The sequence below is a fragment of the Bremerella sp. JC817 genome (genome assembly GCF_040718835.1).
GTDB lineage: Bacteria > Planctomycetota > Planctomycetia > Pirellulales > Pirellulaceae > Bremerella.
Map to the genome: position 1 here is coordinate 115,344 of NZ_JBFEFG010000247.1, position 57,671 is coordinate 173,014.

Consider the following 57,671-nt stretch of genomic DNA (forward strand, 5'->3'; position numbering starts at 1 on the left):
CGGCCCGAGATGGTCGAGCTCTCGCGCGACGGTGTCATGCACGATGGTTCGATCAGCACGGTGTTGGGGCTCGCTCCGATGCCGGCTGAAGCAGAAGACGTGATGGCGGCGCGGGACATTCGTATCTGTGAAGCCACCGGCGGCAAGCTGCACCTATTGGCAATTTCGTGCAGCGGTACGGTCGAGATCTTACGCCGGGCCAAAGATCGTGGCGTGGGCGTTTCGGCCAGTATCTGTGCCTATCAGTTCGCCCTGACCGACGAAGCGATGCGAGGTTTCGACACCAGTTTGAAGCTGAATCCACCGCTTCGTTCGCAAGATCATATCGACGCGTGCATCGCCGGCTTGAACGATGGCACGATCGACGTGATTGCCAGTGGGCATGCTCCCCGTTCTTCGGAAAAGAAGATGTGTGCGATCACGGAAGCACCTTTCGGGATGGTTGGTCTCGAGACCGCGCTGGGTCTGGTTGGGACGCACCTGGTGAAGAGTGGCAAAGTCGATTGGCCGACCATCGTGCGAGCCATGTCGACCAACGCCGCGAAGGTGCTGGGTATCGAAAAGGGAACGCTTCAAGCAGGTGCCGATGCCGATGTAACGATCATCGACCCGGACCTGGCGTGGAAGGTCGATACGTCGGCCTATCGCTCGAAGAGCTTCAATTGTCCGTTCCAAGGCGTCACGCTCACAGGACGCGCGGTCGAAACGATCGTAGGCGGAATCACCAAGTTCCGATACGATGGAACGTAGTGCACTTCGCGGTGCTTTCCAGGGCCATTCCTTTGCAGCCGAGAAGCTTCCGCTGTCATGCCGCTCATTATCGACGGATACAATCTGCTTTTCGCCGCTGGGCTAGTAGGGTCTGTCGATGGAGAAGGTTCCTTTGAAGGGGAACGTAGGGCACTGCTCGACGCGCTGTTACGCGTGATCGATCCGAAGGAGCTGACCCAGACGGTCGTCGTCTTCGACTCGGCGAAAGCTCCGCCCGGCTTACCGCGAGTCTATAACCATCAGCAGATCACCGTGCGGTTTGCCAGCGGCTATACCGATGCGGATGAAATGATCGAAGAGTTGATTCGCGATCATCATGCCCCCAAGCGGCTAACGGTTGTTTCCAGCGATCATCGCGTGCAACGGGCAGCTCGCCGACGCCGAGCCACAGCGATCGATAGCGATAGCTGGTATCGCTTGATGCGGCAAACGCGGCAGCGGATTCGTCAGCAGGAAGCTCTCAAGCCGCCACCTCCCAAACAACCTTCCACCCCGGCGATTCCGGACTCGGAAGTGAATGAATGGCTAGAGTTCTTTGGCGATATTGATGTCGACGAGTTGGCTCCGAAAGATTCGCCTGCCAAGCGTAGTGCCCCTTCGCCGGTCGAAGATGCTCCGGCGAAGTCTGCCAAGCCAGGGCGCAAGAAGCTGCAGCCAAGCGAAACGAAAGAAGGGGCCCTGGGCGTGTTCGACGACGCCTATCTCAAGAAGATCGCTCAGGAATTCTTCGGTGATACCTGACACTCTGTTTAGTCGCGACGAACGCCTACGAAAAAAGGCAACGCGATTCATCACGTTGCCTTGATTCGATTTTATGCGATGCATCTGTTCTCGATTACGAGTGTCGCAGAGCCTTGTCCGAGATGTCTTTGCGGCACCAGGCACCATCCCAGCGGATGCATTTCACGGCGGTGTAGGCCTTCAGCTTGGCAGCCGAGATGGTATCGCCGATTGCCGTCACGCCGAGGACGCGGCCACCGTTGGTGACAATCTGGTCCCCCTCGAACTTCGTGCCGGCATGGAACACTTTGACATCTTCCAGCTTGGCTGCTTCTTCGAGGCCTCGGATTGGCTTCCCTTTTTCGTAGTTGCCTGGGTAGCCTTCCGAGGCCATCACCACGCAAACTGCCGGACGGGTATCCCATTCCGGAGAATCGATCGAATCGAGGCGACCTTCCGCACACGCTTCCAGAATGTCAGCCAGGTCCGACTTCAGTCGCATCAAGATCGGCTGGCATTCGGGATCGCCGAAACGAACGTTGTATTCCAGAACCTTCGGACCTTGGTTGGTCATCATCAGGCCAGCATATAGCACGCCTTGGAATGGGTTACGGGCCCGCTTCATGCCATGCACGGTCGGAACCAGAACCTTCTCTTCCAGCATCTGCATGACCTGCGGGGTCACCAGTGGCGTCGGTGAGTAGGCCCCCATGCCACCGGTGTTCGGTCCCTGATCGTCATCGTAGGCAGGCTTATGGTCTTGAGCTGGTGGCAGCGTCAGGATCGTTTTTCCGTCGGTGATCGCCAGCACGCTTGCTTCTTCGCCATCGAGACGTTCTTCGATGATGATCTGGGCGCCGGCATCGCCGAAGACCCGTTGGCGCCCGATCTGATCGATCGCTTCCAGGGCTTCATCGGCCGTATCGCAGACGGTCACACCCTTACCGGCAGCCAGGCCGTCCGCCTTGATCACCACATTGACGTCCTCCCCTTCATGGGGGAATCGGTCTTTGATGTAGCGGGCAGCCGCATCCGCTTCGCGGAAGACACGATAGTCGGCGGTCGGGACGTCGGCACTGCGGAGGGTTTGCTTGCAGAACGCCTTGCTTCCTTCGAGCTGGGCGGCGGCTTTGTTAGGACCGAAGATCTTCAGGCCTTGTTCGCGGAAGTAATCGACCGCGCCGGCAACCAGCGGAGCTTCCGGCCCGACCACCGTCAGCCCGACGTCGTTTCGCTTGGCAAACGCAACCAGGGCAGGGAAGTCGGTTTCAGGAATCGCAATGTTTTCGGCATCGATCTGGGTACCGGCGTTTCCTGGGGCAACGAAGACGTTGCGGACGCGGGAGCTTTGCGACAATTTCCAAGCCAGGGCGTGTTCGCGACCGCCAGAACCGAGGACCAATACGTTCATAAGACTGTTGCCACTTCTAGGGCGTTAAAACAATCGGAGGGAAGGATCACGCAGTGTACCAAAATTAAGAAACTCTGCTCACCACCTCGTCGAATTCGGACATCCTGGAAGAAATCCGACATCTCAACCGTTTTCCGGGGCAGGAATGACCAAAAAGTGACGGTATATGAAAGATCGTAATGCTTGTTTCCGCCGGATCCTCTGGTAAAACAGGCAAACTGCGAGGATATCCTACCTAATCACCGCTTTGCGGTTCCTGCCCCCATGTTGAGGTCGCCTGCGGATCTATCAGCTTTTGAGAACTTTTACAGCCATCTGAAACCATCTCCAAGGGGGTGGAACTAGAACTGTAAGAGGCGTAAAGTAGACGGATTGCGCTCCCCTCATTCGGGTGCGACATAAATCGCGGGCACGATCAGTACGGATGTTTATAATGTGATGTGACGTAAAGCGACTAAATTTCGCTCTATGTCCTTTGCTTTTCGCAGCCTGCCTTCGCTTCCCCCCACCTACTAAGAAAATCAAAGCAACTAAAGGAGTTCAAATGAAGTCATTGCAACTGGGATTGATGTTGTTGGCTGCCATCGGGCTGTCGGTCCAGGCTGCCGCCGCCCAAGAATGGGGAACGGTCACTGGCCGGTTCGTCGTTGATGGCAAAGTCGCTACCCTCCCTGCTGATGATGTCACGAAGGACGCTGGTTTCTGTGGCGCTAAACTTCCGAATCAAACGCTGGTCGTTGGTGAAGATGGTGGCCTGAAGAACGTTGCCGTTTGGCTCTACCTTGATCGCGGTCAAGACGCTCCAGCCGTTCACCCATCGTACGCCGAAGCTGCCAAGAAGCCTGTCGTTATCGACAACAAGGCTTGCTTGTACGAACCACACGTCTCGGCCGTCGTGGTTGGTCAGCCAGTCGAGTTCAAGAACTCGGACCCAATTCCCCATAACTTCAAGGTGGAAGGCTTCGCCAACGCTGGCATGAACAACCTGGTTCCTGTTGGTGGCGTTTACGAACACAAGTTCGACAGCGAAGAACGTTACCCAATGAACGCCAGCTGCTCGATCCACCCTTGGATGACCGCCAAGATCGTTGTTCGCGAACTGCCTTACATGGCTGTCAGCGCCGAAGACGGTACGTTCACCATCGAAAACCTGCCAGTCGGTAAGCACAAACTGCAGGTCTGGCACGAAATTCCTGGCACCGTCAAGGAAATGCAGGTCGGTGGCAAGAAGGTCAAAGACCGTAAGGGGCTGTTGGAAATCGAAGTCAAGGCTGGCCAGAACGATCTGGGCAACCTGGTGATTGACGCTGGCGACCTGAAATAACGCAGCCCTTTCGCGGGAGATTTCCCCGATGAAGACAGCGAGATTCAGTCTATTGGTCATGTTGGTCCTGAGCGTCTTCGCTCAGGGCCTGATGGCGGAAGAATGGGGAGACGTCCAAGGACGTTTCATCGTTCAAGGTAATCCAGGCCCGGCACCCGGGCTGGCAATTCCAGCGGCACTCGTTGGCTTTTGCGGCGGAGGTGCCATTGCGAATCCGGCCTTACGGATAGGCAACCAAGGCGAACTACAAGACGTCGCTTTGTGGTTGTACCTTGGGCGCAATGAAGAGGCCCCTAAGCCTCACCCGATGTATGAAAAGCTTCGGGCGAACAAAGTTGTGATTCGCAACGCTGGCTGTTTGTACGATCCGATCATGTCACTGGTCCGTCCAGGTCAGAAGATCGAGTTCGTCAATGCCGACCCGATCCCTCACAACTTTAAAGTCGAAGGATTCAAAAACGCCGGCATTAATTTTTTGCTGGCGGCAGGCAAGTCACAGGTAGAGACGTTCGCTGATGAGGAACGCTACCCGATGAGTGCCGGATGCAATATCCATCCCTGGATGGATGCATTTATCGTGATTCGCGAATCGCCTTACATGGCGGTCAGCGGAGAAGACGGAAAATTCAAAATCGAGAAGCTGCCAGTCGGGAAGCACACCTTCCAGGTCTGGCACGGCAATCCTGGCAGCCTGAAGCAGATGAAAATCGGCGGTGAGGTTGTCAAAGATAAGAAGGGGCTGATCGAAATTGACGTCAAGCCAGGCCTGAATGACCTGGGGGATATTGAAGTCGATTTCGCGTTGCTCCAGAAGTAACTTGCCAGGCAAACCATGCGGAGCGCGGCCCTCGATTGGGACCGCGCTCGTTTATTTGAATTTCGCCTGACGGTTGACCTAATGAACTAGGTGCAGCGGCGTCAGGTACCTTTCAACATTACATTTTTGTCAGCGAGACCGCCTCGATTCCCTGGCGGTGAACTGGAACTCACAATGCACATCAGCCAGGCCCCTGAGTTTGGCGGACGACACTGGGCGGGAGGCCTGGCGGTTACCGCACTGATCGGGGTTATCGTCGGATGCTCTTCCGAGCCAGCCAAGTTCGAGCCGAACCGGATCGCCATGCACAAGGCAGAGATCACGCTCGGCATCACGTTGGATCCCAAGTACCAGGTCGAGCCGATCGCGAAGATTCTGTCCGATTCGTTTGGTACCCCGGACGAACCGATCGTACCGGAAGTGGAAGACATCGATCAGGTTTTCGATCTCGAACATCTCAAGATGGCGGCTGGCCCTTACGGCAGTGAGGAAGATGGCACGCCACGTGGTTTGTATCGACAGCATTGTGTGCATTGCCATGGCATCACCGGCAATGGTCGCGGCCCGACGGCTGCCTTTCTGAACCCTTACCCGCGCGACTTCCGCATGGGTAAGTACAAGTGGAAGTCGACCAAGACCGGCACGCCTCCGACCCACGACGATCTGAAACGAGTGATCTCGGACGGCGTACCTGGCACCGCAATGCCTAGCTTCAAACTGCTGCCGGAAGAAGAAATCGAAGCCCTCACGCAATACGTGAAGTACCTGTCGCTGCGAGGGGAACTCGAACGCAATTTGCTGCTGGAGTTCTCGGACCTCGACTGCTCGGTGGTGAAGCCCGCCGACCAGCGAACCAAAGAAGAAAAAGAATACGTCGCCAGCTTGTCGCCGGAAGAAATCCAAGAGGAAACCGACGACCTCAACTCGGCGGTCGAAGAATTGACCGACCCGGAAGTGGTCAACGAGGACTTCCTCGCTCCGCTGGTCGAAGGCTGGGCCTACGCCTTTGAAGACGTCACCGAAGTGCCTGAAAAGCCTGAGTCGGAATTGAAAGAGTCGTTGGCCGTTGGTCGCGATCTGTTTTTCAACAAAGGTGGCTGTGCCACGTGCCACGGTCAGTCGGCACTGGGGGATGGGCAGACCGCCGAAAACTTCTACGACGACTGGACCGAAGAGTATTACGATCCGAAGGACCCCTCGCAGCTAGAAGGTTTTCTGGCTTTGGGAGCGTTGCCGCCACGCAAGCTTGACCCACGTAACTTGCGTCTGGGCAACTTCCGCGGTGGGCGTCGCCCGGTCGATGTTTACTGGCGAATTCGTAACGGCATCGAGGGTGCCAAGATGCCTGCCGCTCAGCAGTTGAGCGAAGAAGAAATCTGGCACGTTGTCGACTACGTTCGCAAAGGCTTGCCTTACGACAGCCTGAGCCAACCGCCGGAACACGAGCAGGAAAACGTCCGGGTCCGAAACTAGTACCGCATACCCGATTGGCATGGGGTGGCCTGGTCCGCCCGACATACGCGTCAGCCACGGCTGAAAGTAGGAGAGTCCCTGGTGGGAAGATTCTGGAGTCTTGTTTTTCTCAGCATCCCGATCCTGGGGGTGGCCATTTTTATATGGTCCGCCATGGGTTGGTATCCGCTGGAAGGTCATTGGTTTCCTGAACGCGTCGTCGCCAATTCGAGCATCGACCACCTGTTCTATGTCATCCTGGCACTGACGGGCATCGTGTTCGTGGGGACTGGCTTGTTGATGTTCTGGTTCCTGTGGAAGTACGACGGCAAGCATCACGAAGGCCCCGTCTTCTACTCGCATGGTAGCCACTACCTGGAAGTGCTGTGGTCGGTGATCCCGGCAATCCTGCTGCTGTTCCTGGCGATCTATCAAATGGATGCCTGGGCGGGGGCTCGTATGCGTCGCCCAATGCTCGAGAACGGTCAGCCGAAGCCGCCGATCGCTCGCGTGACCGGCCGTCAGTTTGAATGGAAGATCCAATACCCAGGTGCCGATCAGAAGCTCGATACGGCAGACGATATCTACCTGGTGAATGAATTGCACGTGCCTCGTGACGAAGAGATCGTCCTCGAGATCACCGCCGAAGACGTGCTGCACAGCTTCTTTTTGCCGAACTTCCGCGAGAAGCAGGACGTGGTCCCAGGCATGAAACAGTACGTCTGGTTCAAGCCGGTGAAGGATGGCAAGTTCGACATCGTGTGTGCCGAGCTTTGCGGCTGGGGGCACTACAAGATGAAGGGGCAAATCACCGTCGAGTCGCGTAGTGATTACGATGCCTGGCTGAAGAAAGCCTACGACGATCAAGAGTTGTCCGAGTTTACGCTGGCGGAGGCGGAGTAACACACCATGAGCAGCATCACCGCAGACGGACAAGCAACTCATTCGCACTCGTCGCACGAATTCGGCCTGGGCGAATTCATTTCGACCTACGTGTTCTCGCGCGACCACAAGGTGATCGGGATTCAGTTCCTGTTTTCCACCTTGCTTTGGTTCCTGATCGGCGGCCTTTTGGCGCTCGGCATCCGCTGGCAATTGGCGTGGCCTTGGAGCGACATGCCAGTGATCGGGCCGATGTTGTTCTCGGCCGAAGGTGGCCAGATCTCGCCAGAGTTCTACACGATGCTCTTCACCATGCATGCCACGGTGATGACCTTCCTCGTGATCATTCCGATCCTGGCTGGGGCGTTCGGTAATTACCTGATCCCGCTGATGATCGGTGCCGACGATATGGCCTTCCCGACGCTGAATATGCTCAGCTATTGGATTATGTGGCCTGCCTTTTTCTTCTTCGGGGCGAGCTTCTTTGTCGCCGGAAATGGGGCATCGAGCGGTTGGACCAGCTATCCGCCGTTATCCACCATGACCGAGTCCGCACCCGGTAGTGGCCCTGCGCAGACGATGTGGCTGCTGGGGCTTACCTGCGTCGGGATCAGCTCGATGATGGGCTCGGTCAACTACATGACCACCATCATTCAAATGCGTGCTCCTGGTATGACGATGATGCGTCTGCCGATGACGATCTGGGGGATGTTCATTACCGCCTTGCTGCAAGCGTTCGCCCTGCCAGTGCTGACCGCGGCTGGTTTCATGCAGCTGATGGATCGAACGGTCGGAACCGGCTTCTTTGCTCCCGAAGGCCTGGTCGTGAATAACTCGGCGATGGCTGCCGGTGGTGGCCAGCCGCTGTTGTGGCAGCACTTGTTCTGGTTCTATTCGCACCCGGCGGTGTACATCATGATTCTGCCGGCGATGGGCATGGTCTCAGAGATTCTATGCTGCTTCGCTCGTAAGCCTTTGTTCGGTTACAAGCCGATGATCTATGCCATCTGCGGTATCGCCGGTCTCGGCTTTATCGTGTGGGGTCACCATATGTTCGTCTCGGGCATGAACCCAGGTCTCGGCATGACGTTCATGGTCGCCACGATGATGATTGCCTTGCCAAGTGCCGTGAAGACATTCAACTGGCTTGGTACGATCTACGGCGGCAAGATTCAATTCACCACGCCGATGCTGTTTGCACTGGCGTTCGTGTCGATGTTTGTGCTGGGTGGTCTATCGGGCATCTTCATGGCGGCCACCCCGGTCGACGTGTTCATTCACGACACCTACTTCATCGTGGCTCACTTCCACTACGTGCTGTTTGGCGGCACGGCAATGGCAGTGTTCGGAGCAATCTATTTTTGGTTCCCTAAGATGTTCGGCCGCATGATGAACGAACCGCTGGGCAAGTTGCACTTCCTGCTCACGTTCATCTTCCTCAACGGCACGTTCTTCACGATGCATATCCTCGGGGCGGCTGGCTTCCCGCGTCGTCTGGCCGATCCGTATCACTACGAAACATTCCGTCCACTGCTGCCGATGAACCAGTTCATGACGATCTGTGCGATCTTGATGGTTGCTTCGCAGATCTTCTTCATCCTGAACTTCTTTTACAGCATTTTCTTCGGACCGAAGGCTGGCCGTAATCCTTGGCGAGCCAATGGTCTCGAGTGGCAGGCACCAAGCCCTCCGGGACATGGTAACTTCGACTTCCAGCCGATTGTTTACCGTGGTCCTTACGAGTACGGAACCCCGGGTGCCTCGGATGACTTCTGTCCACAAACGCAGCCTCCTCAAGAAGGCGAAGCGGGAACGACGGGGGCACACTAAGGCTCATGGCGAATCCATCGCAACTCGAATCTCCCTGGCCACATCGACTGGCATTGCTGCTGGTGTGCGCGACCTTTCCGCTGATCTGGATCGGCGGCTTGGTGACCACCACCAAAAGCGGCATGGCGGTGCCTGATTGGCCGTCGACTTATGGATACAACATGTTTTTGTATCCGTGGCAGACCTGGGTGTTCGGACCGTACGATTTGTTCCTCGAGCATGGCCATCGCCTCTTGGCTTCGACCGTCGGTTTGTTGTGCATCGCTTTCCTGGTGCTGGCAATCTGGCGAAGAGATCGCTCGCTGATCCTGCTAGGGATCGTTGCCTTGGTGCTGGTCCTCAGCCAAGGTGTGCTGGGTGGGCTCCGCGTGGTTTGGGATAAGACCACCATTGCCCGCGTGCATGGCTGCGTGGGGCCCTTGTTCTTTGGCTTTCTGGTTTACCTGGAATGCTTCACCTCGAAGCGTTTCCAAGCGATGAAGCCCGTCGGCGGTTCGCGAAGTGCAATTTACTGGCAGCTTTCGATCGGCTTCGTTGCGGTCGCGTTTTTGCAGATTGTGTTGGGATCACTGATTCGGCATGTGTCGGCCGGTATGACGCATGGTTCGTTCCGCGCCTCGTTGATCTTCCACGTGATCACGGCTTTTCTGGTCGCGGTCAGCGCGATCACCCTTTGCTGGGTTGCCTGGCGTGACGCGGAAGCCAATCGGCGAATTCGCTTTGTGGCGACGTTTTCGGCACTGCTGATCGTCGCTCAGATCATGCTGGGCATCGCCGCTTATACGGTGAAATATGGCTGGCCGACATTCTTGCCGGGCGGAAGTCTTTTCGCCAACTTTGTCATTCAGTGGGAAAGTGGTTTGCAATTGATCATCGTGACGGGCCACGTCGCGGTTGGATCGTTAATCCTGGCGTCCAGCGTTATGTTGCTGGCCTATTGCACACGGTGTTATCCGATGGCTTTCAGCCGAACTAATTCGTCGCCTGCCAACGTCGCAGGCTCTTCCAGCACGGAGGCCATGGCATGAGCAGCGGTCCTGCCACTTTGACCCAGCGCAAGTCGCCGGTACGTCAACAACTCAGCGATTACCTTGAGCTGACCAAGCCGAAGATTGCCGTGCTGCTGTTGGTCTGTGTGACCATCGCCGCATTCTGTGCGAGCAATGGCCAGCCTGACATTCTGCGGTTGATCCATGTGATTGTCGGCACCGCGTTGGTCGCCGCCAGTAGCTGCGTGTGGAACCAGTGTCTGGAAGTTCACGCCGATCGTCAGATGAATCGCACCGCCCAACGGCCGATTCCGAGTGGTCGGTTGTCACGTTATTCGAGCGCGATGTTCGGAACCTTTTTGGGTTCGGTTGGCGTATCGTATCTGCTGGCCACGGTCGGCTTGATGCCTGCCTTGATTGGTGCGTTGACCTGGCTCCTGTATGTCTGCATCTACACGCCGATGAAGCAGATGACACCCTGGAACACCACCATCGGCGCGATTGCCGGTGCGTTGCCGATGTTCATGGGCTGGTTGGCCGTCAATCCAGTGCTCGATATCCGAGCGGTGGCGTTGTTCGCCATTCTATTCTTCTGGCAGTTCCCGCACTTCATGGCGATCGCCTGGCTCTATCGTGAAGACTATGCCCAAGGAGGCATGCAGATGTGGTCGGTCGTCGATCGAACCGGAACGAAGGCTGGCATTCAAGCGGTCTCCGGTGCGATGGCCTTGCTGCTGGTGAGCGTCGTGCCGGGCGTCGGTCAGATTGCGATGGGCAACGTGCTTTACATGCTGCTTTCGCTGCTGGGCGGAATGTTCATGCTGCTGGCTTCGTGGCGATTCTTTGTGATTCGCGACGAGAAGTCAGCACGGCGACTGTTGTTCGCTTCGCTGATCTATCTGCCGATCCAATTGACGCTGCTGGTCCTGCTGCCAGCCCACGTTTAACGTACAAGATTCTCGAAACCAAGAACTGACATCGCATGTCTGACTCCCATCACGAACATGACGGCCACATCAAGTTGGAGTACCATCCGGCGCTGCCATTGCCGCTGGGTAAGCTTTGCTTGTGGTTGTTCCTGTCGACCGAAATCATGTTCTTCGCCGGCCTGATCGGGGCCTACGTGGTGCTGCGATTTGGTGCACCAACAGGGACGTGGCCGGCTCCGCACGATGTCTACCTCAGCGAACCGCTGGGTGCTTTGAATACCTTCGTGCTGATCTGCAGCAGCCTGGCGATTGTGCTGTGTCTGGAAGCGGCCCGAAAGAATCAAGCCGACAGCGCTAAGAAGTGGCTGATCGTGACGTTCACGTTGGGTTGTGTTTTCCTGGGGGTGAAAGCCTTCGAGTATCAGCAGAAGTTTGCCCACGGCATCTTCCCCACCAAAGAGCATCGTCGTCTCTACGATCAGCCCGACGTCTATTACGTCTCGGCGGTAAAGGTTCGCCTGGAAGAATTGAAGTCGGGACTGACCGACGAGCAGAAGGAAGAAGAAGTCGGCCATGGCATGACCCGCGGGCAATTCATCGACGTGATGATGACCGGCGGCGCTCAGCATGCGGCCCGCGCGGCCACGCAGACCGACAACCCACTGGAAGCCCAGGCCATTCTCGATTCTTTGGCCTATGCCGTCTGGCATCATGCTCCGTCTGAATATCAAGTGACGCGACTTCGCAACGAACAGAAGTCGATCGAAGCTCCATTGGCCAAGTTGGAAGAGACGCTCAAGTCGCTCGACACAAAGAAGACCGACATCAACGGCAAGCTTACCAACCCAGGCGAAGGGGACGACAAGCTGACCGACGAGCAGATGACCGAGCTGCGCGTCGAACTGGGAACCTTGATGCAGGATGTCGCCAAGACCGAAGTCGACGCCAAGCCACTTCGCGAACGGAAGGCGTTCCTGGATGTCGTTCTGGCCGATGATGCCCATCTGCTGAACCATGGGATCAGCCACGAAATGGATTGGATGAAGCTGCCGTTCGTCATTCCCAGCGGCAACATGTGGGCCAGCACCTACTTCCTGCTGACCGGCTTCCATGCCATTCACGTAATCGTTGGATTGATCATCTTCGCCATCGTGCTGTTTGGCACGCTCGATGCGACAAAAGCCAACTACCTGGAGAACGCCGGGCTGTATTGGCACTTTGTCGACCTAGTGTGGATTTTCCTGTTCCCGATGCTGTACCTGTTTTAAAGATTGAAGCCGTGAGCGATTCACACTCCCATCCGCCGACGCACGATCAGCATCTGCACAATGACGAAACCTTGCACGCCACCTCAGGCAATACCAAGTACTGGATTGTCTTTGTGGCCTTGTGCTTGCTCACGATGTGCTCGTTTCTGACTTACTTCGATTGGTGGCGAACCAGCATTCCTCCGCACGTCAGCATGGCCTTCATGATGGCTGTTTCGTGCGGCAAGGCGCTTCTTGTGATGTTGTTCTTTATGCATCTTTTGTGGGAAGCCAATTGGAAATGGGTGCTGACGGTACCGGCCAGCATGATGGCCGTGTTTTTGGCCTGCATGTTGATTCCGGACATCGGTCTCCGTACCGACTATTACTCGCAAGCCCGCTGGCTGCATGCCCCGGTTCCGCACGTCGAAGCGGATCAAGCCGTGGACTCGGCTGCTCACTAAGTTGAACTGCGAATGATCTCTCCCCGCGCCGTATCCATCGAGAACGTTTCCCATCGCTATGGAAAACGGCAGGCACTCGACCAGGTCTCGCTGGCCATCGATCCAGGCGAGATCTTCGTGTTTCTCGGCCCCAACGGCGGTGGCAAGTCGACGTTGTTTCGTCTGCTGTCGACCTTGATGTCGCTGCAGCAGGGCGAGATCAGCATCCTGGGGCATGGCGTTCGCACCCACAAGCAGCAAGTGCGGCAGCAGCTTGGCGTCGTCTTTCAGATGCCGAGCCTCGATAAGAAGCTGACCGTGCTAGAGAACATTCATCAGCAGGCGGCCCTGTACGGCGTGACGGGGCAAACGCTCCACGATCGCACCGAACTGCTGCTAAGCAAGCTGGAACTGGCCGACCGCCGCCATGACATTGTCGAAGATCTTTCGGGCGGGCTACGTCGCCGCGTCGAACTGGCCAAGGGGATGCTGCATTCGCCGAAGGTTCTGCTGCTCGACGAACCAAGTACCGGCCTTGATCCGGCCGCCCGTCAGGCGATGTGGCGATACCTCGAATTCCTTCGTAGCGATCAAGGCGTGACCGTCGTGCTGACTTCGCACTTGCTGGAAGAAGCCGAAAAGGCTGATCGCATTGCGATTCTCGATCAAGGCAAGCTCGTTGCCTTGGATACGCCGGACGCACTCAAAGAATCGATCGGCGGCGACACCATCACGATCCGCACACGGCAACCACAAGGCTTGATCGAGCGGCTTCAAACCGAACTAAATCTGGTCGCGACCGAAGTCAGCGAGTTCGTCCGTCTTGAAACCGAAGATGGGCCTGGGACGATTCGCGCAATCATGCAGGTCGCCAGCGATCAGGTCGACTCCATCACGCTGGCCAAGCCTTCGCTGGAAGATGTTTTCATTCACATGACCGGACGGCAGTTTACCGAAGAGGTGAAACCATGACTTCGGAAGCAATGCCTCATCCTAGCCCTGTGGCCGCGGCGATGTCGCTGTGCCGCCGCGAAATTGTTCGCTTCCTGCGGCAACGCAATCGCATCATCGGAGCGATCGGGCAGCCGATCATTTTCTGGCTGTTGTTCGGCACCGGTCTGTCAGGCGTTTTCAAAGCGTCGGGGCAGGGCGGGGGAGACGAAAGTTTCACCGTCTATTTCTTCCCAGGCACGCTGCTGCTGATCGTGCTGTTCACAGCGATCTTCGCGACGATCTCGATCATTGAAGATCGCAACGAAGGTTTCCTGCAGTCGGTCCTCGTTTCGCCCATACCACGCTGGTCGATGGTCTTAGGGAAAGTGCTTGGCGGTACGATCCTGGCAGTCGGTCAAGCGATGTTGTTTTTGCTGCTCAGCTTCTTCGTCGGCATCACGCTCTCTGTCGGTCAGTTCCTGGCGATCTTTGTGATCCTGGTAGTAGCGGCTGTCGGACTGACGTCGCTCGGGTTCTGGTTGGCCTGGCGGATGGATTCGACGCAAGGCTTTCATGCTGTGATGAATTTGCTGCTGATGCCAATGTGGCTGCTGTCGGGGGCGTTCTTCCCGATTCCGGCCAATGAAGCGATCACCTCGACCGGCCAATGGGTGCTGAGCTGGGTGATGACGCTGAATCCGGTGACGTACGCCCTGGGCGCGATCCGCCGGATTATGCACGCCGAGACTGCTCCGAGTTTTCTCGGTGGCGAAGCGACCGGCGACTATTGGTTGCCTGGCGTGGGGCTGGGCGTAACGATTACCGTGTTGTTTGCTGTTGTGATGTTCGCCTTGGCCTGCCAGGCAGCGAAGAAGACCAGGCGAGGAGATTGGATATGAAACCGGCAACCGGAATTTTTGTGAGTGCGATCCTGTTGATCCTGCTCGGACTCACCATGGTTTGGGCCGCCATGAATCGATCTCCCGGCGGGGGGAACCTTCCAGTCGATGATCACGCAGGCGACGGCGCCACGGTCGAGCTCGATCGCGAGATCCCACCCTTCCAGTTGACTTCGGCGGAAGAAGAAACGTTTGATACGACGTCGCTGGAAGGAGACGTCTGGATCGCCAGCTTCTTCTTCACCACGTGTCCTTCGATCTGCAAAATGCAGAACCAGCAAATCGCGATCCTACAGGAAGAGTTCGCCGACGACGGTTTGAAGTTCGTCAGTATTACCTGTGATCCCGATACCGACACGCCTGAGGTGCTGCGGCAATATGCCGAGTCGTTCCAGGCCGAGCCGGGCGTGTGGACCTTTCTGACCGGCGACATGGAAAAGCTGAAGAAGATCGTCGAAGAGTCGTTTCTGGTGATGTTTGAAACGCAGACGCATAGCGATCGCTTGATGGTGATCGACAAGCAAGGCAAGCTGCGTGGTTCGTTTCGAGCTACTGACGACACCGACTTCCGCCGTTGTCAGAAGATGATCAAAGAACTTCTCGCCGAACCTTACGAAGCGAAAGAAGAGCCAGCCGAGAAAGAGGTCGCTAAGAAGGACGAACCGAAGCAGACGATGGAAAGCTTTCAGCTGAGCGATAGCCTGGACCTGCCGTTCGATTCCAAGTCGCTCAAGGGGGATATCTGGCTGGGAAGTTTCTTCTATACGTCGTGCCCCGGCACGTGCATTCTGCAGAACATGGAGAAGGCCAAGCTGCGAAACGAATTCAAAGATCGTGGTTTGAAGCTCGTCAGCATCACGTGCGACCCTGAAAACGATACCCCTGCGGCACTGGCCGGTTATGCCGAACGCTTTCAAGCCGATCCAAGTCGCTGGTACTTCCTGCGGGGCGAGTTCGACAAGGTCAAGCAAATCGGCGACGAGTTCTTCAACATTGAAGTGGCCGAGCAGTATCACAGCGACCGAGTCTTCCTGGTGAATCGCGAAGGCAAAGTGATTGGTTCTTACCGCACCAGCCAGAAAGATCAGATGGAAGAGCTTCAAAAGAAGCTGGACGAGACGTTGCCCAAAGCCGAGTCCGCAGAACAACCCAGCAGTGACAACGAGAAGAAGGACTAACGCGTGGATCTGGTAACTATCTTGCCGCATGTGAATGCGTCGCTGAATGGTCTCGCCACGCTGCTTTTGGTGCTGGGCTTTATCCTGATCAAGCAGGGAAAGGTCGAAGCGCACAAGTGGACCATGCTCGGTTGCTTTGGCGTCTCGGTCGTCTTCCTGGTGTGCTACCTCGTTTATCACGGCTTGATGCAGGGACACAGCAAGACCTTCCCTGCGTATCCGCCGGCGGCCGTTCGCTATGGATACTATGCGATGCTGCTGACGCACGTCGTGCTGGCAGCCGCGGTGCCATTTCTGGCAGTCATCACGATTTACCTGGGCCTGAAAGATCGCCGCGAAGCGCATCGGAAGTTTGCGAAATGGACCTTTCCCATCTGGCTTTATGTTTCCGTGACCGGGGTGTTGGTGTATCTTTTCCTATATCAGTTCTTTCCTGCCGAAGCGGCTGCCTGATCGATGAACGTATTGCCATCCAAATTGACGAAAGCTTTCGCAGCCGCGGCTTTGTTGGCGGTGTGGGAGATCCCGTCGATAGTTTGGGCCTGTCCGACCTGTAAGGATGGGCTGAGCGACAACTACGTCAGCGCGTATGCCTACAGCATCATGTTCATGATGTCGGTCCCATATCTTCTTTTGGCAGGATTTTTCGCTTACATCGTGGTTGCCTATTTGCGGAAGCCAGCAGCGGAGCGGAAAGAACTGTCTGCCGAGCAATTGACCGAAATCGCGCTGAAAAAGGCAGAGCAAGGAATTCCGACCCAGCCACCTGCTTGGGACTAGTTTTCCGAGCTTTCCAGGGCAGAAGGTGCTTGGTGGGGTCGATCTAATCGTTACTTGTCCCCCTGCTGGCGGTGGTTTCCGAGATACTAGCCCTGCAGTTTGCTTTTCTGGGGGGATGCCGCCTTCTATACTGGATAGACAAATGGCAGCGCCGTCGTCAGGAAAAGCGAGTGCATGATTTTTAGGCCGTGGCTTACATTGCGAACCGCAGGACTGGTTTGGGTCCTTCCCTTATTGCTCCTCGAAGTATCGCAGGCCACGGGGCAGGTTCGCGATTTACTCGCTCGGCCTGAGTTCTCTTTGACGGTCGAATTGCCTGAGACGAAGAACGACACGAACAACCTTCTGTCGCAAGTCGATCAGCAACTTCAACAAGCGAAGTGGCAAGACGCGATCGACACGCTCGAGCGGCTCTCTAGCCGCCACGGCAGCGAATTCATCTCGCAAGGTAAGGACCAGGTCGATCTGGGAAGCGAGTATGTCTATTACGACGAACTGAAAACATATCTGCAGCGCCGCATCGCGGAGTTCTCGCGGCAGACGCCCGAGTTCCTGGCCGCGTATCGCGACCGGATCGATCCGCTTGCCCAGGAAGATCTCGACGCCGCCAAGGCTACCGGCGATCCAGAAGTACTCTCCGCGACCATCAACGACTATTTTCTCAGCAGCCACACTGACGAGGCCTTGCTGGTCTTGGGAGACCTGCTGCTGGAACGAGGACGTTTTAACGAAGCACGCACTGCCTGGGAACGAATCTCACCCCGCTTTCGCACGCCGGAAGATCCGCAGGGCGTCTTGCTGGCCATGGCGGGGCAACCGATGTGGGTCGCCGTCGGTGGTATCGACTGGAAACAGCATCGCGATCACGTCGCAGCACTGCTCAACGAAGCCGCCAGTTCCGCCTCGCTGGCGACCATCCCGGATACGGATGTCGACCCGGCCGCCGTCTGGGCTCGCCTTTGTTTGACCTCGTGGTTGGAAGGTAGCCAGCAGCGGGCCGCCGTGGAACTGGAACTTCTGCAGCAACTGCATCCAGCGGCAGAAGGTTATCTCGGCGGACGCAACACCAACTACGCTCAGTTCCTGGCGAAGCTGATTGAAACGAATCCTGGTTCGACCGCGATTTCACAAAGCAGCGGCTGGCCAACCTTCGCCGGTGCCTACAGCCGAACGGCCAAGGCCACGCAGGAGCGAAAGGTTGCGGAATACGAACCGGCCTGGAGTGTCACGCTCGATGTGCAGTCGCTTTCGCGTGCCCCAGGCAACAATGGCTTCGGCGATGTTCGCACCCTGGAAGGTATTCCTTTGATCGCGGAAGATGGCGACGCGCTGCTGAGTACCTTCCCGGTGGTGATGGGGGATCAGGTCATTGTCGCCGACGAGAACCGCGTTCGGGCCTTTCAGCTTCACAGCGGTTTGCCATCGTTTCCGGTCGCCGGAAATCAGGTCTTCAAACGAAACGATCTCGACTACGGCGCGTTCCTGACGACCGGTCGCCGCGTCGATTTCAATTTCGGGCCCGATCGGATGCGCCGCGGTTCGCCGCTGCGGGGGATGGCGTTGCGATTCCTCCATGCGTTGGGGCCAGCACGCTTCACGCTCTCTTCCGATCAGACGAAGCTGGTCGCGCGGATCGGGACAACAGCGATCGGCGTCCCTTACGTTCAAGCTCAATTCCAAAATCCTGCCGACATGGTCGTGTTTGACATGCGGAAGGAAGGGAAGATCGAGGCCCGCGTCCCGCCGGTAACCGAGCTTTCCGGTCCCTGGTCGTTTGAAGGAACGGCGATCGTGCAAGGCAATCGGCTCTACTGCGGGATGGTCAAGTCTGGCGTCCGCGATGAACTGGCGGTCGGCTGCTTCGACTGGACCACTTCACAGCTCATTTGGCGAAAGAAGATTTGCACCGTGCAGCCTTACGGCAGCGGTCTGGTCGCGGATGGCGAGTTCGGCCATCGCTCGCACAACCTGCTGACCATGGTCGACGGCGTGCTGTACTACAATACCAACAACGGTGTGATCGCCGCGCTCAATGCCGACCGGGGACGGATGCTCTGGCTTACGCGTTACCCGCGGATGGAAATGGTGCCCCGATCACTCGAACGGGCCCATTCTCAGGTGCAACGCAATGTGAACCCATGCATCGTCGAGCGTGGCCTGGTGATTTCGATGCCGCTCGATTGCGAACGACTGTTTGCCCTCGATGCCGCAACCGGCCAACTCGTTTGGCAAACCGTGCCTGGCGGGCTCGATCCGACGCACTTGATTGGTATCTCCGGCGAAGACGTGCTGGTCAGTGGCGAGCAGCTCTTCTGGGTGCATGTCGACTCCGGTCGTATCCGAGCCGAGTTCCCTTCAGTCGATCAAGCCCACCTTGATCGAGGCTTTGGCCGAGGCACCCTGGTTGGGGATCAGGTCTATTGGCCCACACGCGATAAGGTCTATCGACTCGAAACAAAACTGGCCGACGATGGTTCCATTGTTCCAGCGGCCGAACCTATCGACTTAAGTCAATTTGGCGAGGAAGGTGGCAACCTGGTTTACAGCGATGGTCAACTGATTGTTGCTGGGCCGTCGCGGTTGACGGTTTACACACCGGTTGTCGACGACAAGCCTCCGCCAGACGCGTCGCCCTCTCAGGAATGAGAAGCCTGCGACGAGCCAATCCATCCACGATGCACCCTAAACGGATAACCAATCGATGAGTAGCGAAAACGATGCCGCCGCGGCGGCGAGACTGGCAGAGGCTTACGAGCTTCTGCAGCGCGAAGTAGGCCGCGTCATCGTCGGGCAACAGCAGGTTGTCGAACAGCTTCTGATCGCCCTCTTTGCCGGCGGTCATTGTTTGTTGGAAGGGGTACCTGGTCTGGCGAAGACGTTGATGGTGCGTTCGCTGGCCAGTGCGCTGCATCTCGATTTCAATCGCATTCAGTTCACGCCTGACTTGATGCCTTCCGATATTACCGGAACGGAAATCATTCAAGAGAATCGCTCGACTGGTGAACGGGCCTATCGGTTCATTCCAGGGCCGATCTTCAGCAATGTGATCCTGGCGGACGAAATCAACCGTACGCCACCGAAGACGCAAGCGGCCCTGCTCGAATCGATGCAGGAAAAGCAGGTCACCGCCGGTGGCAGCAAGCACGCGTTGCCGCGTCCTTTCTTCGTGCTCGCCACGCAGAACCCAATTGAACAAGAGGGAACCTATCCGCTGCCCGAAGCGCAGTTGGACCGTTTCATGTTCAATGTGCGGATCGACTACCCTTCCGAAATGGAAGAGTTGGAGATCGTCAAACGGACGACGGCCGACATCAATACCGAGATCTCGCCACTGTTGACCGGTGACGAAATCCTGGAGCTTTCGCAGGTGGTTCGCCGCGTGCCGGTCGCCGATCCGGTGGCCCAGTATGCGATTCGCCTGGTGCGGATGACGCGTCGCGGGAACGATGTCCCCTCGAAGATGGAACCTTATATCCAATGGGGAGCCGGTCCGCGTGCCAGCCAGTTTCTGGTGCTCGGGGCGAAGGCTCGAGCCATTTTGCATGGTCGCCAGTTCGCGACGACCGACGACGTGAAAGCGGTAGCGTTGCCGGTTCTGCGACATCGTATCCGAACTAGTTTCAATGCCGATGCGGAAGGTATCACGACCGACCACGTCGTGCAGCAGCTTCTCGATCACTTGCCCACCACCGTAGAGGACCGCCAATTTGTCGACGCTTTTAGATCCTCAGACGCTGGCTAAAGTCCAGGGCCTGCGGTTGCGGGCCAAGCATATTGTGGAAGGGTTGATCGCCGGTTCGCATCGTAGCCCGCATCGAGGGTTTTCGATCGAATTCGCCGAGCATCGCGACTACGCGCCCGGGGACGATCTGCGCTACCTCGACTGGAAAGTGCTCGGCCGCACCGACAAGTATTACATCAAGCAGTTCGAAGACGAAACGAATTTGATCTGCAACCTGGTGGTCGATATCAGCGAAAGCATGCGCTACCGCGGTCCTGATGCGGCGATGTCGAAGCTGGAATACGCCCAGGCATTGGCCGCGACATTTGCCTGGCTGATTCTGCAGCAACAAGATGCAGTCGGCCTGGTGACGTTCGATCAGCAGGTGCGATCGCTGGTTCCACCTAGCGGCAGCCCGGTGCAATTGCAGCAAGTCATCGACGTGCTGCAGTCGGTCGAATCGAAAGAGAAAACCGAGATCGGTCCGCTATTGCACGAGCTTTCCGGACGGTTGAACCGCCGTGGTTTGGTGATTGTGCTGAGCGATTTCTTTGACGATGTCGACTCGATCATGGCAGGCCTCAAACACCTCCGTTTCCGCAAACACGACATCATTTTGATGCATGTGCTCGACCCGGCCGAACTCGATTTTCCGTTCGATCGTCCCACGATGTTTCATGGCCTCGAACAGTTCCCGGAACTGCTGGCCGACCCGATCTCGGTCCGCAAAGCGTACCGCCAAGAGATTGATTCGTTTGTGAACGATCTGCGAAGCCAGACGTTGGCGAACCAGATGGACTATGCCCAGGTCCGAACCGACATGCCGTTCGATGCGGTCCTGCGGAATTACTTGAACCACCGCAACGCCCGTTTAGTTTAGAACGGCGCTAGCCAGGAACAGTTTTAACCTAGTGAATCCTTTTGCGTTTTCCAGTGCGACGATGCTCCTGTGGGGGTTGGCTGCCGTAGCGCCGATTCTCATTCATCTGTGGAATCGTCGTCGCTACCGTGAAACCGACTGGGCCGCGATGAAGTTCCTGCTGGCCGCGATGAAGAAGAATCGCCGCCGCATTCAGGTCGAGCATCTGCTTCTGCTGCTGGTACGTTGTGCGATCCTGCTCTTCTTCGCGATCGCTTTGGCCGACATGTCGTGCGTCGGCGGCTCAGGAATTGCCGGTTTCGGCGGACCAGGTTCGGCAACGCATACCGTGCTGGTGATCGACCAGTCTTACAGCATGGCGTACGGCGAAGATGGTCAGACGCGGCTCGATCGGGCAAAAGAATTGGCCCGGCAACTGGTCAACGAAGCAAGCGAAGGTGACGGGTTCACGCTGATCACCATGGGGCGAACGGCTCGAGGCGTGATCTCGGAACCGGCTTTCGACCCAGGCGATGTCCTGCGCGAAATCGATCAGATCGATATCGACCCTGGCGTTGCTGTGCTTGATCTGACTCTGGCCGAAATTGAAGGTGTGCTGCGTGTCGCTGCCCGAGACTTCCCACGCCTGCGACGATCTCAGGTTTGTATCCTGACCGACTACGGTGACGTGACCTGGAAAGATGCGGCGTCGCAGTCGAGCGAACAACTGCTGACGAAGATTCAGGAACTCGCCGTGATGCGAACCCTCGACGTCGGTCAGCCCCAAACGACCAACAGTGCGATCGTCGGTGCGGAACAAGTCACGCCTTATCTCACGCCGAATCAGCCAGCTCGGTTCCGAGTCGATATTACCTGCGACAATGCCTCACAGTTGCCAAGCCAAGTCTTGCAGATGATGGTCGATGGTCGGCTCGTCTCGCAGAAGATGGTTCCTTTTGTCGACAACCAGATCGTATCGGTCGAGATGAACACCGTCTTCACCCAGCCAGGGACGCACGCCATTGAGTTTCGCCTGGAAGACGACCTGTTGAAGGTCGACAATCACCGCTACGTCGTTGTCGAAGTGAAGCCGCAGCTACGTGTGCTTTGCCTGGCAAGCGATGTTCCTTCGCTCAAGTTCTTGAAGCTGGCTCTCGATCCTTCCGGTGAAATCGATTCGGCGATCAAGGTCGAGACAATGAATGCCTCGGCACTGCTCGATATCGACCTGCTGGCCTATGATGCGGTCTACCTGTCGAATGTACCGCAAATTGCTCCCGACGAGGCAGCCGTCTTGCGAGGCTACGTAGAACGTGGGGGCGGGCTGGTGATCTTCCTCGGCGATAAAGTTCGGGCCGACAGTTACAACGCCGCTTTCCGGCCAACTGGCGAGAATCCTGCTCCGCTGCTCGGCGTGCATCTCGATCAGCCATCGAAGCGGGGCGAATATTTCCTCGACCCACGCCAGTACGAAAGTCCAATTCTCGAGCCATTCCGCGGCCAGCAGGCCGGTGGTTTGTTGACGACTCCGGTCTGGAATTACTTCCAGGTCACTCTGCCAGAAGGCTCGTCGGCGAAGGCCGATTTGTGGTTTGGCAGCGGCGATCCGGCGATCGTTTCAGGGCAATACCATCCTGCGCTGAAGGATGAGGACGTCGTCTCCAGACTCGGAGGCAACGTGCTGCTGTTCTGTCTGCCGGCCAGCACCGACAGCGTTGACCGTTCGCTCGATCCGCCTGAAGCGTGGACCGTATTTCCGACCTGGCCGAGCTTCCCACCGCTGGTGCAAGAGTCACTTGCCATGGCGGTCGCCTCGCAGTTCGATCGCCGCAATCGCCAACTGGGCGAAGTGTTTGAAGGGATTGTCGAAGGTAACTTGGGGGCGACCTTGATCGAAGTGACATTGCCTGATGATCAGTCGAGCCGTATCGAAGCCGTTGCCCGCGACGACCGTTTATTCTGGGCGTTTGATCGAACCGATCAGGTCGGCATTTATCGCTCGAAGTCTCTGTCGGACGGAGCGACCTCGCAGGTCGAGTTTGCTGTGAATCCCGATCCACGGGAAAGCGATCTGACGCGCGTTGCCATGGAGAACGTGCCACCTGGCTTGCAGCCTGGCGAGCATGGAGCAGACGTGGCAGGCGGAAGTCCGGTGGTCGCGGCTGCGTCGTCGATCGATCTGTTTCGCTACGCGTTGATTCTGGTGCTTGGTCTTTTGTTCTTTGAAAGTTTTCTGGCCTTTCGATTTGGGGCCGCCGCACGATGAATGACGCATGGCGACAATTCGTTCGGTGGACCCTGGCCGATGAGAGCCCGGTAACCGATGCCACGATGGAAGTGACCTTGCAGTGGGCGCCTCCGTGGGCGGCATGGGTGACGCTGCTGATTGTGATCGCGGCGGTGTTATTCTTTGGCTCGATCTATCGTCGAGAAAACCGTCAGCGAGCGATCCCCAAATGGGCGTTCCTGTTGGCTGGCCGCCTGACGCTGATCGGGATCGTACTGTTCATGCTCTATGGACTTCAGCAGCAGCCGTTCCAGACCGACGCACCTGACCTGGTCATCGCGATCGACGACACGCAAAGCATGTCGCATCAAGATAGCTTTGCGGAAGGGGAAGAGTCGTTGATTCGCTCGCGCGTTGAAGCGGCGAACCTGGGCGAGCCGACTCGTTGGAACCAGGCCCGGACCGTGCTGCTGGAAGAGAACGAGTCACTGCTCAAGAAGCTTCGCGAACGGTATAACGTTCGATCGTATTGGCTGGGAGACTCCGGCCGAGCACTGACCGTTCCGGACGATCAGTTCGGCGATGCCCTCCGAACGTCGACACCTTCCGGCGAAGTGAGTCGACTGGGAACGAGCCTTTCACAAATTCTGGAACAACAGCGTGGCCGACCGACAGCTGCGGTCGTGCTACTTTCCGACGGCGTAACGATCGAAGGGCCTAGCCTTTCCGAAGGAGCCCAACAGGCAGCACTGCGTGGCATTCCAGTCTTCCCGATCGGAATCGGTAGCCAGCAGCTTTCGCGGGAGCTTCGCCTCGAAGAAGTCGTTGTCGATCCGGTCGCCTTTGTGGGCGATACACTAACCTTCACGATTCGTCTTTCCGCCCAAGGGATGGAAGGGGAATCGGTTCGTTTGTCGGTTGCCGATCGTGACAATCCAAGTGTCGTTCTGAATGAGTTTGAACTGACTCTTCCCACAGAACGCGTGACCCGCGAAGTTCGGTTGCAGTTCCGGCCAGACAAGATTGGCGACTTTCACTATGTCGTGAAGGTCGATACGGCCAGCGGCGATATGACCGGCGAAGAGACTTCGGTCACGCGAAAGGTGAAGGTGCTCGATGCAACGATTCGCGTTCTCTATGTCCAGGCCTATCCCCGCTTTCAGTTTCGTTATTTGAAGATGCTGCTCGAGCGGCAGTTAAAACGGAATGAGGGCCTGTCGGAACCAGAACGTGCCTTCGACCTGACCACCATCCTGCAAGATGCCGACCAGTCGTATGCCGATCAGGACGAGACTGCTGAAGTTGCTTTCCCAGCGACGCGTGATCAGTTGTTCTCTTACGATGTGGTGATCGTCGGAGATGTGAACTCGGCGTTCCTCAGTCGCGAGCAACTGCAAAACCTGCGCGACTTCGTCGAAGTCAAAGGGGGCGGGCTGATCTTTGTCGGCGGCCAATACTTCCTGCCATGGGATTACCGCGCAACGCCGATCGATGCGTTGTTTCCGTTCGCTTTGGATGACGTGCCTCGTACTGATACCGACCAGTCCTACCCCGATCCACTGCGTGCCGAGCTTTCGGAACTGGGGCTCAATACGCTTCCACTGCAAGTTGCCCAGACCCCTGCGGAGTCGATCGCAGCGTGGCAAGGCATGGATCAGGTCTATTGGAACGTACCGATTCAGCGGCTCAAGCCAGGGGCGCAAACGTTGGCTCAGGTCACCCGCCCTGATGGCGAACGACAGCCGCTTCTCACGCAGCAGTTCATCGGTCGCGGCAAGGTGATGTTCCTGGGAAGCGATGACCTGTGGCGATGGGATTATCACGACGAGTTCTGGATGCAGACGATTCGCTATTTGGCTCGATCGAGCTTGTTGGGATCGGATGGCTCGGTCGAAATCACGGTCGATCGTTCGACCTATCGCACCGGTGAGTCGGCCACCGCTCGCGTTCGTTTCTTTGACGAAGGTCAGGCCCCGCCTGCCGACGACGGCGTTCAGTTGACGCTCGAAAAGCCGGACGGCCGCACACGGACGATCACGATGTCGCGCGTCGCCGGAAATCGAGACCTGTTCGAGGCAACCATTCCAGGCCTGACCGCCGGTGACCATCGGCTGTGGATCGTTCAACCGTTGCTGCGGGGCGAATCAGGCGAAACCGAACCACCCTCGACCCTGTTTTCGGTCGAACCCGTCGCAGGCGAAATGACGCGGCTAGATATGGACTTAGACGAACTTCGCCAGACTGCCTCGTCGACGAGGGGCCAGTATTTCTCGTTCCTCGACTCGGGGAAGCTATTAGATGTCCTCCCGCGGGGGAGGCAGGTCCGGATTCAGACTTTGCCGCCCGAGCCGCTGTGGAATTCCTGGAAACTTGCCCTGTTGTTCGTCACACTATTAATTGGAGAGTGGGTCCTGCGAAAACGCATGGGTCTGCTCTAGTTTGTCCCGAAGGAAATGACGGATGGCTTCCGAAACCTCTAAATCCAATGCGTCCACTGGCGACCACATTGTGGTACGTCGCGTGGAAGAAGCTCGCCGAGGGGCGATGCGTCGCGTTCGCGTGCGCGGGACGGCATGGGCAGTGGTGGCGGCGGTGGCCTTCCTGTTGGGAATGGCGTTGTTCGATTACCTGCTTCGCCAGGACGACATTGGCACACGCTGGTTCCTCTCGCTGATCACGTTCGGCGGTGTCTTATTCTGCGGATACTTTTGGCTACTGCCGGCCTGGCGTTGGGCTCCTTCGCTGCAGCAGATTGCTCAGCGGATAGAGCAGTTCTTTCCAGAGATGCGCGATCGAATTTCGAGTGCGCTCTTCTTTCTGGGTCAGGACGAAAAAGACGCCTCGGGCAGCTCGACCTATTTTCGCCATAAGCAAATTAACGAGACGGCGGCCACGCTGACCTATACCGATTTGTCCGTCGCCTTGAACCGCAACCTGGCGACCCGGGCTGTCTACGCAACGATCGGCATGACCTTAGTGTTGCTGTCGGTGATGTTCTTTTCGCCGCAGCAGTTAACGACGGCGGTCGCTCGACTGGCGATGCCATGGAAGACAATCGAATGGCCGCGGCATAACAATCTGGCCTTGGTCGATCCTCCGCTGGTCGTGCCGATGGGTGGCCGAGCTACCATCATGGTCGAAGACATCAATGGCCGAATGCCGGAACAGTTAGAGCTTCAGGTCCGTTACCAGCCGGACGAACGCCCGATGGTTCACCCGATGCAACTCGACCTGGAAAGCAACCAGATGGTTTACCAACTGGATGGCATCCAACGGCCGTTCGAGTTCCGTGTCGAAGGGGGCGACGACGACACGATGGCCTGGTATTCGGTCGATGTGGTCAAGCCACCGAAGTTCACCGATATCCAAGTCACGCTGGTGCCGCCGGAGTACACTCGTTGGCTGCCAAGCGAATCGCCACGTTCCATCATCGCCTTGGCAGGAACCTCGCTTCAGCTTCGCGGAAAGGTTGATCAAACCATCACCCAGGCGGAGTTCGTCTTCGACGCTGCCGGCGAAACGCAGGCATTCCCCTTGGTGATCGGCGAAGATGGCAAGAGCTTTTCGACGCCGCCCGGTTCGGAAAGCGAACCTGTCGTTGGTCCGGTTCTGGAAAAGAGTGGCAACTATTGGATCGAAGTCACGGTCGATTCAGGCCTCAAGAAAGGGGAAGGGCAACGCTTTCCCGTTCGCGTCATTCCTGACAAAACGCCGATCGTCTCGTGGATCGCTCCTGATCGCAACCTTTCGCTCACCGCGTCGGCGATGCTCGATCTGTCGGCAGGCGTTCGTGACGATTTGCGAACCGAGAATGTGAAGCTGGCGGTGACCCGTCCCGCCGATGCCACCGTGCTGGTCGACGAGTCCGTCTACATAGGCCCGGAAGAGATCCCGTTTGAAACGGCCCCAAGCAACCTGGCGATGGGGCAGGGCGAAGATCTGGAGATCGTCTATTCGCTCGACTTTGCAAAGCTGGATGGACTGGTCCCAGGTACCGTGCTCGAGCTGATCGTTTCGGCGAGCGACTATCGTCCGCAGTCTGGCAAAAGCCTGCCACGCGTGATCACGATCATTTCGGATGAACAACTCGACCAACGCGTCAATCGTCAACAACGCGACATCATCTCGAAGATCGCCGATGCTCGGCGTTTGCAGCAAGACGCGCGCCAGCAGACACGTAGTGTCGAGATTCAACTGAACGAAGGCTCCAAGCTTGGCCCGGCAGAGATGGCGAATCTGCAGAACGGTGAGCAGAACCAGAAGAACGTTCGCGACAAGCTGGTCGGCGGTAAAGAAAGTGCCTTGGCCAAGATCGATCAATTGCTCAACGAGCTGAAGCAGAATCGGAAGCCTGATCACGATGCGACCGAAATGTTGGAGGACCTGAAGCAGAAGATCGAAGGGATCGCCAATCAGGAACTCACGCCGATCGAAAACGAGATGACGCAGCTTCGTCGTCAAACGGCTCAAGCGGGCCAAACCTCGTCGCCAAACGGCGAAGGCGAACCTTCTGGCGAACAACCGGATCAGCCGAAGGAAGAAGGTGCCACCGAACCAGACGCGGGCCAGCCGGGCGAGAAGGGGGCTAACGAACAACAGCAGCAGACTCAAGAGAAGCTCAAGGAAGTGGGCGAGCGACAAGAGAACGTTGCGGGGCAACTGCAAGACTGGCAAAACGATTTGAACAAGTGGGATACGTTCCGCCGTTTCGCGATGGATGTTCGGGAACTGGCCAGTCGCCAGGAAGATCTTTCGCGAGCTGTTGACGAGAAACAGGCCGATATGATCGGCAAAGATGTCGAGCGGATGACCCCTGATGAACGTGCCGACCTGAAGCAAATGGCCGAACAGCAAACCGGCCTCGCAGGCGAACTAGATCAGATCCAGTCTCGCATGCGAGATATGCTGCAGAACAAACCAGACAGCGAAGATGTCTCGAACACGCTGAAAGATGCCATCGCCGAAAATCGTGACTCGGCCGTTTCACAGCGAATGCGACAAGCAGGCCAGCGGATCGAACAAAACAAATTGTCTTCCGCCAAGGACTCGCAAGACCAGGTCCAGAAATCGCTGGAAGATGTGCTCGACACGCTGCAAAACCGTCGCGAGATCGACAAAAAGGAGCTGAAGCGCAAGCTCGATGAAGCGAAGCAGGAACTGGAAGAGCTTCAAGAGCAGCAAAAGGAATTAAAGCAGAAAGCGACTGAAGCCAAGAACCAGGCCGATCGCAACGATGCTTCACCGATGGGCCAGCAATCGCGTCAGAAACAACTCGAGCGTCTGAAGGAACAAGCCCAACAGATGCAGCAGCAGGCCGAACGCCTGGCACGCAAGCTGGAACGGCTCTCGGCGCGGAAAGCTGCCGAGAAGGTTCGCGATGCGGCCGAGCGTTTGGAAGAGGCAGCCAAGAATGCTCAGAACATGGATCCTGAACAGCTGCAGGAAGAGATCGATCAGGCCCAACAAGATTTGGAAGATGCGCAACAGGAATTGGAAGAGCAGCAAGAGCAAGTCGAGCAAGACCTGGCCGACGAACAAGCGGCCAAGCTAAAGCAGTCGATCGATCAGTTGATCATCCGTCAGACGCGCATTCGTGACGAATTGACTCGCTTGGAAAAAGCCCAGTCGGTCGACGGTCAACTTACGCCGGCTCAGCAGCAAACGATTCTGGGACTGTCGCTTGAACAAGCGGCGATCACCGACGAGATTCGTTCGTTCGCCGAAGCGATTGCCAAAGCGGAGGTGTATCACCTCTCGCTGCTGCTCACCGCCGAGGTGACGACTGATCTGGCCCGGATCTTGGACACCAGCAAGGTCGACCGTCAGGCCTTGGCTCTGGCAGACGAAGCGGTCGAGCGGCTGGAACAACTGGTCGCTGCGATGGAAGAAGAGCAGAAGCAAAAGCAGGGCGAGCAGCAACAACAACAGAATCAGGATCAACAAGATCATGCTCAGCAGAATCAGCAGCAGCAACAAGGAAGCCAGGATGGTATTAGCCAGACGGCCCAGTTGCGTTTATTGAAGCTGATGCAGCAGTCGCTCAAAGGGCGCACTGAAAAAGCCGGGAAACGCATGGCCGAGAATCCGAACGCCAACGATCAGGCCGAACTGGCTCGCTTGGCGTCGGAGCAGGGACGTCTTTCCGAGATGACGCTGAACCTGATCAAGAACACGGAAGAAGAAATGTTCGACCCGGACAGTCTGCCCGATCTCGAACAGACCGTTCCTGGAGAGGAGGAAGGCAATGAACCTTAAGTTTCCATTCGCCTATGGTTTCGTCGTACTAGGTCTAGTGCTGGGGGGCTGGTGTATTCCGGTCTCGGCCCAGGATGCCAGCGACGAAGATCCTGCGATGTCTTCGCTGGACGAAGAACTTTTCAACGATCTGGGAAGCGACTTGTTCGGCGATCTCGATTTGCCTGCCGAAGCGAAGGAAGCTCCAGAAATGGAGAAGCCGGCGACCGACGACGAAGGCAAGCCGAAAGAGACTTCCAACGATGAAAATGCAGGCCCACGCGGCATGGGGATCGAGCGCACCGATCAGATGGTTCAAGAAGACCCGCTGACCAAAATCGGCGGTTTGATGCGCGAAGTTCAGAAACGGATCTCCGGCGGTCAGGCCGAGTCGCAAACGGTTGCGATGCAGCAGAAGATTATCGAAGAGATCGAAAAACTGCTGGAGCAACAGGATCAGCAAAACAACCAGAACCAATCCAACAGCAATTCGCAAAATCAGAATCAGAATCAAAACCAAGATCAACAACAGAATCAGCAGCAAAGCCAGTCGGGCGGCCAGCAGCAAAACCAACAGCAACAGCAGGGTGGCCAACAACAGCAACAACAAGGACAGCAGCAAGGTCAACAACAGGGCCAACAGGAAGGGCAGCAGCAGTCGATGCAGGAAGGGCAAACCGGTGGCGAGCCGCAGCCAAGTGAAGGTAATGGTGAGCCAGGTGAGGAAGAAAGCAACGATTCCAGCAACAGCACCGATAACCTCCGCGATCGCAAGGTGATGCCGATCTCGCCGGAAGAACAAGACGCCCTGGTCAAGAAGGCGTGGGGTAACTTGCCGACCCATTTGCGAAAACAGATCTCGAACAGTTCGATGGAACGGTTCCTGCCGAAGTACGAACGGCTGACTCAGGAATATTTCCGCAAGCTGGCGGAACTTGAGGAGTAAGCCAACGCGACCATGGATCATTATTCACGCAGAACGATGTTGAAGTCCGCCCTGGCTGCTGCTGGCACCGGGAGCATTGGTTCAATGCTCGCCGCCCAGGAATGGCGTGGCACTTCGCGGCGTGCTTCCAGTGGACTCATCACGCCCGACATTCAATTGAGCATCAACCAAGGTCTGCAGTACTTGGCGGAACGGCAGACGACGCAAGGGCAGCAGCGCGGCGCGTTCGGTTCCGATGGCTATCGTGCCAACACGGCGGTAGTCGGGCTGGCCGGTCTCGCCTTCATGGCATCGGGCAGTTCGCCCAATCGCGGACCGTACGGGGCCAATATTTCTGCATGCCTCGATTACCTGCTGGCCAATACGCAAAGCGGTGGCTTTGTCGCCCTGCCCAATGCCCGAACGCATGGTCCGATGTATGGCCATGGTTTCGCGACGTTGTTCCTGGCGGAGGTCTACGGCATGACCGGCGTGCCGGAACTTCGCGATACGGTTCGAGCGGCGATCAAGCTGATTGTCGATACGCAGAATGCCGACGGCGGTTGGCGTTACCAGCCGGTCCGAAGTGAAGCCGATATTTCGGTCACGGTCTGCCAGATGATGGCTCTACGAGCAGCACGTAACGCGGGCATCTTCGTACCGAACGAAACGGTCGATCGCTGTGTCGACTATGTCACCCGCAGCCAGAATCCAGATGGTGGTTTCAGCTACATGCTGACCGGCGGACCGAGTGCCTTCCCACGTTCGGCCGCAGGCGTGGTCGCTCTTTACAGTGCCGGTTTGTACGAAGGAGAGATCATCGAGCGAGCCCTGAAGTACCTCGATGACAACCTGCCGCAGGAAAGTACCTTCCGCGGCAATAATCACTTCTTCTATGGCCAGTACTACGCGGCCCAGGCCTTCTGGCATGTCGGCTCGCAACGGTGGGAACGCTATTACCGAATGATCCGCGAGGTCCTGCAAGATCGACAGACGGCCCAAGGTTTCTGGACCGACTTTATCTGTCCTGAATATGGGACGGCGATGGCGTGTATCGTGCTGCAACTTCCCAACAACTATCTTCCGATCTTCCAAAAATGATGCTGGTGATTGTTCGCACAATGTTGTGGTGCTGTCTGGTATTGGCGGCTTCGGTATGCCATGCCCAGTCGGTCGTCACTGGACCACTGGTCTCTATCGGAAAGCCAACGACCAACGTCGCCATCCGCGAGATCGCCGATCTTGAACATTGGACCGGCGAGTCGACGATCGAGGTCGGCCAGGTCGTCCGCTTTGGCAATCCCGAACTGATCGAAGATGACGGCGTGGTGTTGTTTGACGATGGCACCCGGATCGTTGCGAAGGAATTGCACACGCAAGGCAACTCGCTGCATGGCTACACTCGGCTGTGGGACGAAATCACTTTACCGCTCCGGCCGTTGCGAGGCATCTTGTTGCGGGCTCATCCTGAAGTCGATCAAACCCAACTGGCACTCGATCGGATTCAAGCCTACGACGGCACTCGGGATCGGTTGGCTCTGATCAACGGCGATCATGTCGAAGGGACCTTTCGCCGGCTGACCGCGCTGGATGTCGAGTTTCAAGTCGGCAAGAAACTGCTGACCTTAGAGCGAAACCGCGTTGGCGAGATCCTATTCGCGAAGACGGCGGGCAATCTTCCGCCGCCAGGGCAGGGAGTCTGGGTCGGTCTACGCGATGGCTCGCTGCTGCTGGCCAATCAAATCAAGCTGCACGACGAACGATTGCAAGTTCGCTTGCCCAGCGGCGTCTCGCTGAAGTCATCGGTGCTTGAAAACGCCTACATGTTCGTGACCTATCTTCGTCCTGTCGGAACTGGCGTGCGATATCTAAGCGATCTCGAAGCGATTGGGTTCAAGAATCTTGGATTCCTCAGTACCCAGTGGGATTACAAGAAGGACCGCAACGTCCAAGGGGGAACGCTGAAGTCGGATCGCTATGTCAGCCAGAAAGGGATTGGCATGCATGCGACATCGCGGTTGGCGTACAAGGTCGATCCAGGCGATGCCCGGTTCAAAGCGAAGGTGGGCATCGACGACGATACCAAGGGGGCTGGCAGTGTGGTCTTCAAGGTCTACACCAGTCAGACCGGCAAAGATTGGAAGGTCGCTTACGAAAGCCCGATCGTCCGCGGAGGCGAGGCTCCGAAAGACGTCGATGTTTCGGTGAAGGGTATGAAGGGCATCGCCCTGGTCGTCGAGTTCGCCGACGGTGCCGACGTGCTCGATCATGCCAACTGGCTGGATGCTCGCTTCGAGCCTGAGTAAGGGCACGAAAAAAGGGACGAGGTGTTCCCCGTCCCTTTCTTGGATTGGCTGGCGGTTGCGAATTGCTTACGCGCCGTACTTCTGCAGACGACCGGCGTTGGCCATGGCCAGGGTCATCAGGTATTGAGCTTCGAAGTGTCCCAGGCCGCCACGAGCTGTGGTCGATTCGCCGAAGGTGGTGTGACCATCAGGACGGCAGCAGTTCGAGTACAGCATGGTCGGAACTGGATGCCAGCTATGGCTTGCCAGGAACGATGGGGTGCTGTGGTCGCCGGTGACGATCAGGACGTCTGGGTTCAGAGCCAGGATCTTAGGAATCTGGGCATCGAACTCTTCGGTGCGTTTGACCTTGGCGTCGAAATCGCCATCTTCACCGCTCGAGTCGGTGTACTTGAAGTGGATGAAGAAGAAGTCGTACTCTTCCCAGTGCTGCTTCAGCACTTCCAGTTCGTCGTCCAGCGATTGAGCGTTGCCCAGGATGTCCATGCCGACCAGGCTCGCCAGACCCTTGTACATTGGGTAGACAGCGATGGCCCCCGCCTTCAGGCCGTAGACTTCTTCGTAGGTTGGAATCGAAGGCTTGGCCGAGAAGCCACGCATGGTCAGGCAGTTCGCCTTCTTTTCGTCCTTCAGCATCTTCTTCGCTTCTTCGAAGAACTGCTTGGCGATGGCAGCCGTCTTCTGGCTGGATTCGTCGGCACCGACTGGATCCAGCGGCAGAACGCCGGTCGCCTGTGGGTCGGTGTCGGCAACGTTGCCCCCCAGACCGTCGCCCCCGCGGAAGACGACCACGAAGCGGTGTTCCTTCACTGGCTTCACGATCACTTCGACACCGGGGATCTTGATGGCGTTGAGGCTTTCGGCCAGCGGAGCGCTCTCTTCGGTCGGGATACGACCGGCGCGGCGATCGGTGATCTTGCCGTCGGCATCGACAGTGCAGAAGTTACAGCGAACGGCCACGTCGCCATCTTGCAGTGGCAGACCGATGCCGGTGGCTTCCAAGGCACCACGACCGATCAGGTACTTCAGTGGGTCGTAACCGAACAGGCCCAAGTGACCAGGGCCACTACCGGGACTGATGCCTGGCTTCACAGGGATGCTGGCGCCCTGCACGCTTTTCGCGGCGAGTGCATCGAGATTGGGCGTTTGGGCAGCTTCCAGTTCGGTCTTGCCGCCTGGCTCGTGAGGCAGCCCACCCAGGCCATCGCCAACAAACATGACGATCTTGGTGTTGTTCTTCGACTTCAGGCTGCGAACCAGATCAATTTGGTCCATGGCGTTGCTCTCTCTGGAATCTTTTCAGGTGATGGGTGGGTAAAGTGCAATGATTTGTATGTGGTCAATTATCAGCTTTTTCAGCCATTTCACAACCACGTAGGCGGGTAGGTAAAAAGCCACTAAAGCTTAACAAGGTTGGGACTTGGCATCCTTAAGTCAGGTCCGCTATGGTGGTGAGACCAGCGGGCGTACCCAAGAAGTCGCCATGTACGAATCTGCGATCCGTTTCTAAAGGAGAAACCCTCATATGGCATTGAAGCTAATCTGGCACGGACACGGTACCTGGTCGCTCCATTCGGCGGATCACAAGATTCTGATCGATCCCTTCTTCACCAGTAACCCGGCCGCCGATATCGCTGCCGATAAGGTCGAAGCCGATACCATCTTGCTGACCCATGGTCATGGCGACCATGTTGGGGCAAACGAAGATGGCACGCTCGATGTGGTTTCAGTGGCGCAACGAACCGGCGCTCCAGTCGTGACGATGGTCGAGACTGCTTCGTGGCTGTCAGGCAAGGGCGTGAAAGAAGCGATCGGAATGAACCTGGGCGGAACGCTGAAGATGCCTTTCGGTTCGGTACACATGACCTTGGCACTGCACAGCAATGGCTTGCCGGACGGAACCTACGGCGGCATGCCAGCCGGCTTTGTCGTCGAGATGGCCGATCGCAAAGTTTACTTTGCCGGCGACACGGCATTGTTCAGTGATATGAAACTGATCGGCGACATGACGCTCGATGCCGTCGTTTTGCCGATCGGCGATTTCTATACGATGGGCCCGGCCGATTCGATCCGCGCGGTGAAGATGCTGCAGCCCAAGAACGTGATTCCAGGGCACTACAACACGTGGCCACCCATCGAACAAGATGCTGTCGAATGGGCTTCCAAGATTCGCCACGAAACAAACGCCACGCCGCATATCTTGAAGCCGGGCGAGACGTTCGTGATTGGTTAACTTGATTCCGCCAATGGCTCAGCGGCCTGCGAGTCAGGCCGCTTTCTCAGCTGGCGATTGCTGACCCTGTTCGATATGCGACAAGATATAGTCCGCACCCCGACTGGAAGCACCTTGGCCGACGACGCGCTGCTTTAAAGCTCGCAGCTGTTCGACCGTGTTCCGTGTCGATTCTGGTGCCTTCAACCAATTCGCAATTCGCTTGGCCATGTCGTCGCTGCGATTGCGATAGGTGAGGTACTCAGGGTAGACCACTTGCTCGGCCCCTTCGGCGTCGGGGTCGTAGGTGTAGTAGCCGTTCTCGTAAAACAAGTCGTTCCGCGAAAGCAGATTGACCAGCGTGATGTATTTCACCTTACGGAAATGGCTTTGCACCCAGTGGGCAAACCGGCTGATCTTGTAATGGATGACCGCTGGCTTCTCGTGATAAAGAAGTTCCAGCGAGACCGATCCGCTACAAGCCAGGCAGCAAGTCGCACTATGGATCAGCTCTGGCGTGAGATCGACATGCACTTCCGCTTCCACTCCGGAAGCCAGAACATGCTCGAAGGCCAACGCCGCGTGCTTGTCGCTAAAGGCCGCGATCGCGAAACGCACGCCAGGCACCTCGGCCCGAATCTTCTTGGCGGTTTCCAGGAAGATTGGGAGGTTCGACGTGACTTCCTGGCTCCGCGAACCAGGCAGCAGTGTTACCAGCGGTCGGGGGTTTTCGCTTTGCTGACGAACGAAGTCGGTATCGAGATGCTGATTCTCGAGTTCGTCGAAGTAAGGATGACCCACGTAGGTCGCATTGCAATCGCGCTCCTGGTACCAAGGCTCTTCAAACGGAAGCTTGCACAGGGCATGGTCGACCAGGCGGCGCATCTTGCCGACACGCCACTCGGCCCAAGCCCATAGCTGAGGGGTTCCGTAATAGAAGACCGGGATGCCATGCGCCTTGGCGCGACGGGCAATCCACCAGTTGAAACCAGGGTAGTCGATCAGCACCACCGCGTCTGGCTTGTGATCGCGAAAGTATCGATTGGCCCGCAGTAGGAGGCCAACGAAGTTGTGTAAATTCAAGATCACCCGCAGGACCCACATAATGGCCCAGCGCGTAAGATCTTCATGCAGTTGGCATCCGGCTTCGGCCATCTTCGGCCCGCCATAACCAACGCATTGTATGTCTGGTCGGCGCGATTTCAGCGCACGAATTAAATTCGCGCCATGTAAATCGCCGCTCGGTTCGCCGACGCTGAAAAAAATCTCCATCGGTTCCGTCAACCTTTTTAGCCCGCCTTGCGTCGTGATTCGTCTTCGAAGAAAGCGACACGCAGATCAGGGATTAGATCTGGCGAACGACTTGCTTCGCTGAAATCGACTTGGGTCCATCGCTGTTGTAACCAGCGGTGCCCGGCCCAATCTTTCCAGGACCAACAATCGGGAAGTGGGGAGGATTCCGTCGGCTGGCCACCGATCGAGTTCGAAGGGCAAATGGCGACGCGGTATCCTTGCATGCCAACCAGTAAGGGTAAGCCGCGGCTAAGCCCTTGAATCTGTGGCAAACGGACTAACGCTTCACGGCGTGCTCCCCACACCAACCGCGAAACATCCAATCGTGCCGCTCCTCCCATGCGCCGAGTGAGCCAGTCCGAAACGACTGACATTCTCGAAACATGATTCTGACTTGTCGAAACAATGACTAAATCTTGCTGGATCAGCTGCTGCAGCATTCCTTGAAGCACAACGCCCGGAATACTGAGCTCGGCCGGCAAGTGGATGACCAATTCGCCTTCGGCTACCTGAGTCCCGCAAAACAGGGCCGATGAATAGGTCCTTGGCCGGCGAATCTCTACCCGTCGGATGCCCTCCCGCTGGTCAAGCGACCGCGGGGTGTCCTGGCTGTCGGCGGAGAGAGAAAGCAAGATCACTTCACCCTTCAGGTCCAACGCGCATAGCACGTCCGCCATCGTTTCCACCTGCTGACGGATCGATTCGTTCCAGTCGGCGAAGGGAATGAATAGGGACAACTCGCGCATGGACATCCTCAAGCTGAAGCAAATCCAGGGAAATAATCGGGCGAGAGTATGTCAAAACGGCCTATTCGCCGACAGGCCAGTTTTCAAAACAAGATTCCGGCTGCTAGCAGAGCGGCTGCGGATTGGCGTAACTCCGCGAGAAACTTAGAGTTCAAGCGGTCTGGGAAAGAAATTCTGCGGTGGTATCATCACTGGGTGACGATAGTAATCGAAAGCGGGCGGCCGACTCGATTGACTACTTCCGTGCTCGCAACGGGGCTAATTGATGAACGTCTGGACGCTACTTGCTCAAAACGCTGGGTTTCTGCCAACCCGTGGATCGGTGATGATCGACTTCGTCTTTCTGGCGATGTTCGGCATCATTTTGATTCTGGGGGTCAGCATCTATCTGGTGCGCTACCGCCGCCTGTTTCAACTGCACAAGTGGATCCAGATCGTTACCGGCAGCGTACTCTTGCTGGCGGTCTTGGCGTTTGAAATCGATATGCGGTTCTTCACCGATTGGCAAGAACTGGCGGCACCATCCAGCTTCGGCATGCCCACAGTCAATGGCCTTTTGTACTTCCATTTACTGTTCGCCGTGCCGACTCCGTTTCTCTGGATCTATGTCATCTGGCATGGCCTGGCCAAGTTTCCGAGTCCGCCTCAGCCAGGTCCCCATAGCAAGGCGCATATCCTTTGGGGCCGCATCGCTGCGATCGGCATGCTGCTGACCGCCGTCACTGGCTGGATCTTCTACTACGCAGCCTTCGTTGCTTAAGCGGTCGTCGCTGGTTGGCGAAGATCGTCTGCGATCAAGATTTGTTTGTTCGAGGCTTAACCGAACGAGCCCATCGCCAACATGACCAGCGTACCTGCAATGACGAAGAACAACACGCTCAGCACGATCTGGATGATCGAAATGGCCAGCGCGCGAGGCACGGTGGTATCTAAGAACCGAGCGAGCACGATCGACGACAATAAGATGTTGGCCGAAACGATCCCGCAGTAAACCAGCAGTAACAGGGTTCCCTGTAGCCGCTCGACATCCAGCATGGCCAGAACGGCTGGCATCAGCATGTACCAGACCACGTTAAGAATTACGTTGACCGTCACCAGGAAGGCGAATGTAGGGATGAATGTCGGCTCTTCGATGCGGCCATAGTTCGGGATCACTCCTCGAAAACCATGTTCGGCCGCCACTTCGAGTTCGCTCTCGGGAGCTTCCCCCACGAACTTATTGAAAACGGTCACCGCTGCCCGCAATAAGAACACGCTGATGAAGTTGCCCACCAAAAACAGCGTCGCGTAAACAATCATCGTTCCCAGATTCATCTCTTGTCTCCTTCCCTTCCGGTCGAATTCCGCTAATCAGCCGGCATTGTAAAGTGGCGTACCTCTGTGGGGTAGCATTCCTTGGCTCGAAAGGGGATATTTTTTGGGCGATTTTGTGGCAACTGAATCTTCATCTCCCGAATCCCAAGGTCACCCTGGTTCGTTTTCAGGTCCCGCCTCATACTGAACTGTGCAGCATGTTCAGCGAGCCTTCGTCGCGCAAACAGTGCTTTCAGAGGCGAAGCGATGGCGACTTTCGGCACCGAGCCGTAGAAATGATGACGACTTATGAAGATCACGATAGTGGGTACCGGACGCGTCGGGGCAGCGATCGCCTTTGCCGCCACGATCAATCCTTTGGCCAGCGAGCTTTTGCTGCTAAACCGCACGCGTGACAAGGCGGAAGGGGAGGCGATCGATCTCTTGCATGCCAGTGCGGTACGAAATACGAACATGCGAATTCGAGCCGGTGATATTCCTGACTCGAAGGGTTCCGACATCATCGTCTTCACGGCGTCGGTTCCTTACGGCGACCCATCGCGGAAACGCTCGGAACTGGCTGCCGACAATCTCCATGTGCTGCAAGAATGGATTCCGCCGCTGGTGGAAGCGAGCCCAGATGCCATTTTGATTATCGTGAGCAATCCGGTCGATGCGTTGACTTACGCCGCGCTGAAGATCTCTGGCTTTCCGCCGCATCGGGTGATTGGAACTGGCACGCTGCTCGATAGTGTGCGTTATCGTTCGATGCTCTCGGCCGAACTTGAAATCCATTCAGACGATATTCGAGCGTACATTCTCGGCGAACATGGCGACACGCAGTTCGCGGCCCACTCGTTGTCGGTGACCGGTGGCGAACGCTTCTACCCAAGCGACACGTCGCGGCAACTCTTTCAGAAGACGGTCAACGTGGGCTACGAAGTTTCGCGGTTGAAAGGCCATACAAGCTATGGGATCGCCCTCGCCACGATGATGATCCTCGACAGTATTATCTATGACCTGCGGCACACGATGCCGGTGAGCGTTCTGATCGAAGATTACTTTGACGTGAAAGATGTCTGTTTGTCACTCCCCTCGGTAATCGGTCGGGCCGGGGTCACGCGCGTTTTGAGGCCGCCATTGTCGGAGGAAGAGCAGCAGCTGTTTCGTCATTCCGCCGAGGCGGTTCAGAACTGCATCCGCTCGATGGGCGAGTTCTAGTCGCAGACAATCTCAGGACGCTGGCTGCGGAGACTTACGCTGTTTCACCAACGCCTCGTAGATCGGTTTTCGTGCACGATTGATCGCGCCCAGCGGCTGATGTTCGTCCAGGCAATGCCACGGATTGAACTCTAGTTCTTCGGCTTCCTGCATGTTCTCGGCCGCGTTAGGAACTTGTCCCTGATGGAAGTTCAGCGTGGCGACTTCGCGCCAGGGAGTCTTCCACGGAACGGTCGGATCTTCGGTTGGTTCGGTCTTGGGATCTTGCTGCTTTTGAAACGAGAGCGTCGCCACGATCGGACCACGCTGAAGTTGAAGGGCCAACCGATACCCGAGTTTATCTTCCTGGCTTCCCCCTTGCGTGATTAAGCCGCCCGGGACCACGAACTTGATGCGGAACTTCACCGCCAACGGGCCGAGTCGGTACGGGGTCGTACTGAAATAGTCGGTTGCCAAAAAGCTCTCGAGCTTCTGCCCAATCTTCAGCAGGAGACTCGCATCATGGAAACGCCACTGAAGCGGATTCCAGCTTGCTATCAAGTACCGACCTAAGGTGCCTGCTCGGCCACCACCATTCAGCTTCGCTTCCAGCAGTGCTTGATACACGTCGAGGTTGCGAATGAAGAACTCGCTTTGATCGATGGCAAGTAAGTCTTGGATCTGGCCGTTTTCCAAACCGCGAATCCGAATCGCCAGGCCGTGCACATCTTTCTGGCTGTCGTCGAACGCGATTCCATTGGAGCATCGAGCGACAATCGGATAGCGACCCGGTTGCGCGAAAAGGCCCACCTTCAGTTCGGAATCAAACGCATCGGACACAATCATTTCGCCACGCAACAGCCCGTGGTGCTTGGGATGTTGGGCACGTTTGTTTGGGGCACCGCTTCGTTGATGCAGGGCCTGTTGAAGTTCGATGAGCTTGGCGATTTTTGCTGGCTCGTCTGCAGGAATCGACTCTTGGAACAAGGCCGGAGACGCTGTCATAAGGACTTTCGAATACCGAGGTAGTGGAGTGCATTGAAGCCCCGAATTGGTAGGTATAGGGGGAGCGGAATGAAAACGCAATCGTCGACTGGATACGAATTTCGATGATTGCCTTCGACTCTCTGTGCGTAGTATGTCGCTGGATGATATGGCAGATGATGCCAGCACTTAGGGAGGGAACATCGTCGTCACCTAGCCTTCTCAGGTTGTCTATCATCCCTTCTGAAAGGCTGGTTTCTCGAACATTTCTCAGAAATCAAGAAGTGTATAGCGACAAAAAATGCAAATTAGGTAAAAATGCTTCTGTGCGGTGGCCGTCAACGCGATCCGCGCCCCTTTTCCTTTTTCTCTTCTCAGGGTTTTGCTGCCCAAATCAGGCGAAGCCCTCTCATCGACTCATCTCATTTCTCACAATTTGGAAGGGACTTGCTATGACCCGGCGCGGAGGTTTTACACTCGTCGAGCTTCTGGTGGTGATTGCCATCATCGGTGTCTTGATTGCCTTGCTCTTGCCTGCCGTTCAACAGGCACGCGAGGCGGCTCGACGAATGCAGTGCACGAACAAAGTAAAGCAGTTGATCATCGCCTCGCACAACGTGCACGATACGTACGGAATCTTTCCACCGGCCGGCGGTAAGTCGAATGGATGGAATGCCAAAGTTCAGCGGAAAGGTCCGTTCTATAACCTGGCAGGCTCGTTCTACTTCCACCTATTGCCTTACATGGAACAGAACTCGCTCTACGACAAAGCCGTTGGTGCTGGTGGGAACATGGACAGTACGGTCGATGGACGACGCGTTTACAACTACATCATCGAAGCGTATCGCTGCCCATCCGAGCGTAGCCCCGCCGGCGCTTCGGGCTATGGCTACCCAACCGGACCCGACAAGACGCATGCCGTCTGCAACTACGGCGTGAACTACATGGCATTCTGCGACGTCTCTTCCAACAATCAGGAAGGGGCCACCAACATTGCGATGGTGACCGACGGTCTGACGAATACGGTCTTCTTCGGCGAACGTTACGGTCAGTGCACCTCAAACAAGTCGAGCCTCTGGGCGAACTCGTCCGGAACATGGGCTCCGCAAATTTGCCGCGGGGTGAATCCAAAGACCGGAACTTGTTCGGTACCCCAGATTACGCCGGTCTACACCAGCGCTGGGGACTCGAGCAGCGGCGGTAGTTCGCCACACCCAGGGGCGATGAATGTCGGGCTGGGGGATGGAAGCGTCACGAAGGTGAGCGGAACGATCGAAGCTTCGGTCTGGGCCAATCTCACCAACCCAATCGACGGCAACGTGATCGGCGAATATTAAGCCGAGTGTGATCCATCCGTAGGAAACCTTTCCCGCGGCTGGCTGGCAGCCGCGGTCGCCCCATCTCTTCTTTCTCCAAGGTATCCGTATGAAGTTTGCTCAAGTCAGCGTACTGCTTTGCGCTTCGGTAGCGTTGTTGCTAATTGGTTGTGGTAAAGCACCTTCGCAAACGTTCACCGGCAAGATAACTCTCGATGGAAATCCGCTCGCGCAAGCGGGCATTGAACTCCTTCCGAAAGAAGGGGGAGCGACCGGAGTCCATTACGGTACTACCGATGCCGAAGGACGCTTCACGATTACCGAAGACGACACCAATCCGATCACTCCGGGCGAATATTCGGTAGTCGTCGACAAAGTTCCGACCGAGATGGGAGGCAAGAGCGAGGTGCCCGATCCTTATCGCAATAAGGAAAAGACACCGTTGTCGGTGACGATTGCTGATGGTTCGACTGACCTGGCGGAAATCGAACTAAGTAGCAAGCCGTAGCGTTACACGTGCACCGGAACGTCGAGCACGTCGAGGTTCGAGCGATAGTGTTGCACCTGGTTTCGACCCTGTTGCTTGGCGGCATAAAGCGCGGTGTCGGCCCGATGAACGAGAGTTCGACTCTCATCCCCAGGTAAGAACTCGGCCACACCGCAGCTCACGGTCACCTGGGTATCTTCTGGCAGATCTTGGGCAAAGTGCTTTGGAATGCACTGGACGATTCGTTTTGAAATTTCCAGTGCCTCGTCCAATTTGGTCATCGACATGACGATCGCAAACTCTTCGCCGCCGAATCGCGTGCAAAGATCGGTCTTGCGGGTGTGGTCCACCAGTTTCGAGGCCAACTTCATCAGGATGTGATCGCCCATTTCGTGACCAAAGCGATCATTAATTTGCTTGAAGTGATCGACATCGATCATGGCCAGGCAGAACGGCGTGTTATGTCGCTGGAAGTCCGCCATTCTCCTTTCCAGTTCCGAGTCGAGACCGCGACGGTTCGCAATCGATGTCAACGGGTCGATGTGGGCCTGGGCAAGTGCATCGAGAAGCTGCTTCTGCCGGGCGACTGCCTGACGCACCAGTCGCAGCATGACATGCATATGTCCGGCGATTTCATGCTTAGGCACGAATAGCTGAGCGCCCATCCGGACCGATCGCAGTGCATCGTGTTCGTCATCGTGACCCGTCAGCACCACGATCGCAGGCTCTGGCGCCGCGATCTTTAAACGCACGATCCCATCCAGCCCACTACTGTCGGGCAGACCGAGATCCAGAATGAAGGCATCCACCGGCACTTCCCGCGAGAACTTGATCGCCTCGGCCAGTGTCGTCACGTGGTGGAGTGTGATTGGTCGTTCCGCTGAACGACGCAAACATTGCATCGTGAGCCGAGCTTCCGCCTCGTTGTCTTCTACGAGAACGATCGTTTTCAGTTCGTCCATCGCCGATACCAGGTTCGTGCAACGTTAAGGGTGTCATTCCGCCAAGTCTCCTGAATCCCCTTTATCTGGGTGCATAGTGAGACATCCAAAGTTTAGGGTCCGACGGCACTGCCCTGGGAACAACCATATTGATTACGGAGATCCACACTTCCCCAAAGGGTTTCTGCCCTCGCTCGCAGCTTGTAGCCGGCATAATCGATACCATCGGCACGTCGATATTGGGCAACGAAAGCGCTAGAGTGCGCAATAAAAAACGAGCCGGACTGCTTGGAGTCTGGCTCGTTTCCCTTTCGATGGCAGGTTGATCGAACGATCTATTAGGTCATGCAGATCCGATTCACGGCATCCAGAATCGCGTGCACGGTCGCTTCCACCGTATCGGTCGAAGTGCCACGACCGCGCGCGATCTTCTTGTCCGACTGAATCTCGACGGTCACTTCACCCAGAGCATCACGTCCCAAAGTTGCACTGCGGACCTGGAAGTCTTTGCAAGTGATGGGAACTCCGGTGATGCGTTCGATCGCCCAGAAAGCGGCGTCGATCGGGCCGTCACCTTCCGAGATCTCGGCCGACTTCATGTCGTCGCCACGCTTCAAGGTCATCTTCACGAACGGAGCCTTGCCGGTGCCGTGGGCAACATCGAGGCTGTGCAGAGCCCAGCCTTGCCGCACTTCGCCGCGGATCTGTTGATCGCACAAGGCGGCGATGTCTCCGTCGTAGATGTCTTTCTTCTTGTCGGCCAACTTCTTGAACTCGTCGAAGACAATCTGAAGCTGCTCGGCGGAAAGGTGGTAGCCCAATGCCTTAGCGCGATCGGACAACGCCGCGCGACCACTATGCTTGCCGAGAACCAGGTCGGTCTTTTCGAGGCCGACGTCCTCAGGACGCATGATCTCGTAAGTGGTCGGCTCTTTCAGCATGCCATCCTGATGGATGCCGGACTCGTGTGCGAATGCGTTGCGACCGACGATCGCCTTGTTTCGCTGAACCTGAAGGCCGGTGATGTTCGAGAGCAAGCGGCTGGTCGGAACCAGGCGACGCGTATTGATGCGGGTGTTGACGTTGTAATAGTCGTGACGGGTGCGCAATGCCATCACCACTTCTTCCAGCGAAGCGTTACCGGCACGTTCGCCGATCCCGTTGATCGTGCATTCGACCTGACCGGCACCTGCTTCGACCGCGGCCAGGCTGTTGGCAACCGCCATGCCCAAGTCGTCGTGGCAATGAACGCTGATGACCGCCTTGTCGATGTTCGGAACACGGTTCCTCAGATCGGTGATGATCTTGTGCATGTGGTTTGGCGTGGCGTAACCGACGGTATCAGGAATGTTGACCGTGGTCGCACCGGCATCGATGGCCGCTTCGACAACGCGGCACAAGAAGTCAGGCTCGGTACGCGAGGCATCTTCCGGCGAGAACTCGATGTCGTCGCAGAACGACGCCGCCAGTTGAACCCCTTCGACACCGCGACGGATGATTTCGTCAGGTGTCATCTTCAACTTGAACTCGCGATGGATAGCACTGGTCGCGAGGAAGACGTGAATGCGTGGTTGGCTGGAATGCTTCAGCGCTTCCCAGGCACGCTCGATATCTTTGGGATTGCAGCGAGCCAGACCGCAGATGCTGGCTCCGCGAATGTTCGTGGCGATCTCTTTGACTGCTTCAAAGTCGCCTGGCGAAGCGATTGGGAAACCCGCTTCAATGATATCGACGCCCAAGTCGACCAGGGCCTGGGCGATTTCCATCTTCTCGGCCAGGTTCATGCTGGCACCAGGAGACTGTTCGCCGTCGCGGAGGGTCGTGTCGAAGATTTTGATCGATTTATCGTTCATGGGTGATCAGGTTTTGTTCTAGATTTGCTGTGGGAACGGTAGTGGTTTAACGAACGAAAAGTCCTACGAGCCGGCCGCAAGCCGGCCCGACTAGGAGGAGGCATGGCACGCTGACCACTCCCAAGAGAACGAATTGAAGAAACATCGACATGGTATTATTTGAGCTCGAAACCAACAAAAAAAGCCCTAAGGCGTTGGGCCTTAGGGCTTTTGGTAATCTCGTTGTAGTGCGAACGTGAAACCTTCCCTAACACCCTGGGGTGCTTAGCAGCAGTTGCAGCAGTAGAAGGTTTTGAATCATGGAAATCTTGCTCGCAATGGGATGTATTTGCTATGAATGACTCTACTACTGTGGTTTGGTTCGGTCAAGCCGTGGTGATTCCCGAAGATTGAGTTTCCACGGACGTTCATACGAAAACAGCCAAAACCACACGAACGTTCGACCGATGAAGAAAACGGCGTCGATTTCCCTGTCTACTTCCCCCGAGAGCACTGACGGAACCAAGCCATGAACGATCGCTTGGATATCAGTAGCGAGCCTGAGTTTGGACCTCCGCGCGACGATTCGGATCAGGGCCGCAAGCCGCGCCCCTTTCTGGGGGTGAAATTTGATTGCTGCGGGATCTATTCCCGGATCTATCAAAACAAGAAGGCAACGCACTACGTGGGAAATTGTCCTAAGTGTGCGAAACAGATCCGAGTGCGGATCGGCCATGGCGGCAGCGACAACCGCTTCTTCACCGCCTTCTAGATACTATAAAGGCCTCTGGCGACCCAAAGGTGCTATCGTAAGGTGATAGCACCCCAGGGACGTCCATCTTGAGTCGTCTCGATGTTTTCCGTACGATCTGCCGCCCCTTATATCCAGGATGGCTGCCATGATCGACTTCGACATTCAACGCTGTACCCGAAAGTGCCACGCGACCGAGCGCGAACTGCGACCGGGCGACTTGTACTTCTCTGTCCTCGTTCCGGAAGGATCGGAGGTCGTTCGGCTCGACTTCAGCAAAGAGTCGTGGGAAGGTCCGCCGGAGAATGCCATCTGCTGGTGGAAGGCGACCATTCCCGATCCACAATCGAACAAGGTCAGTTGGGCTCCGCACGACATCATGCTCGATTACTTCGAGCGGCTGCTGCAAGATCCACAGCAACAAGATGCGGCTTATGTCGTTGGCTTGTTGATGGTTCGCCGGAAGATTGTGCGTCTGGATGATACCGAAAAGGGAGACGACGGCGTCGAACGCCTGGTGCTGGTCGGGTTGAAACGCGAAGGGAACTACAAGATCCCGGTCGTCGAACCAACTGCCCAACGGATTGCTGAAATTCAAAACGAGTTGACATCGCTGCTGCAAACCGGGGATCCGCCCGCGGCCGAATAACCACGCAACGCAAGGATGCGCCTGTGACACAATTCAATCTGCAGTGGATCGCCGCGATCTTGCTGGTCGGCTTCGCTTGTGGTGCCGGCTGCCCTCGTTTCGTCCAGCCAATCGATCCGCTGTACCAGTCGCCGGTCGTCTTCAATGCGCCGCCGACCATGGAACAGCTGATGGCTCAGGTCAACACCAACACCCAGCGCGTCCAGTCGCTGGAATCAGATGGCGCGTCGCTCGGTTTGAGTGGCTTCCCATCGATCCGTGCTCAGATCTACATGATGCCACCGAACAAGTTTCGCATGATTGGCGAGACCGCCTTGACGGGGCAATTACTCGACATTGGTAGCAATGAAGAAGAGTTCTGGGTCTGGGGACGCGGATTCAATTCGCCGGGCCTCATGTATGCCCGCCACGACGAGTTCCAGTATTCGCCGGCCAAAACGATGCTGCCGGTCGAACCAAGCTGGGTAGCCCAGGCCATGGGGCTCGCTTACTTCGATCCCAACGATTTCCACCAGGGGCCATATCCAACAGCGACCGGCAACTACGAGATCCGCACCACGATTCGTTCTAACTCGGGGCAGCTCACCAAGGTTACGGTTATCGACAAGCAGTATGGATACGTGCTTGAACAGCACATGTACGATGCCGCTGGTCAGCCGATCGCTTCGGCGTTGGCCTCGAATCATCGCTACGATCCAAGCTTCGGTGTGTCACTTCCTTACAAGGTCGACATCCGTTTGCCGAAGTCGGGAATTGACTTCTCCGTTTCGATCATTGGCTATCGCATCAATCAGTTGACCGAAGGGACCGGAACGTTCCGACGGCCTCATCGTCCTGACGTGCCTGAGATTAACCTTGTCGCAGGTGCGGCAGGCCAGACCATGCCGACCGGGCAGCCGCTTCCAACGGGACAGCCATTGCCAGGCAGTCAGCCGTTACCGACTGGGCAGCCTTATCAGCAGCCGGCTGCGGTCAACGGTCAGATGTTACCTTCAGGTCAGCCTTTGCCAGGGAGCAACTATGCTCCGGTTCAGCAGGCACCGGCCGGCTATCCGAGTGGTACTCCGCAGTATCAGACTCCGTCGTATCAATCGCCGCAGTACCCAGCGCACAGTAACTATCCGCTGGGAAGCAATCAGCCGACAGGGGCCAACGATCCGAATCGCTCGGTGTACGAAACGGCCGCCCGGAACGAGTACCAGTCCCCCCCGATCCGCGGCTTGCACTAAGAGTCTTCGGTTCGATCTAAGAAACGCCAGGAATCTGCAGGCGTTCGGAAGAAGCATCACGCAGGGCCGATTGCAGTCGCTGTTCGGTCCCGCGATCTTGCAGTTCCTGGATGATGATCCGTCGCGCTGCGATCGTCAGAAATGTGTTGAAACTGCCGGTGCCGTCGAATCGGCGGATCACTTCCAAGTCGTTTTCGGCGAATCGCTCGAAAGTGGCAACAACGACTTGATCGATCTCTTTTGCGGTTAACGTCCACTTTTGCGACTGTCGGCACTGCTGAACGACCTGGATCACCGTGCTGGCATAACGATCGACGAACGTTCGCCAGTGCAGGGCAGGGGCCGCGAGCAAGTCACGGATCAACTGCAAATCGGTCGAAGAGGGGTTCATCTTGGGGACGCTCCAACGGTCAAAAACATGCTCAAATGAGACTGGGGAAATCTAAACAACTTGAGACTTAAGCTCAATACAGGTTTTACGTTCGGATAAAGGGGGAAATGGGCCTGGGTTGCCTTGACACCTTATTGAGACAGGAATAAAAAACGGAGGAAAGGTCGGACATCGAATACCTTTCATAGACGCGACTTGCGATTCGGGGCAACCCCAAGTCAATCGCCCCGATCTGATACACTTGTTTTCAACAGTGCCCACAGTGGCCAGGAGATACATAGGATGACTCACGTAGTCTGCGAACCGTGCTTTAACTGCAAGTACACGGATTGCGTTGTTGTGTGCCCCGTCGAGTGCTTCTACGAAGGGGATAAGATTCTGTACATCCATCCCGAAGAATGTATCGACTGCGAAGCTTGCGTGCCGGAATGCCCGGTCGAAGCGATCTTCCACGAAGACAACGTGCCAGAAGAATGGCAAGGCTTCATCGAACTGAATGCCGAAATGGCTCCTCAGTGCGAATCGATCACCGAAAAGAAAGAGCCGCTGGCCGAAGATTAAGTCGCGCCGCGGACTTTGCTTCTCGCATCGTCAAAGAAGGCCATGGCAGATTTGCCGTGGCCTTTTTTCATGCGCCGATGGCAAGTCGACGCTCCGATGGCTAACGCCAGACGAACCTCCTGAGGGAGAGCGTGTCAAGTCGATTCCGAACGGATTTTTGTCGCCTGCCTGGCGATGGCGCTTATTCGTCAGACTCGTATTGCTTCCCGTTCTGAGGCAAGGTTAGGATGAAATCATGCTAACATGCCGCGACTGCCGCGGTCTTCTCGACTGCAAAACGGAAGGACCTTTCTAATGAGTCAATTTACTTGCCAGTGCTGCCAGCAAGTTTTTGACAAAAGCAGCGATCCGTGCTTTGTCGTACGTGTCACTGCGTTCTTGGAAATTGAGCCTTGCTTCGACGAAGACGACTACAACGATACCGATCGCGATAACCTCTCGGCGCTTGCCGATACGTTAGAACGCGTCTATCCCATTGCTGATCCAACCTTGCACGAAGATCAGGCCGAACGTGACTATCGGCTCTGTCGTGACTGCTACCAGCAGTTCATGAAAGATCCGGTCGGACGCGAATCGACCGCTGCTTCGATATCCTTCAGCGACAACTAATTCGCTGGGACGCTATTCTTGTGATCCTCCCCAACGACGGACCTACGGTTGCAGGTCGAACGTCAAAGGGGCATTCCCTGTATCGGCGGCTTCTCCTGAGCACTGATCGGTGCGGCGAGGAACAAGAGCTGACTTACGATTGAAGTCTAGGGGAGGGCGAACGAATTGCTCCCTGCCAGATTCGCCGGCCATGATCACTTGTTCCGAATTGCGCCGAGCAATTCAGGGCAGCAAAGAGAACTGGTCATCCGCATGCCATTCATGTTTTCCTGGATGGCACTTCCCCCGCAATCTTCATCGCGTGATCAAGTGATGCCCTGGCAGAAGGGGCACCGTTGGATAGAGCTTGGCCAGATGGTTATACCACTCTAAAGCGGCGGTTTGCCTGGGCGGCGCTCAATCGTTTGGCCCGTTGTGACACCTCCAATTGACGGATAAACTGGGGGTTTGGTCGCGTCAGAGCCAGCTTGACTGGGGCTTTGGACTCCCCACGCGACGCGTGTTAACCCTTCAGCACCTCACCTACCGAAAAGAAACCGAACATGAAAATTGCCGTTATTGGTGGAGATGGAACCGGCCCCGAAGTCACCGCAGAAGCGCTGAAAGTGATGGACGCGGTCGCCAAACTGGAAGGATTTACCATCGAGAAGACCGATTTCGGCTTTGGTGGTGATCATTACCTGAAGACGGGCGAAATCTTGCCAGAAGGTGCTGTCGACGAGCTGAAGAAGTTCGACGCCATCTTCCTGGGTGCCATCGGTCACCCAGAAGTTGCTCCGGGCATCCTGGAAAAGGGCCTGTTGCTGCAACTCCGTTTCCAGTTGGACCAGTACATCAACCTGCGTCCTGTGAAGCTGTACCCAGGCGTCGAAACGCCTTTGAAGGACAAGGGCCCGAAGGAAATCGACTTCGTCGTAGTCCGTGAAAACACCGAAGACCTTTATGCCGGTGTGGGTGGTTTCCTGAAGAAGGGGACCGCCGACGAAGTGGCGACCCAAACCGCCATGTATACCCGCAAGGGTTGCGAACGCTGGTTGCGTTGGGCCTTCGAATACACCCAGAAGCGAAACAACCCGAAAGGTAAGAAGCTGACGCTGGTCGCCAAGACCAACGTGCTGACCTTCGGTCACGACCTGATCTGGCGCACGTTCCAGGAAGTCGCCAAGGACTATCCAGACGTCGAACCAGATTACAACCACGTCGATGCATGCTGCATGTGGATGGTTAAGAATCCGGAATATTACGACGTGATCGCCACCACCAACATGTTCGGCGACATCATCACTGACCTGGCAGGGATCCTGCAGGGTGGCATGGGGGTTGCTGCTGGTGGTAACATCAATCCTGACGCCGGTGGTACCAGCATGTACGAGCCGATGGGTGGAAGTGCACCGAAGTACACCGGTAAGAACGTAATCAACCCAATAGCTGCGATCAGTGCTGCTGCGATGCTGCTGGAACATACCGGTCAGCCCGCTGCTGGTGCTCGCGTTATGCAGGCCATCCAAACGGTGACCGGCACCAAGATGAAGAGCCAGAGCGCTGGCAAGATGGGATACAGCACGACCGAAGTCGGCGACCTGGTCGTCGAAGCTTTGGGTTCGTAGTTCCCATTTGACGCACGTCTTCGCCAGGCCGACTGGCAGTGGCCTAGACGCAGCGCAGGCGAATTGAAAATCCACTTTGAGGTGGCTGGAAGTCGTGTTGATCGCGATTTCCAGCCACCTCGTTGCATGAACCAAGGTTAGTTTCGGCGAGCCATCCCTAGCCCTTCAAGGAGCGAGCATCATGTCGGTAAAAAGTCTGTTCGATTTGACCGGTCGCAAGGCATTGGTAACGGGAGGCAGCAAGGGAATCGGTAAAGCGATTGCCCGAGCCTTTGCCGAATGCGGCGCCGATGTCTGCATCACGGCCCGTCACGAAGAAGAACTGCAAGCCGCCGCGAAAGAAATCGCCCAGGGGCTCAGCGGCCGAGTCGAGTATCGCGTTTGCGATATGGGAGATCGCGCGGCGGTCGATGCGATGTCGATCGACGTCCTGCAATCGCTCCAGGGAATCGACATTTTGGTGAACAATGCCGGGACGAACAAACCTGAAATCTTAACGGAAACTACCGACGATGTTTGGGATGAAGTGTTAGAACTCAACTTCACCGCGTGCATGCGTTTAGCCCGCCATGTTGTTCCGGGGATGAAGGAAAAAAACTGGGGGCGAATCATCCATCTCTCGAGTGTCATGGCGCTAGCCTCGAATCCGGGTCGAGGACTCTATTCCGGAACGAAAGCGGCACTCATCGGTATGGCCAGAGCACACGCGTTGGAACTAGGGCCTTACGGAATCACCGTGAATTGCATTTGTCCTGGCCCGATTGCTACCGACCTGCCGATGAGCTTGTTAAACGACGAGCAAAAACAGCGTTTCGCCGAGCGAACCGCCGTCAAAAGGTGGGGTGAGACGATGGATATGGTAGGTCCCGCCTTGTTGCTAGGTAGTGACGCGGGAGCCTACATTACAGGTACCACCATCCTTGCCGATGGTGGCCTCATTTGCCGAACGTTCGACTAAGCCTTGCGTGATGTGTTGAATCCGCCAAGAGCCAATCTTCGCGGATCGCATGTCGACGCCTTGTCGGGGCTGGTCGAATTTAAGACGTGACTACCTTTAGATGAATCGCTTCGCGCTCGTGAAGCGAGACTTGGCTTGCTCATGAATCTACAGATCGTTTCCACGAAAGACAGCCACGTACACATCGCCGTTTCTGGGCGAGTCAGCCAGGACGGTATGTCCCGCGATCAAGAACCGATCGCGACGCTGCTTGGTCCCGAGGCCTACACGCTGACCGTTCTTCTCGATCTGGGAGGGGCTGAAGTGATTGACTCCAGCGGAATCGGTTGGCTGCTGACCTGCCATAAACGATTCGCGGAAAATGGCGGCCGCATGGTTTGCTATTCGGCTCCGCCAGCGGTGGCGAACGTCTTCAAACTGATGCGTATGGATCTTGTCTTTGATAGCGCGGCCAATGCTGCGGAAGCGGAGAAACTAGCTGGTGTCAACTCACAATAAGAACTCCCACGGAATCGACTTCGCCCAGATCGACAGCGATAACCTTGAACCTGAAGCCCAGATGCGGTTGCTGATCGAGCACTGCGCGATGGTGGGTGCCAGTGACTTGTTTATCTTCGCCGGCGAACCGCACTACCAGATCGCCATGCGGATGTGGGGACGGATGAAGAACATCACCACCCTTGCCGCCAGCGAAGGTCGCCAACTGCTGAACTACGTGAAGGCATTGGCCGGCATCGACATCACCGAACGTCGCCGTCCGCAAGATGGACGCTGGATCTATCGCGACGACGAAAAGGTAATCGACCTGCGATTGAACCTGATCCCGACCCGGGAAGGGGAAGACCTGACGATCCGCTTGCTCGATCGGGCCAACAATCTGCTGTCGATCGATCAGATCGGTCTCGGTCGTCACGACCGCAACGCGTTGATGGAAATGCTGCAGTCGGAATCGGGATTGGTCCTGGTGACTGGCCCGACCGGCACCGGCAAGACAACGACGCTTTATGCCTGTCTCCAGCATCTGAACGACGGCAGTCGCAAGATCAACACGCTGGAAGACCCGATCGAGTTCTCGCTGCCAGGCATTCGCCAGTCGCAAGTGAACACGAAGGTTGGCCTCGACTTCCCAGAGCTACTTCGCGGCGTGATTCGTCAGCAGCCTGATATCATCATGGTCGGGGAGATCCGCGATAAAGAGACCGCCGTCACCGCCGTTCGCGCGGCCAACAGCGGGCACCTCGTCTTTGCCACGCTGCATGCCCCGGTCGCTACCGGTGCGGTGCAAAGCATGCTTTCGTTCGACATTCATCCTTACTTCCTGGCAAGCTGCCTGCGAGGAGTAATCGCTCAGCGATTGGTACGAACGCTCGATCCTGAAACGCGGATGAAGTACGAGCTTGGTTCGACCGGCAACACGTTCGCCGACATTGAAGCCTTGCTTGAACCAGGCGAAGGGACTTACTTCTATGGCCCTGATCCATCGGCCGAGAATGAAGGCTACTGCGGCCGGACGGCGATCTTCGAGATGGTGACCGTCAATCGTGGGCTGCGAGAAGCGATCGTTGCCCGGCATCCAACTCACGAGTTGGAGAAGATGGCCGAAGAGATGGGCATGATCACCTTCCGCAAAGCGGCAATGCTAAAGGTCGCCCAGGGCGTTACCAGCATGGAAGAGGTATTCAAGAACATCCCGGTCGAGTACCTCGACCTGGAAACGAATAGCTAAGCCAGCGGCTGGTAGCCATCAAGGAACAGGAAGGGCCCGGTGAAGCATCGACTTCGCCGGGCCTTGCTGTTGAAACGCGAAGGTGTGGCTTACTTCTCTTGCGTGTCGATTGAAACGGACGAGTTGGCGACCGCCGTTTCGTCGGTGACCTGGGCTCGGACGAGAGGGCGGAGCCCGTTGCAACTGTCGAGCAGCGACTTCGCTTCCTGGTAGCGATAGTACGCGTCGACCACTGGCGAAGGGAGTTCCCGCGAGGTCTTCTCTGGCGAACGTTGCATCCGCTCGGCAACGCTGCCGGATGGTCGGTCTGGCCGCACGATGGATGTCAGGTAGTCAAGCGGCGAATCGTGACGGCGATTGTGAATCTCGTCGGCGTATTCCCGCTGGATACTTTGCCAACGGGCTTCTTCCTGGATGTAGCGATCGGCGACCTGGGAGGCGTACCGGTCGCCACTTTGATAGATCGCCACGGTGTAGCGAATCTCGGGCAGGTCGACCTCTTTCGTCGGACCGCCAGGGACAACCGGCTGGCGAATCTTCGCTCGGCAACGAACCGTCATCGTATCGGCCGACCAGTTCTCAGGCACGGCCACGACGATACCAAGGGCGGTGGTACCTTCCAGGCTCGTTTGTTTCGATCGATTGAAGCGAAAGAAAACACCTCGACCGCGATGGATCGTTCCGCTTGCCGCAACCAGTTTGAGTTCTGGCAGGATGTCGACCTTCTCGACCGAAGAGTGTTTCCGTGACACGCCGACGGAAGCATCGCCTCCGAGCGTTGGGGTGATCGCGTCTTTCGCCGAGACTTTGCCGTTGAGTTCCAACTCGGTGCGGTTCTCGGTCGAGATATTGCCAGCATAAGGACTTTGCAGTGTGGTCTGCGGCGAGAAGTCTTCGATTTGAATCCGTGGATTATGCGGTTCGATGAAGAACGTCGTTTCGATCAGGTCTTCCGAAATGCGTGAGTCGACCATTGTCGATATCAGCACATCCATTTGCAGCAGGCGATAGCCTGGGCGGGCATGCTTGAATTCAGGCGAGGTAACATCACGAGCGGCAGTCAGGTAGCCGACATCGAATTGAACCGGCGATGCGGCCCACGCGGGAGCCGAATTAGTAGCGATGAGGCTGAATGCCATCAGCGTGCAAACAAAGCGAACCATAGGTGCTGGCCTTTCCGATGCGAGTCCAAAAGAGGTCGTCGCGGCGTCAAAGCAGGTCGCATTCGTTGCGAAAGAGAGAATCCTATTCTTCCGTGCTTGCCGGGATGCTGGCAACATGCGGATGGGGCTGTTCCTGTTTCCCAATCAGCCCACGCATGTCGAGCGGAGTCATGCTACGATACGCATCGAACGCGGCAAGTGTTGGCCGCGATCGCGAAAAAACATGGCAAGATTTGCGGAATTATCAGGCTGCTGAGACTGCAACGCTAGCCAATGGAAACCTGGGCAAAGCTTGCGATCGGCTCGTGCGTGTGCCCATCTTCGACCGGTTTGTTGCCAGGACGAATGCTTAGACGAGTGTCCATGCCAGCTTCTTTGGCGGCATCCAGTTCGGCGACGATATCGCTGATAAACAGAATCTTCTCGGCAGCCTCGCCCACTTCCGCGGCGATCGTGTCGTAGCTCTTGGTTTCCTTCTTCGGACCGGTGGTCGTATCGAAGTGACCTGAGAAGTAAGGGAGCAGGTCGCCTGCTTCGCTGTGTCCAAAGAACAGTTTCTGGGCGGCGATGCTGCCGGACGAGTAGATGTAGACGCGCATGCCCGCCTTGGTCCATGTTTCCAGGGCAGGGGGGACGTCGTCGTAGACCTGGGCGATCATCTCGCCCCGCTCGAAGCCATCTTTCCAGATCATGCCCTGCAAAGCCTTCAGGCCGGTCGCTTTGACGTCGTCATCCATCAGGCGGCGGATCTCGGTGGCGACTTTCTCGCGGCGTTGATCTTCGTCGGTCAGATCGGCCGTCCAAGCGAGGAAGCTCTCGCTGCCGGCGTCTTGAGCGATCTGATCGAGGACCGGTGCCAAGGCTGGATCGTTCCAGGATTGAGCCAGGAAGCTATCCAGCCCCTTTAGGACATACGGAAACATCACATCGTAAACGAAGCGAACGCTCGAAGTCGTACCTTCGATATCCAGCAGAATGACATTCCAAGGTGATGCCATTAGACGTTCACCACAGGATCGATATCGTCGGCTTTGGCCAGGTAGTCTGGTCCCCAGCAAAGTGGCGAGTACTTGATATGCACGCCATCTTCCATGTAATGCGGAGTCCAGCCGGTAGGATCTTCAAACAAACGGATGCAGCGGATGTGGCGATCGGTGCACAGGTTGAACCAGTGCTGGGTATCGCGCGGCACGTTGATCAGGTCGCCTGTTTCGACTTGGACAGCGAAGACCGGACCATTTTCCGGATTGATGTGGAACACGCCGCGGCCTTCCACCGTGAAGCGAACTTCGTCTTCACTGTGGGTATGTTCTTTATTGAACTTCTCGAGCATGGCATCCAGATTCGGCGTTTCTGGCGAAACGTTGATCACGTCAGCCGTGACGAAACCGCCTTGCTGCTTCAGACGTTCGATCTCGGGACTGTATGCTTCCAGGATTTCTTCGTTGGTGGCCTTCTCGCCGATGCGTCCGGCGACTTCCCACTTTTCGTACCAGATTCCGAACGGCTTGAGGAAGTCGCAGATTTCCTGGACATCAGTGATGGTGCGGTTTTCGTCAGGAATGGAAATGCTGGCCATAGTGCCGTTCTCTCCCTTCGCCAATCAGGCGAATCTCAGATGAATGTGACGTGTGCGAAAAGTGGTTTGGCGGGAACCTTAGACCGATTGGCAAAGCTTGCCTTGTGCTGCCAGTTTACGCCCGAGGACCTCGAAAAGAAACTCGTAGATCTCGATATGGCGACGAGCTTCGTCCAGGTCTTCACCCCACGTATAGAGGCCATGGTTCCGAATCAAAAAGCCGTGGATCGGTGGCTGCGACTCGTCGTGCAGACGCTTCTCGACCTTTTCGGCCAGCTTCGGAATGTCTTGGGTGTTCTCGAAGATCGGCACATGTTCGACGTGCTGATGCGACTTGACACCGGCGAGGCCCTTCAGCATTTCATAGTCTTCGATCTCGAAGCCCCCTTTGGCGCCGAAGTGATCCGAGAGCAGCGTGCCCCAGACCGAGTGCGTATGCAGCACCGAGCCAACTTCTTCCATACGAGCGATCACGACATGCAGCAGCGTTTCGGCCGACGAGCGTGGCTGATCGGTGGTGGGCATGTTCGAGGAGTCGACCTGGTTGCCGTCGTAGTTGCAACGAACGAAGTCGTTGGGCTTCAAGCGGCCTTTGTCCATGCCGCTGGCCGTAACCATCAACTGCAGCGGGCTGCGATTGACGACGACGCTGTAGTTGCTGCTGGTGCCGACCGACCAACCGCGTTGAAAGAAGTACTGCCCCGTCTCGCGAAGTCCTTGAATGGCTTTTTCAGAACCGCTCAAGGCCGGATGGGTAGGAGAACACTTAGGTTCAGTATCGGTGCTCATGGGGAGTCTGGATTCTTTCCTGGCGACTGCTAGTTCGTGGCATTCTGCCAATGGTCGACCGAAGGTGGGGCCAAAAGTTGTGAGTTTAGCAAATCGGGGATCGGCTTCAACTCGCTGGTAAATTAGGGAAGAAAGGCCTAACTATGCACCCTGGCGTTTTCGTCACCAGTGGCAATGATGGCCGCTTCGGCAGCTGCCAACTCATCGAGACGCTGCATGACTTCCGCTTCCGGAGCAAAGTGCTTCGCCAGGCGGACATAAACCGCATGATGGCGTGCTTCTGACTCGAACAAGCTGTCGTAGAAGTCTCGCAGTTCCGCATCAGGCAAATGCTTACGAAGCAAACCAAATCGCTCGCAGCTGCGGGCTTCGATCAGGCCAGCGACCAGCAACCGGTCGACGGCTCGTTGCGGTTCCTGGTTGCGAATCAGGTCGTGCAACTGTGCTCCGTAGTTACAGGGCTTCAAACGGCGGAAGG

At 56.6% G+C, this 57,671-nt stretch carries 53 protein-coding genes (2 of these 53 cut by a window edge); 39 read left to right on the forward strand and 14 right to left on the reverse strand.

The window, feature by feature from the left end; genetic code table 11:
• Together AB1L30_RS03555 and AB1L30_RS03560 are read left to right on the forward strand one after the other, a co-directional pair.
• Positions 1-750, forward strand: partial view of a dihydroorotase gene (locus tag AB1L30_RS03555; RefSeq protein WP_367012003.1) — the 3' portion only. Its footprint begins 534 nt before the window's first position; 750 of the gene's 1,284 nt are visible here — the last part of the coding sequence; its start codon lies off the left edge, out of view; it ends in the stop codon at positions 748-750.
• Positions 751-807: 57 nt separating this feature from the next.
• The gene (locus tag AB1L30_RS03560; protein WP_367012004.1) at positions 808-1,512 is read left to right on the forward strand and encodes an NYN domain-containing protein; all 705 of its coding nucleotides are present in this window, start codon (positions 808-810) and stop codon (positions 1,510-1,512) included.
• Positions 1,513-1,606: 94 nt separating this feature from the next.
• Here the strand turns inward: AB1L30_RS03560 and purD are convergent, their stop codons facing one another.
• Positions 1,607-2,902, reverse strand: a complete 1,296-nt coding sequence (gene purD / locus AB1L30_RS03565; RefSeq protein ID WP_367012006.1) for a phosphoribosylamine--glycine ligase — start codon at positions 2,900-2,902, stop codon at positions 1,607-1,609.
• 544 nt (positions 2,903-3,446) lie between these two features.
• Between purD and AB1L30_RS03570 the strand changes: the two genes are divergently transcribed.
• The 23 genes from AB1L30_RS03570 to AB1L30_RS03680 all read left to right on the forward strand — a co-directional run bounded on the left by AB1L30_RS03570 (position 3,447) and on the right by AB1L30_RS03680 (position 32,877).
• Positions 3,447-4,226: a hypothetical protein gene (locus AB1L30_RS03570; protein WP_367012008.1), complete on the forward strand. Its 780-nt coding sequence runs from the start codon at positions 3,447-3,449 to the stop codon at positions 4,224-4,226.
• Between the two features lie 28 nt (positions 4,227-4,254).
• The gene (locus AB1L30_RS03575; protein WP_367012009.1) at positions 4,255-5,043 is read left to right on the forward strand and encodes a hypothetical protein; all 789 of its coding nucleotides are present in this window, start codon (positions 4,255-4,257) and stop codon (positions 5,041-5,043) included.
• Positions 5,044-5,217: 174 nt separating this feature from the next.
• Positions 5,218-6,516 (forward strand): cytochrome c, encoded by a 1,299-nt coding sequence (locus tag AB1L30_RS03580; protein WP_367012010.1) that lies wholly within the window; start codon positions 5,218-5,220, stop codon positions 6,514-6,516.
• Between the two features lie 129 nt (positions 6,517-6,645).
• Positions 6,646-7,398: a cytochrome c oxidase subunit II gene (gene coxB / locus AB1L30_RS03585; protein WP_367012011.1), complete on the forward strand. Its 753-nt coding sequence runs from the start codon at positions 6,646-6,648 to the stop codon at positions 7,396-7,398.
• Positions 7,399-7,404: 6 nt separating this feature from the next.
• Positions 7,405-9,207, forward strand: coding sequence for a cbb3-type cytochrome c oxidase subunit I (locus AB1L30_RS03590; RefSeq protein WP_367012012.1), 1,803 nt, complete (start codon positions 7,405-7,407; stop codon positions 9,205-9,207).
• A gap of 5 nt (positions 9,208-9,212) precedes the next feature.
• Positions 9,213-10,235 carry a COX15/CtaA family protein gene (locus AB1L30_RS03595; protein ID WP_367012013.1) on the forward strand — a complete coding sequence of 341 codons (1,023 nt, stop codon included), beginning with the start codon at positions 9,213-9,215 and terminating at the stop codon, positions 10,233-10,235.
• The gene (gene cyoE / locus AB1L30_RS03600) at positions 10,232-11,143 is read left to right on the forward strand and encodes a heme o synthase (RefSeq protein WP_367012015.1); all 912 of its coding nucleotides are present in this window, start codon (positions 10,232-10,234) and stop codon (positions 11,141-11,143) included. The genes AB1L30_RS03595 and cyoE overlap by 4 nt, the downstream gene beginning before the upstream one ends.
• Before the next feature lie 35 nt (positions 11,144-11,178).
• Positions 11,179-12,393, forward strand: coding sequence for a cytochrome c oxidase subunit 3 (locus AB1L30_RS03605; protein ID WP_367012016.1), 1,215 nt, complete (start codon positions 11,179-11,181; stop codon positions 12,391-12,393).
• A gap of 11 nt (positions 12,394-12,404) precedes the next feature.
• Positions 12,405-12,836, forward strand: a complete 432-nt coding sequence (locus tag AB1L30_RS03610) for a cytochrome C oxidase subunit IV family protein (protein WP_345087140.1) — start codon at positions 12,405-12,407, stop codon at positions 12,834-12,836.
• A 12-nt stretch (positions 12,837-12,848) separates the two neighbouring features.
• Positions 12,849-13,787 carry an ABC transporter ATP-binding protein gene (locus AB1L30_RS03615; protein ID WP_367012017.1) on the forward strand — a complete coding sequence of 313 codons (939 nt, stop codon included), beginning with the start codon at positions 12,849-12,851 and terminating at the stop codon, positions 13,785-13,787.
• Positions 13,784-14,647: an ABC transporter permease gene (locus AB1L30_RS03620; RefSeq protein ID WP_367012019.1), complete on the forward strand. Its 864-nt coding sequence runs from the start codon at positions 13,784-13,786 to the stop codon at positions 14,645-14,647. The genes AB1L30_RS03615 and AB1L30_RS03620 overlap by 4 nt, the downstream gene beginning before the upstream one ends.
• Positions 14,644-15,825 carry an SCO family protein gene (locus AB1L30_RS03625; RefSeq protein WP_367012021.1) on the forward strand — a complete coding sequence of 394 codons (1,182 nt, stop codon included), beginning with the start codon at positions 14,644-14,646 and terminating at the stop codon, positions 15,823-15,825. The genes AB1L30_RS03620 and AB1L30_RS03625 overlap by 4 nt, the downstream gene beginning before the upstream one ends.
• A 3-nt stretch (positions 15,826-15,828) precedes the next feature.
• Entirely contained in the window at positions 15,829-16,278 is a 450-nt protein-coding gene (locus AB1L30_RS03630) for a DUF420 domain-containing protein (protein ID WP_345087132.1), read from the forward strand.
• A 24-nt stretch (positions 16,279-16,302) separates the two neighbouring features.
• Positions 16,303-16,605 carry a hypothetical protein gene (locus tag AB1L30_RS03635; protein WP_367012022.1) on the forward strand — a complete coding sequence of 101 codons (303 nt, stop codon included), beginning with the start codon at positions 16,303-16,305 and terminating at the stop codon, positions 16,603-16,605.
• Positions 16,606-16,779: 174 nt separating this feature from the next.
• On the forward strand, positions 16,780-19,251 hold the full coding sequence (locus tag AB1L30_RS03640) for a PQQ-binding-like beta-propeller repeat protein (protein ID WP_367012023.1): 2,472 nt from the start codon (positions 16,780-16,782) through the stop codon (positions 19,249-19,251).
• A gap of 55 nt (positions 19,252-19,306) precedes the next feature.
• The gene (locus tag AB1L30_RS03645) at positions 19,307-20,347 is read left to right on the forward strand and encodes a MoxR family ATPase (RefSeq protein WP_367012024.1); all 1,041 of its coding nucleotides are present in this window, start codon (positions 19,307-19,309) and stop codon (positions 20,345-20,347) included.
• A complete protein-coding gene (locus AB1L30_RS03650) occupies positions 20,313-21,206 on the forward strand; it encodes a DUF58 domain-containing protein (protein ID WP_367012026.1) in 894 nt (297 codons plus the stop codon). The genes AB1L30_RS03645 and AB1L30_RS03650 overlap by 35 nt, the downstream gene beginning before the upstream one ends.
• 31 nt (positions 21,207-21,237) lie before the next feature.
• Complete coding sequence (locus AB1L30_RS03655) at positions 21,238-23,451, forward strand: BatA domain-containing protein (protein WP_367012028.1); 2,214 nt, start codon at positions 21,238-21,240, stop codon at positions 23,449-23,451.
• On the forward strand, positions 23,448-25,850 hold the full coding sequence (locus tag AB1L30_RS03660) for a hypothetical protein (protein WP_367012029.1): 2,403 nt from the start codon (positions 23,448-23,450) through the stop codon (positions 25,848-25,850). The genes AB1L30_RS03655 and AB1L30_RS03660 overlap by 4 nt, the downstream gene beginning before the upstream one ends.
• A gap of 22 nt (positions 25,851-25,872) precedes the next feature.
• Positions 25,873-29,667, forward strand: coding sequence for a hypothetical protein (locus tag AB1L30_RS03665; RefSeq protein ID WP_367012030.1), 3,795 nt, complete (start codon positions 25,873-25,875; stop codon positions 29,665-29,667).
• Complete coding sequence (locus AB1L30_RS03670) at positions 29,657-30,592, forward strand: hypothetical protein (RefSeq protein WP_367012031.1); 936 nt, start codon at positions 29,657-29,659, stop codon at positions 30,590-30,592. The genes AB1L30_RS03665 and AB1L30_RS03670 overlap by 11 nt, the downstream gene beginning before the upstream one ends.
• 36 nt (positions 30,593-30,628) lie before the next feature.
• Positions 30,629-31,672: a prenyltransferase/squalene oxidase repeat-containing protein gene (locus AB1L30_RS03675; RefSeq protein ID WP_367012032.1), complete on the forward strand. Its 1,044-nt coding sequence runs from the start codon at positions 30,629-30,631 to the stop codon at positions 31,670-31,672.
• Positions 31,673-31,677: 5 nt separating this feature from the next.
• The gene (locus AB1L30_RS03680) at positions 31,678-32,877 is read left to right on the forward strand and encodes an NPCBM/NEW2 domain-containing protein (protein WP_367012033.1); all 1,200 of its coding nucleotides are present in this window, start codon (positions 31,678-31,680) and stop codon (positions 32,875-32,877) included.
• Positions 32,878-32,943: 66 nt separating this feature from the next.
• On the opposite strand, the gene AB1L30_RS03685 is transcribed toward AB1L30_RS03680, so the two are convergent.
• Positions 32,944-34,152 carry a 2,3-bisphosphoglycerate-independent phosphoglycerate mutase gene (locus tag AB1L30_RS03685; protein ID WP_367012034.1) on the reverse strand — a complete coding sequence of 403 codons (1,209 nt, stop codon included), beginning with the start codon at positions 34,150-34,152 and terminating at the stop codon, positions 32,944-32,946.
• A 250-nt stretch (positions 34,153-34,402) separates the two neighbouring features.
• Between AB1L30_RS03685 and AB1L30_RS03690 the strand changes: the two genes are divergently transcribed.
• Positions 34,403-35,110 carry a metal-dependent hydrolase gene (locus AB1L30_RS03690; RefSeq protein WP_367012035.1) on the forward strand — a complete coding sequence of 236 codons (708 nt, stop codon included), beginning with the start codon at positions 34,403-34,405 and terminating at the stop codon, positions 35,108-35,110.
• Between the two features lie 33 nt (positions 35,111-35,143).
• Here AB1L30_RS03690 and lpxB read toward each other — a convergent pair whose 3' ends face one another.
• Both lpxB and AB1L30_RS03700 read right to left on the reverse strand, forming a co-directional pair.
• Positions 35,144-36,361 (reverse strand): lipid-A-disaccharide synthase, encoded by a 1,218-nt coding sequence (gene lpxB, locus AB1L30_RS03695; RefSeq protein ID WP_367012036.1) that lies wholly within the window; start codon positions 36,359-36,361, stop codon positions 35,144-35,146.
• 17 nt (positions 36,362-36,378) lie between these two features.
• Complete coding sequence (locus tag AB1L30_RS03700; RefSeq protein WP_345087104.1) at positions 36,379-37,128, reverse strand: hypothetical protein; 750 nt, start codon at positions 37,126-37,128, stop codon at positions 36,379-36,381.
• A 265-nt stretch (positions 37,129-37,393) separates the two neighbouring features.
• Between AB1L30_RS03700 and AB1L30_RS03705 the strand changes: the two genes are divergently transcribed.
• A complete protein-coding gene (locus AB1L30_RS03705; protein ID WP_367012037.1) occupies positions 37,394-37,888 on the forward strand; it encodes a DUF420 domain-containing protein in 495 nt (164 codons plus the stop codon).
• Between the two features lie 56 nt (positions 37,889-37,944).
• On the opposite strand, the gene AB1L30_RS03710 is transcribed toward AB1L30_RS03705, so the two are convergent.
• Positions 37,945-38,442, reverse strand: a complete 498-nt coding sequence (locus AB1L30_RS03710; protein WP_367012038.1) for a hypothetical protein — start codon at positions 38,440-38,442, stop codon at positions 37,945-37,947.
• 288 nt (positions 38,443-38,730) lie between these two features.
• Between AB1L30_RS03710 and AB1L30_RS03715 the strand changes: the two genes are divergently transcribed.
• Positions 38,731-39,642, forward strand: coding sequence for a lactate/malate dehydrogenase family protein (locus tag AB1L30_RS03715; protein WP_367012040.1), 912 nt, complete (start codon positions 38,731-38,733; stop codon positions 39,640-39,642).
• Positions 39,643-39,654: 12 nt separating this feature from the next.
• On the opposite strand, the gene AB1L30_RS03720 is transcribed toward AB1L30_RS03715, so the two are convergent.
• Positions 39,655-40,626, reverse strand: a complete 972-nt coding sequence (locus AB1L30_RS03720; protein ID WP_367012041.1) for a hypothetical protein — start codon at positions 40,624-40,626, stop codon at positions 39,655-39,657.
• 431 nt (positions 40,627-41,057) lie between these two features.
• Between AB1L30_RS03720 and AB1L30_RS03725 the strand changes: the two genes are divergently transcribed.
• Positions 41,058-41,942 carry a DUF1559 domain-containing protein gene (locus AB1L30_RS03725; protein ID WP_367012043.1) on the forward strand — a complete coding sequence of 295 codons (885 nt, stop codon included), beginning with the start codon at positions 41,058-41,060 and terminating at the stop codon, positions 41,940-41,942.
• Between the two features lie 88 nt (positions 41,943-42,030).
• Entirely contained in the window at positions 42,031-42,429 is a 399-nt protein-coding gene (locus AB1L30_RS03730) for a carboxypeptidase-like regulatory domain-containing protein (RefSeq protein ID WP_367012044.1), read from the forward strand.
• 2 nt (positions 42,430-42,431) lie between these two features.
• Here AB1L30_RS03730 and AB1L30_RS03735 read toward each other — a convergent pair whose 3' ends face one another.
• Positions 42,432-43,370: a diguanylate cyclase gene (locus tag AB1L30_RS03735; RefSeq protein ID WP_367012045.1), complete on the reverse strand. Its 939-nt coding sequence runs from the start codon at positions 43,368-43,370 to the stop codon at positions 42,432-42,434.
• Between the two features lie 317 nt (positions 43,371-43,687).
• On the reverse strand, positions 43,688-45,202 hold the full coding sequence (locus tag AB1L30_RS03740) for a 2-isopropylmalate synthase (RefSeq protein ID WP_367012046.1): 1,515 nt from the start codon (positions 45,200-45,202) through the stop codon (positions 43,688-43,690).
• Positions 45,203-45,710: 508 nt separating this feature from the next.
• Between AB1L30_RS03740 and AB1L30_RS03745 the strand changes: the two genes are divergently transcribed.
• The 3 genes from AB1L30_RS03745 (at position 45,711) to AB1L30_RS03755 (ending at position 47,810) form a co-directional block, all read left to right on the forward strand.
• Positions 45,711-45,953, forward strand: coding sequence for a hypothetical protein (locus tag AB1L30_RS03745; protein WP_367012048.1), 243 nt, complete (start codon positions 45,711-45,713; stop codon positions 45,951-45,953).
• Between the two features lie 127 nt (positions 45,954-46,080).
• Positions 46,081-46,581: a hypothetical protein gene (locus AB1L30_RS03750; protein WP_345087084.1), complete on the forward strand. Its 501-nt coding sequence runs from the start codon at positions 46,081-46,083 to the stop codon at positions 46,579-46,581.
• 23 nt (positions 46,582-46,604) lie between these two features.
• On the forward strand, positions 46,605-47,810 hold the full coding sequence (locus AB1L30_RS03755) for a hypothetical protein (protein ID WP_367012050.1): 1,206 nt from the start codon (positions 46,605-46,607) through the stop codon (positions 47,808-47,810).
• Positions 47,811-47,826: 16 nt separating this feature from the next.
• Here the strand turns inward: AB1L30_RS03755 and AB1L30_RS03760 are convergent, their stop codons facing one another.
• Positions 47,827-48,201 (reverse strand): hypothetical protein, encoded by a 375-nt coding sequence (locus tag AB1L30_RS03760; RefSeq protein ID WP_367012051.1) that lies wholly within the window; start codon positions 48,199-48,201, stop codon positions 47,827-47,829.
• Between the two features lie 282 nt (positions 48,202-48,483).
• On the opposite strand from AB1L30_RS03760, the gene AB1L30_RS03765 reads away from it, so the two are divergent.
• From AB1L30_RS03765 to AB1L30_RS03790, 6 genes are all read left to right on the forward strand, one after another.
• A complete protein-coding gene (locus tag AB1L30_RS03765; protein ID WP_345087078.1) occupies positions 48,484-48,762 on the forward strand; it encodes a ferredoxin family protein in 279 nt (92 codons plus the stop codon).
• A 294-nt stretch (positions 48,763-49,056) separates the two neighbouring features.
• Positions 49,057-49,371: a hypothetical protein gene (locus tag AB1L30_RS03770; RefSeq protein WP_367012052.1), complete on the forward strand. Its 315-nt coding sequence runs from the start codon at positions 49,057-49,059 to the stop codon at positions 49,369-49,371.
• 542 nt (positions 49,372-49,913) lie between these two features.
• Positions 49,914-50,978 (forward strand): 3-isopropylmalate dehydrogenase, encoded by a 1,065-nt coding sequence (locus tag AB1L30_RS03775; RefSeq protein ID WP_367012053.1) that lies wholly within the window; start codon positions 49,914-49,916, stop codon positions 50,976-50,978.
• A 181-nt stretch (positions 50,979-51,159) separates the two neighbouring features.
• On the forward strand, positions 51,160-51,936 hold the full coding sequence (locus AB1L30_RS03780) for an SDR family NAD(P)-dependent oxidoreductase (RefSeq protein WP_367012054.1): 777 nt from the start codon (positions 51,160-51,162) through the stop codon (positions 51,934-51,936).
• 141 nt (positions 51,937-52,077) lie between these two features.
• The gene (locus AB1L30_RS03785; protein ID WP_367012055.1) at positions 52,078-52,434 is read left to right on the forward strand and encodes an STAS domain-containing protein; all 357 of its coding nucleotides are present in this window, start codon (positions 52,078-52,080) and stop codon (positions 52,432-52,434) included.
• A complete protein-coding gene (locus tag AB1L30_RS03790; RefSeq protein WP_367012057.1) occupies positions 52,418-53,662 on the forward strand; it encodes an ATPase, T2SS/T4P/T4SS family in 1,245 nt (414 codons plus the stop codon). Before AB1L30_RS03785 ends, AB1L30_RS03790 begins: the two co-directional genes overlap by 17 nt.
• Positions 53,663-53,751: 89 nt before the next feature.
• Here AB1L30_RS03790 and AB1L30_RS03795 read toward each other — a convergent pair whose 3' ends face one another.
• The 5 genes from AB1L30_RS03795 to AB1L30_RS03815 all read right to left on the reverse strand — a co-directional run.
• Entirely contained in the window at positions 53,752-54,825 is a 1,074-nt protein-coding gene (locus AB1L30_RS03795; protein ID WP_367012058.1) for a hypothetical protein, read from the reverse strand.
• Between the two features lie 266 nt (positions 54,826-55,091).
• Positions 55,092-55,823, reverse strand: a complete 732-nt coding sequence (gene mtnC / locus AB1L30_RS03800) for an acireductone synthase (protein WP_367012059.1) — start codon at positions 55,821-55,823, stop codon at positions 55,092-55,094.
• Positions 55,823-56,404 (reverse strand): cupin domain-containing protein, encoded by a 582-nt coding sequence (locus tag AB1L30_RS03805; RefSeq protein ID WP_345087058.1) that lies wholly within the window; start codon positions 56,402-56,404, stop codon positions 55,823-55,825. Before AB1L30_RS03805 ends, mtnC begins: the two co-directional genes overlap by 1 nt.
• Positions 56,405-56,482: 78 nt before the next feature.
• Positions 56,483-57,193: a methylthioribulose 1-phosphate dehydratase gene (gene mtnB / locus AB1L30_RS03810; RefSeq protein ID WP_367012060.1), complete on the reverse strand. Its 711-nt coding sequence runs from the start codon at positions 57,191-57,193 to the stop codon at positions 56,483-56,485.
• Positions 57,194-57,330: 137 nt separating this feature from the next.
• Positions 57,331-57,671, reverse strand: partial view of a tRNA-(ms[2]io[6]A)-hydroxylase gene (locus AB1L30_RS03815; protein ID WP_345087054.1) — the 3' portion only. Its footprint extends 235 nt past the window's final position; 341 of the gene's 576 nt are visible here — the last part of the coding sequence; its start codon lies off the right edge, out of view; the stop codon is at positions 57,331-57,333.

What these genes read in the sequence shown, in the direction of transcription:
- AB1L30_RS03710 (WP_367012038.1), bottom strand. Translation starts at nt 38,442, where the DNA reads ATGAATCTGGGAACGATGATTGTTTACGCGACGCTGTTTTTGGTGGGC.
- AB1L30_RS03745 (WP_367012048.1), top strand. Translation starts at nt 45,711, where the DNA reads ATGAACGATCGCTTGGATATCAGTAGCGAGCCTGAGTTTGGACCTCCG.
- AB1L30_RS03670 (WP_367012031.1), top strand. Translation starts at nt 29,657, where the DNA reads ATGAACCTTAAGTTTCCATTCGCCTATGGTTTCGTCGTACTAGGTCTA.
- mtnC (WP_367012059.1), bottom strand. Translation starts at nt 55,823, where the DNA reads ATGGCATCACCTTGGAATGTCATTCTGCTGGATATCGAAGGTACGACT.
- AB1L30_RS03675 (WP_367012032.1), top strand. Translation starts at nt 30,629, where the DNA reads ATGTTGAAGTCCGCCCTGGCTGCTGCTGGCACCGGGAGCATTGGTTCA.
- AB1L30_RS03645 (WP_367012024.1), top strand. Translation starts at nt 19,307, where the DNA reads ATGAGTAGCGAAAACGATGCCGCCGCGGCGGCGAGACTGGCAGAGGCT.
- AB1L30_RS03690 (WP_367012035.1), top strand. Translation starts at nt 34,403, where the DNA reads ATGGCATTGAAGCTAATCTGGCACGGACACGGTACCTGGTCGCTCCAT.
- AB1L30_RS03580 (WP_367012010.1), top strand. Translation starts at nt 5,218, where the DNA reads ATGCACATCAGCCAGGCCCCTGAGTTTGGCGGACGACACTGGGCGGGA.
- AB1L30_RS03700 (WP_345087104.1), bottom strand. Translation starts at nt 37,128, where the DNA reads ATGCGCGAGTTGTCCCTATTCATTCCCTTCGCCGACTGGAACGAATCG.
- AB1L30_RS03685 (WP_367012034.1), bottom strand. Translation starts at nt 34,152, where the DNA reads ATGGACCAAATTGATCTGGTTCGCAGCCTGAAGTCGAAGAACAACACC.
- AB1L30_RS03625 (WP_367012021.1), top strand. Translation starts at nt 14,644, where the DNA reads ATGAAACCGGCAACCGGAATTTTTGTGAGTGCGATCCTGTTGATCCTG.
- AB1L30_RS03615 (WP_367012017.1), top strand. Translation starts at nt 12,849, where the DNA reads ATGATCTCTCCCCGCGCCGTATCCATCGAGAACGTTTCCCATCGCTAT.
- AB1L30_RS03765 (WP_345087078.1), top strand. Translation starts at nt 48,484, where the DNA reads ATGACTCACGTAGTCTGCGAACCGTGCTTTAACTGCAAGTACACGGAT.
- AB1L30_RS03590 (WP_367012012.1), top strand. Translation starts at nt 7,405, where the DNA reads ATGAGCAGCATCACCGCAGACGGACAAGCAACTCATTCGCACTCGTCG.
- AB1L30_RS03735 (WP_367012045.1), bottom strand. Translation starts at nt 43,370, where the DNA reads ATGGACGAACTGAAAACGATCGTTCTCGTAGAAGACAACGAGGCGGAA.
- AB1L30_RS03730 (WP_367012044.1), top strand. Translation starts at nt 42,031, where the DNA reads ATGAAGTTTGCTCAAGTCAGCGTACTGCTTTGCGCTTCGGTAGCGTTG.
- mtnB (WP_367012060.1), bottom strand. Translation starts at nt 57,193, where the DNA reads ATGAGCACCGATACTGAACCTAAGTGTTCTCCTACCCATCCGGCCTTG.
- AB1L30_RS03785 (WP_367012055.1), top strand. Translation starts at nt 52,078, where the DNA reads ATGAATCTACAGATCGTTTCCACGAAAGACAGCCACGTACACATCGCC.
- AB1L30_RS03705 (WP_367012037.1), top strand. Translation starts at nt 37,394, where the DNA reads ATGAACGTCTGGACGCTACTTGCTCAAAACGCTGGGTTTCTGCCAACC.
- AB1L30_RS03795 (WP_367012058.1), bottom strand. Translation starts at nt 54,825, where the DNA reads ATGGTTCGCTTTGTTTGCACGCTGATGGCATTCAGCCTCATCGCTACT.
- AB1L30_RS03640 (WP_367012023.1), top strand. Translation starts at nt 16,780, where the DNA reads ATGATTTTTAGGCCGTGGCTTACATTGCGAACCGCAGGACTGGTTTGG.
- purD (WP_367012006.1), bottom strand. Translation starts at nt 2,902, where the DNA reads ATGAACGTATTGGTCCTCGGTTCTGGCGGTCGCGAACACGCCCTGGCT.
- AB1L30_RS03560 (WP_367012004.1), top strand. Translation starts at nt 808, where the DNA reads ATGCCGCTCATTATCGACGGATACAATCTGCTTTTCGCCGCTGGGCTA.
- lpxB (WP_367012036.1), bottom strand. Translation starts at nt 36,361, where the DNA reads ATGGAGATTTTTTTCAGCGTCGGCGAACCGAGCGGCGATTTACATGGC.
- AB1L30_RS03715 (WP_367012040.1), top strand. Translation starts at nt 38,731, where the DNA reads ATGAAGATCACGATAGTGGGTACCGGACGCGTCGGGGCAGCGATCGCC.
- AB1L30_RS03575 (WP_367012009.1), top strand. Translation starts at nt 4,255, where the DNA reads ATGAAGACAGCGAGATTCAGTCTATTGGTCATGTTGGTCCTGAGCGTC.
- AB1L30_RS03605 (WP_367012016.1), top strand. Translation starts at nt 11,179, where the DNA reads ATGTCTGACTCCCATCACGAACATGACGGCCACATCAAGTTGGAGTAC.
- AB1L30_RS03775 (WP_367012053.1), top strand. Translation starts at nt 49,914, where the DNA reads ATGAAAATTGCCGTTATTGGTGGAGATGGAACCGGCCCCGAAGTCACC.
- AB1L30_RS03570 (WP_367012008.1), top strand. Translation starts at nt 3,447, where the DNA reads ATGAAGTCATTGCAACTGGGATTGATGTTGTTGGCTGCCATCGGGCTG.
- AB1L30_RS03750 (WP_345087084.1), top strand. Translation starts at nt 46,081, where the DNA reads ATGATCGACTTCGACATTCAACGCTGTACCCGAAAGTGCCACGCGACC.
- AB1L30_RS03805 (WP_345087058.1), bottom strand. Translation starts at nt 56,404, where the DNA reads ATGGCCAGCATTTCCATTCCTGACGAAAACCGCACCATCACTGATGTC.
- AB1L30_RS03720 (WP_367012041.1), bottom strand. Translation starts at nt 40,626, where the DNA reads ATGACAGCGTCTCCGGCCTTGTTCCAAGAGTCGATTCCTGCAGACGAG.
- AB1L30_RS03660 (WP_367012029.1), top strand. Translation starts at nt 23,448, where the DNA reads ATGAATGACGCATGGCGACAATTCGTTCGGTGGACCCTGGCCGATGAG.
- AB1L30_RS03595 (WP_367012013.1), top strand. Translation starts at nt 9,213, where the DNA reads ATGGCGAATCCATCGCAACTCGAATCTCCCTGGCCACATCGACTGGCA.
- AB1L30_RS03620 (WP_367012019.1), top strand. Translation starts at nt 13,784, where the DNA reads ATGACTTCGGAAGCAATGCCTCATCCTAGCCCTGTGGCCGCGGCGATG.
- AB1L30_RS03665 (WP_367012030.1), top strand. Translation starts at nt 25,873, where the DNA reads ATGGCTTCCGAAACCTCTAAATCCAATGCGTCCACTGGCGACCACATT.
- AB1L30_RS03770 (WP_367012052.1), top strand. Translation starts at nt 49,057, where the DNA reads ATGAGTCAATTTACTTGCCAGTGCTGCCAGCAAGTTTTTGACAAAAGC.
- cyoE (WP_367012015.1), top strand. Translation starts at nt 10,232, where the DNA reads ATGAGCAGCGGTCCTGCCACTTTGACCCAGCGCAAGTCGCCGGTACGT.
- AB1L30_RS03760 (WP_367012051.1), bottom strand. Translation starts at nt 48,201, where the DNA reads ATGAACCCCTCTTCGACCGATTTGCAGTTGATCCGTGACTTGCTCGCG.
- AB1L30_RS03780 (WP_367012054.1), top strand. Translation starts at nt 51,160, where the DNA reads ATGTCGGTAAAAAGTCTGTTCGATTTGACCGGTCGCAAGGCATTGGTA.
- AB1L30_RS03725 (WP_367012043.1), top strand. Translation starts at nt 41,058, where the DNA reads ATGACCCGGCGCGGAGGTTTTACACTCGTCGAGCTTCTGGTGGTGATT.
- AB1L30_RS03740 (WP_367012046.1), bottom strand. Translation starts at nt 45,202, where the DNA reads ATGAACGATAAATCGATCAAAATCTTCGACACGACCCTCCGCGACGGC.